Source organism: Nonomuraea sp. NPDC004354 (genome assembly GCF_053602555.1).
Genome location: NZ_JBSGDV010000010.1, coordinates 1 through 56869, shown reverse-complemented (window position 1 = coordinate 56869; position 56869 = coordinate 1). Strand labels below are relative to the sequence as shown.

The 56869-nt window shown below is 70.7% G+C and carries 52 protein-coding genes (1 of these 52 cut by a window edge); 38 read left to right on the top strand and 14 right to left on the bottom strand.

What is annotated here, in order from left to right; all coding sequences use genetic code 11:
* From ruvB to ACWENQ_RS25915, 6 genes are all read left to right on the top strand, one after another.
* Positions 1-957 carry the 3' portion of a Holliday junction branch migration DNA helicase RuvB gene (gene ruvB, locus ACWENQ_RS25940; protein WP_354912142.1) on the top strand. It extends 60 nt beyond the left edge of the window, so only the last 957 of its 1017 coding nucleotides appear in the window; its start codon lies beyond the left edge, outside the window; the stop codon is at positions 955-957.
* A gap of 316 nt (positions 958-1273) precedes the next feature.
* The gene (gene yajC / locus ACWENQ_RS25935; RefSeq protein ID WP_449926340.1) at positions 1274-1621 is read left to right on the top strand and encodes a preprotein translocase subunit YajC; all 348 of its coding nucleotides are present in this window, start codon (positions 1274-1276) and stop codon (positions 1619-1621) included.
* 41 nt (positions 1622-1662) lie between these two features.
* The gene (gene secD, locus ACWENQ_RS25930; RefSeq protein WP_452416583.1) at positions 1663-3459 is read left to right on the top strand and encodes a protein translocase subunit SecD; all 1797 of its coding nucleotides are present in this window, start codon (positions 1663-1665) and stop codon (positions 3457-3459) included.
* A 1-nt stretch (position 3460) separates the two neighbouring features.
* Positions 3461-4468 carry a protein translocase subunit SecF gene (secF, locus tag ACWENQ_RS25925; protein WP_449926346.1) on the top strand — a complete coding sequence of 336 codons (1008 nt, stop codon included), beginning with the start codon at positions 3461-3463 and terminating at the stop codon, positions 4466-4468.
* 132 nt (positions 4469-4600) lie between these two features.
* Positions 4601-5122, top strand: coding sequence for an adenine phosphoribosyltransferase (locus ACWENQ_RS25920; protein ID WP_452416581.1), 522 nt, complete (start codon positions 4601-4603; stop codon positions 5120-5122).
* A 128-nt stretch (positions 5123-5250) separates the two neighbouring features.
* On the top strand, positions 5251-7494 hold the full coding sequence (locus tag ACWENQ_RS25915) for a RelA/SpoT family protein (RefSeq protein WP_449926445.1): 2244 nt from the start codon (positions 5251-5253) through the stop codon (positions 7492-7494).
* Here the strand turns inward: ACWENQ_RS25915 and ACWENQ_RS25910 are convergent.
* The 4 genes from ACWENQ_RS25910 to ACWENQ_RS25895 all read right to left on the bottom strand — a co-directional run bounded on the left by ACWENQ_RS25910 (position 7472) and on the right by ACWENQ_RS25895 (position 12039).
* Entirely contained in the window at positions 7472-8518 is a 1047-nt protein-coding gene (locus tag ACWENQ_RS25910) for a hypothetical protein (RefSeq protein ID WP_452416579.1), read from the bottom strand. The two genes, ACWENQ_RS25915 and ACWENQ_RS25910, sit on opposite strands and share 23 nt — an antisense overlap.
* Positions 8515-9570, bottom strand: a complete 1056-nt coding sequence (locus ACWENQ_RS25905; RefSeq protein ID WP_452416577.1) for a TOMM precursor leader peptide-binding protein — start codon at positions 9568-9570, stop codon at positions 8515-8517. The genes ACWENQ_RS25910 and ACWENQ_RS25905 overlap by 4 nt, the downstream gene beginning before the upstream one ends.
* 326 nt (positions 9571-9896) lie before the next feature.
* Positions 9897-11147: a DUF349 domain-containing protein gene (locus tag ACWENQ_RS25900; protein WP_354912125.1), complete on the bottom strand. Its 1251-nt coding sequence runs from the start codon at positions 11145-11147 to the stop codon at positions 9897-9899.
* Between the two features lie 37 nt (positions 11148-11184).
* Entirely contained in the window at positions 11185-12039 is an 855-nt protein-coding gene (locus tag ACWENQ_RS25895; protein WP_354912123.1) for a peptidylprolyl isomerase, read from the bottom strand.
* A 140-nt stretch (positions 12040-12179) separates the two neighbouring features.
* Between ACWENQ_RS25895 and ACWENQ_RS25890 the strand changes: the two genes are divergently transcribed.
* From ACWENQ_RS25890 to aspS, 3 genes are read left to right on the top strand one after another with little or no spacing between them, the layout of a single operon-like run.
* Positions 12180-12860, top strand: coding sequence for an MBL fold metallo-hydrolase (locus tag ACWENQ_RS25890; RefSeq protein ID WP_354912120.1), 681 nt, complete (start codon positions 12180-12182; stop codon positions 12858-12860).
* On the top strand, positions 12860-14119 hold the full coding sequence (gene hisS, locus ACWENQ_RS25885; protein WP_452416575.1) for a histidine--tRNA ligase: 1260 nt from the start codon (positions 12860-12862) through the stop codon (positions 14117-14119). The genes ACWENQ_RS25890 and hisS overlap by 1 nt, the downstream gene beginning before the upstream one ends.
* Positions 14116-15852 (top strand): aspartate--tRNA ligase, encoded by a 1737-nt coding sequence (aspS, locus tag ACWENQ_RS25880; RefSeq protein ID WP_452416573.1) that lies wholly within the window; start codon positions 14116-14118, stop codon positions 15850-15852. Before hisS ends, aspS begins: the two co-directional genes overlap by 4 nt.
* Before the next feature lie 67 nt (positions 15853-15919).
* Here the strand turns inward: aspS and ACWENQ_RS25875 are convergent, their stop codons facing one another.
* The 3 genes from ACWENQ_RS25875 to ACWENQ_RS25865 are packed head-to-tail and all read right to left on the bottom strand — an operon-like array spanning position 15920 to position 19263.
* Positions 15920-17113, bottom strand: a complete 1194-nt coding sequence (locus tag ACWENQ_RS25875; RefSeq protein ID WP_452416571.1) for a cytochrome P450 family protein — start codon at positions 17111-17113, stop codon at positions 15920-15922.
* Positions 17106-18317 (bottom strand): cytochrome P450 family protein, encoded by a 1212-nt coding sequence (locus ACWENQ_RS25870; RefSeq protein ID WP_452416569.1) that lies wholly within the window; start codon positions 18315-18317, stop codon positions 17106-17108. Before ACWENQ_RS25870 ends, ACWENQ_RS25875 begins: the two co-directional genes overlap by 8 nt.
* 55 nt (positions 18318-18372) lie before the next feature.
* On the bottom strand, positions 18373-19263 hold the full coding sequence (locus ACWENQ_RS25865) for a peptidylprolyl isomerase (protein WP_452416567.1): 891 nt from the start codon (positions 19261-19263) through the stop codon (positions 18373-18375).
* A 189-nt stretch (positions 19264-19452) separates the two neighbouring features.
* Here ACWENQ_RS25865 and ACWENQ_RS25860 point away from each other — a divergent pair, with 189 nt between their 5' ends.
* The 17 genes from ACWENQ_RS25860 to ACWENQ_RS25780 all read left to right on the top strand — a co-directional run bounded on the left by ACWENQ_RS25860 (position 19453) and on the right by ACWENQ_RS25780 (position 37587).
* A complete protein-coding gene (locus tag ACWENQ_RS25860; RefSeq protein WP_449926364.1) occupies positions 19453-19908 on the top strand; it encodes a DUF2231 domain-containing protein in 456 nt (151 codons plus the stop codon).
* A gap of 69 nt (positions 19909-19977) precedes the next feature.
* Positions 19978-21222, top strand: a complete 1245-nt coding sequence (locus ACWENQ_RS25855; protein ID WP_449926448.1) for a replication-associated recombination protein A — start codon at positions 19978-19980, stop codon at positions 21220-21222.
* On the top strand, positions 21219-21611 hold the full coding sequence (locus ACWENQ_RS25850; protein WP_449926367.1) for a VOC family protein: 393 nt from the start codon (positions 21219-21221) through the stop codon (positions 21609-21611). The genes ACWENQ_RS25855 and ACWENQ_RS25850 overlap by 4 nt, the downstream gene beginning before the upstream one ends.
* 97 nt (positions 21612-21708) lie before the next feature.
* Positions 21709-22080: a DUF948 domain-containing protein gene (locus ACWENQ_RS25845; protein ID WP_354912100.1), complete on the top strand. Its 372-nt coding sequence runs from the start codon at positions 21709-21711 to the stop codon at positions 22078-22080.
* On the top strand, positions 22077-22307 hold the full coding sequence (locus tag ACWENQ_RS25840; RefSeq protein WP_354912098.1) for a hypothetical protein: 231 nt from the start codon (positions 22077-22079) through the stop codon (positions 22305-22307). Before ACWENQ_RS25845 ends, ACWENQ_RS25840 begins: the two co-directional genes overlap by 4 nt.
* A 20-nt stretch (positions 22308-22327) precedes the next feature.
* On the top strand, positions 22328-25000 hold the full coding sequence (gene alaS / locus ACWENQ_RS25835; RefSeq protein WP_452416565.1) for an alanine--tRNA ligase: 2673 nt from the start codon (positions 22328-22330) through the stop codon (positions 24998-25000).
* A 1-nt stretch (position 25001) separates the two neighbouring features.
* Positions 25002-25484 (top strand): Holliday junction resolvase RuvX, encoded by a 483-nt coding sequence (gene ruvX, locus ACWENQ_RS25830; RefSeq protein ID WP_354912092.1) that lies wholly within the window; start codon positions 25002-25004, stop codon positions 25482-25484.
* Entirely contained in the window at positions 25481-26761 is a 1281-nt protein-coding gene (gene mltG / locus ACWENQ_RS25825) for an endolytic transglycosylase MltG (protein ID WP_452416564.1), read from the top strand. The genes ruvX and mltG (ACWENQ_RS25825) overlap by 4 nt, the downstream gene beginning before the upstream one ends.
* A gap of 229 nt (positions 26762-26990) precedes the next feature.
* The gene (mltG, locus tag ACWENQ_RS25820; protein ID WP_354912087.1) at positions 26991-28133 is read left to right on the top strand and encodes an endolytic transglycosylase MltG; all 1143 of its coding nucleotides are present in this window, start codon (positions 26991-26993) and stop codon (positions 28131-28133) included.
* Between the two features lie 174 nt (positions 28134-28307).
* Complete coding sequence (locus ACWENQ_RS25815; protein WP_452416563.1) at positions 28308-29138, top strand: shikimate dehydrogenase; 831 nt, start codon at positions 28308-28310, stop codon at positions 29136-29138.
* Positions 29139-29523: 385 nt separating this feature from the next.
* Positions 29524-30159: a translation initiation factor IF-3 gene (infC, locus tag ACWENQ_RS25810; RefSeq protein ID WP_354912081.1), complete on the top strand. Its 636-nt coding sequence runs from the start codon at positions 29524-29526 to the stop codon at positions 30157-30159.
* Positions 30160-30277: 118 nt separating this feature from the next.
* On the top strand, positions 30278-30472 hold the full coding sequence (rpmI, locus tag ACWENQ_RS25805) for a 50S ribosomal protein L35 (RefSeq protein ID WP_354912078.1): 195 nt from the start codon (positions 30278-30280) through the stop codon (positions 30470-30472).
* A 24-nt stretch (positions 30473-30496) separates the two neighbouring features.
* On the top strand, positions 30497-30880 hold the full coding sequence (gene rplT / locus ACWENQ_RS25800) for a 50S ribosomal protein L20 (protein ID WP_354912075.1): 384 nt from the start codon (positions 30497-30499) through the stop codon (positions 30878-30880).
* 768 nt (positions 30881-31648) lie between these two features.
* A complete protein-coding gene (locus ACWENQ_RS25795; RefSeq protein ID WP_452416562.1) occupies positions 31649-32452 on the top strand; it encodes a TrmH family RNA methyltransferase in 804 nt (267 codons plus the stop codon).
* A 251-nt stretch (positions 32453-32703) separates the two neighbouring features.
* The gene (locus ACWENQ_RS25790; RefSeq protein WP_449926389.1) at positions 32704-33786 is read left to right on the top strand and encodes an ATP-binding protein; all 1083 of its coding nucleotides are present in this window, start codon (positions 32704-32706) and stop codon (positions 33784-33786) included.
* 205 nt (positions 33787-33991) lie between these two features.
* The gene (pheS, locus tag ACWENQ_RS25785) at positions 33992-35032 is read left to right on the top strand and encodes a phenylalanine--tRNA ligase subunit alpha (RefSeq protein WP_354912496.1); all 1041 of its coding nucleotides are present in this window, start codon (positions 33992-33994) and stop codon (positions 35030-35032) included.
* On the top strand, positions 35032-37587 hold the full coding sequence (locus tag ACWENQ_RS25780) for a phenylalanine--tRNA ligase subunit beta (protein ID WP_452416561.1): 2556 nt from the start codon (positions 35032-35034) through the stop codon (positions 37585-37587). Before pheS ends, ACWENQ_RS25780 begins: the two co-directional genes overlap by 1 nt.
* A gap of 99 nt (positions 37588-37686) precedes the next feature.
* Here ACWENQ_RS25780 and ACWENQ_RS25775 read toward each other — a convergent pair whose 3' ends face one another.
* A complete protein-coding gene (locus ACWENQ_RS25775; protein ID WP_452416558.1) occupies positions 37687-38286 on the bottom strand; it encodes a Uma2 family endonuclease in 600 nt (199 codons plus the stop codon).
* Between the two features lie 76 nt (positions 38287-38362).
* Between ACWENQ_RS25775 and ACWENQ_RS25770 the strand changes: the two genes are divergently transcribed.
* Together ACWENQ_RS25770 and ACWENQ_RS25765 are read left to right on the top strand one after the other, a co-directional pair.
* Positions 38363-38599, top strand: a complete 237-nt coding sequence (locus ACWENQ_RS25770; RefSeq protein ID WP_449926397.1) for a hypothetical protein — start codon at positions 38363-38365, stop codon at positions 38597-38599.
* A gap of 124 nt (positions 38600-38723) precedes the next feature.
* Positions 38724-39470 carry a metallophosphoesterase family protein gene (locus tag ACWENQ_RS25765; protein ID WP_452416556.1) on the top strand — a complete coding sequence of 249 codons (747 nt, stop codon included), beginning with the start codon at positions 38724-38726 and terminating at the stop codon, positions 39468-39470.
* A 201-nt stretch (positions 39471-39671) separates the two neighbouring features.
* Here ACWENQ_RS25765 and ACWENQ_RS25760 read toward each other — a convergent pair whose 3' ends face one another.
* The 4 genes from ACWENQ_RS25760 to ACWENQ_RS25745 all read right to left on the bottom strand — a co-directional run bounded on the left by ACWENQ_RS25760 (position 39672) and on the right by ACWENQ_RS25745 (position 44160).
* Positions 39672-40967 carry an MFS transporter gene (locus tag ACWENQ_RS25760; protein ID WP_449926403.1) on the bottom strand — a complete coding sequence of 432 codons (1296 nt, stop codon included), beginning with the start codon at positions 40965-40967 and terminating at the stop codon, positions 39672-39674.
* A 295-nt stretch (positions 40968-41262) separates the two neighbouring features.
* Positions 41263-41613, bottom strand: coding sequence for a nuclear transport factor 2 family protein (locus tag ACWENQ_RS25755; RefSeq protein WP_449926406.1), 351 nt, complete (start codon positions 41611-41613; stop codon positions 41263-41265).
* A gap of 49 nt (positions 41614-41662) precedes the next feature.
* On the bottom strand, positions 41663-42064 hold the full coding sequence (locus ACWENQ_RS25750; protein WP_452416554.1) for a hypothetical protein: 402 nt from the start codon (positions 42062-42064) through the stop codon (positions 41663-41665).
* Between the two features lie 440 nt (positions 42065-42504).
* A complete protein-coding gene (locus ACWENQ_RS25745) occupies positions 42505-44160 on the bottom strand; it encodes a class I adenylate-forming enzyme family protein (RefSeq protein WP_452416552.1) in 1656 nt (551 codons plus the stop codon).
* 212 nt (positions 44161-44372) lie between these two features.
* Here ACWENQ_RS25745 and argC point away from each other — a divergent pair, with 212 nt between their 5' ends.
* The 9 genes from argC (at position 44373) to ACWENQ_RS25700 (ending at position 53370) form a co-directional block, all read left to right on the top strand.
* On the top strand, positions 44373-45398 hold the full coding sequence (gene argC, locus ACWENQ_RS25740) for an N-acetyl-gamma-glutamyl-phosphate reductase (RefSeq protein ID WP_452416550.1): 1026 nt from the start codon (positions 44373-44375) through the stop codon (positions 45396-45398).
* A gap of 67 nt (positions 45399-45465) precedes the next feature.
* Positions 45466-46620, top strand: coding sequence for a bifunctional glutamate N-acetyltransferase/amino-acid acetyltransferase ArgJ (gene argJ, locus ACWENQ_RS25735; protein ID WP_354912042.1), 1155 nt, complete (start codon positions 45466-45468; stop codon positions 46618-46620).
* Positions 46617-47489 (top strand): acetylglutamate kinase, encoded by an 873-nt coding sequence (gene argB / locus ACWENQ_RS25730; protein WP_452416548.1) that lies wholly within the window; start codon positions 46617-46619, stop codon positions 47487-47489. The genes argJ and argB overlap by 4 nt, the downstream gene beginning before the upstream one ends.
* Positions 47489-48658, top strand: coding sequence for an acetylornithine transaminase (locus ACWENQ_RS25725; protein ID WP_452416546.1), 1170 nt, complete (start codon positions 47489-47491; stop codon positions 48656-48658). Before argB ends, ACWENQ_RS25725 begins: the two co-directional genes overlap by 1 nt.
* Positions 48651-49598, top strand: a complete 948-nt coding sequence (argF, locus tag ACWENQ_RS25720) for an ornithine carbamoyltransferase (RefSeq protein WP_449926419.1) — start codon at positions 48651-48653, stop codon at positions 49596-49598. The genes ACWENQ_RS25725 and argF overlap by 8 nt, the downstream gene beginning before the upstream one ends.
* Complete coding sequence (locus ACWENQ_RS25715; protein ID WP_354912034.1) at positions 49595-50104, top strand: arginine repressor; 510 nt, start codon at positions 49595-49597, stop codon at positions 50102-50104. Before argF ends, ACWENQ_RS25715 begins: the two co-directional genes overlap by 4 nt.
* 2 nt (positions 50105-50106) lie before the next feature.
* On the top strand, positions 50107-51306 hold the full coding sequence (locus ACWENQ_RS25710) for an argininosuccinate synthase (RefSeq protein ID WP_452416545.1): 1200 nt from the start codon (positions 50107-50109) through the stop codon (positions 51304-51306).
* A 34-nt stretch (positions 51307-51340) separates the two neighbouring features.
* A complete protein-coding gene (argH, locus tag ACWENQ_RS25705; RefSeq protein WP_354912029.1) occupies positions 51341-52762 on the top strand; it encodes an argininosuccinate lyase in 1422 nt (473 codons plus the stop codon).
* Positions 52744-53370 (top strand): DNA-3-methyladenine glycosylase, encoded by a 627-nt coding sequence (locus ACWENQ_RS25700; protein WP_452416543.1) that lies wholly within the window; start codon positions 52744-52746, stop codon positions 53368-53370. Before argH ends, ACWENQ_RS25700 begins: the two co-directional genes overlap by 19 nt.
* Here the strand turns inward: ACWENQ_RS25700 and ACWENQ_RS25695 are convergent.
* Positions 53307-53711 carry a PH domain-containing protein gene (locus tag ACWENQ_RS25695; protein ID WP_452416541.1) on the bottom strand — a complete coding sequence of 135 codons (405 nt, stop codon included), beginning with the start codon at positions 53709-53711 and terminating at the stop codon, positions 53307-53309. The genes ACWENQ_RS25700 and ACWENQ_RS25695 overlap by 64 nt on opposite strands.
* Positions 53712-53800: 89 nt before the next feature.
* On the opposite strand from ACWENQ_RS25695, the gene tyrS reads away from it, so the two are divergent.
* Complete coding sequence (tyrS, locus tag ACWENQ_RS25690; RefSeq protein WP_354912021.1) at positions 53801-55066, top strand: tyrosine--tRNA ligase; 1266 nt, start codon at positions 53801-53803, stop codon at positions 55064-55066.
* A 27-nt stretch (positions 55067-55093) separates the two neighbouring features.
* Here tyrS and ACWENQ_RS25685 read toward each other — a convergent pair whose 3' ends face one another.
* Positions 55094-56551 (bottom strand): glycosyltransferase family 39 protein, encoded by a 1458-nt coding sequence (locus tag ACWENQ_RS25685; protein WP_452416539.1) that lies wholly within the window; start codon positions 56549-56551, stop codon positions 55094-55096.
* Between the last annotated feature and the right edge of the window lie 318 nt (positions 56552-56869).

Below are 56869 nucleotides of genomic sequence, written 5' to 3'. Positions count from 1 at the left end.
GCGGCGCTGCGGCCCAAGCGCCTGGCCGACTTCATCGGCCAGGCGCGCGTGCGCGAGCAGCTCTCGCTGGTGCTGGAGAGCGCGCTCAAGCGGAACCGGCCGCCCGACCACGTGCTGATGAGCGGCTCGCCGGGGCTGGGCAAGACCACCCTGGCCATGATCATCGCAGCCGAGCTCGGCGCCCCGCTGCGGATCACCTCGGGCCCGGCCCTGGAGCGCGCCGGCGACCTGGCGGCGATCCTGTCGACGCTGACCGAGGGCGAGGTGCTGTTCATCGACGAGATCCACCGGATGGCCCGCCCCGCCGAGGAGATGCTCTACCTCGCGATGGAGGACTTCAGGGTCGACATCATCGTCGGCAAGGGCCCCGGCGCCACCGCCATCCCGCTGGAGATCGCGCCCTTCACCCTCGTCGGCGCCACGACCAGAGCGGGCCTGCTGCCGGCGCCGCTGCGCGACCGGTTCGGCTTCACCGCCCACATGGACTTCTACGAGGTCGCCGAGCTCGAGCAGGTGCTGCGCCGCTCGGCCGGGCTGCTCGGGGTGACGCTGCCCGAGGAGGGCGCCCACGAGATCGCCAGGCGCTCGCGCGGCACGCCCCGCATCGCCAACCGGCTGCTGCGCCGGGTGCGCGACTTCTCCGAGATCCGCTCCGACGGCGTCATCACCCGCGACGTCGCCTCGGCCGCGCTCAACCTCTACGAGGTCGACGCCGAGGGCCTCGACCGGCTCGACCGGGCGGTGCTCGGCGCGCTGCTGCGCAAGTTCGGCGGCGGCCCCGTCGGGCTGTCGACGCTCGCCGTGGCCGTGGGGGAGGAGCCGGAGACGGTCGAGGTGGTGGCCGAGCCGTTCCTGGTGCGCCAGGGGCTGCTGGCCCGCACGCCGCGCGGGCGGGTCGCCACCACCGCCGCCTGGCTTCACCTGGGCCTCACCCCTCCGCCGGAGGCGCCCTTCTGACCGAGACGCCCGCCGCCGGGCCGGGACGGCAGGACCCGGCCGCCGGAAACGCCACGAAACGGCGCGGTCACAGAACGGTTGCAAGCATTGCGAATTGGGAACTTCCCCGCGCGCCGAATCGCTGCCTCGTTGCCGGGTTTCGCAACAACCGCCTACACTCCGTGGCTTGGCTGGCTGTGTAAGCTGATGGGCTGAGCGGCGCGGCCCCTCGACGCAACGCATGGAATTTCCGGCTCGACGCCGGTGTCATCATCTTGACAGACGATGGAAGGTCGCCCTCGTGGACTCAGCAACGCTTATGAACATCCTGCCGCTTGTGCTTCTGGTGGTGGTGTTCTACTTCCTGCTCATCAGGCCGCAGCGCAAGCGGCAGCAGGAAGCCGTTCAGATGCAGAACTCGCTCGCGCCCGGCGCCCGTGTGATGACCACCACCGGCCTGTTCGCCACCGTGGTGGCTGTCGACAACGAGGACGTCATCCTGGAGGTCGCTCCCGGCGTCGAGACCCGCTGGGTGAAGGCCGCCATCGGTCGGGTCGTCACCCCCGTCGCCGATGACAAGCTCGCCGCGACGGAGCCTGAGACGACCGAGACGAAGGAATCCGCCGTAGCCGACGAGCCGGTCGACCGCAACGACGACGAGGACACCAACAGCAAGAAGTCCTGACCAGCTTGCGGCCGACCCCTACCTGAAAGAACAGACGACCAGTGGCCCGACCGACCAGCGGCCAGAGCAAGCCGGGGCGCACGCTCCTGGTGCTTCTGGCGCTCATCTTCGCCATGGGCGGGGCGATGTTCCTGCAGCCGGCGTTCACGCCGAAGCTCGGACTCGACCTCGCAGGTGGCACGACGGCGACACTGTCGCCGATCACTCCGAACGGCTCTCCCCCCTCTGAAGAGAGCCTCAACCTCGCCGTCAACATCATCCGTGACCGGGTGAACGGCACCGGAATCTCCGACGCGGAGGTCGCCAAGTCGGGCGACAACATCGTCATCTCGGTTCCCGGCGCAGGCAAGGACGAGGTCATCAAGCTGGTCGGCACCACGGCGGAGCTGCGCTTCCGCCAGGTCCTGGCCGCCGAGGCGGCCCAGCCGCAGCCGAGCACCATGCCCACCCAGGCGCCGACGCCCTCGGGCTCAGGACAGCCTTCCACGCAGCCGAACGGGCAGTCGTCCGACCGGCCTTCCACGCAGCCGAGCGCCCGCACCTCGGCCAACGCGCCCACACCCAGCGCCTCCCCGACGGGCAAGGCCCTGTCGTCCGCGCTGACCTCGCCCAACCCCTCGCCCTCCGCCGCTGCGACCGGCGAGCGGAAGAGCCAGAACCAGGACCAGAACAAGGGCCAGGACAAGGGCCGGAACGCCAAGGCGACCCCGTCCGCGACGCCGAGCGCCCAGCCCAGCGCGCCGACCCAGGACTCCGCGCTGGCCGGCATCGACCCCGCGCTGGTCAAGCAGTACAACGAGCTCGACTGCGCCAAGAACAAGCAGCAGGGCGTCCAGGACGACCCGAGCAAGCCGTACGTCACCTGTGACGCCGACGGCACCGCCAAGTACATCCTCGACAAGGCCAGGGTCGTCGGCACCGACATCGACACGGCCAGCGCCGGCGTGCAGCAGACCACCGGCCAGTGGGTCGTGCAGCTCAACTTCAAGAGCAAGGGCGCCACGGCGTGGTCGACCCTGACCACCGAGGCCTACCAGGCCCAGCCGCCGCGCAACATGGTCGCCGTGGTCCTCGACGGCGTGGTCATCACCGCGCCGAACATCAACGAGCCCATCCCCGGCGGCCGGGCGGAGATCTCCGGCGGCTTCACCCAGCAGACCGCGACCGCGCTGGCCGACCAGCTGAAGTACGGCGCGCTGCCGCTGAAGTTCGTGCGCAGCTCCATCGACACGATCTCCTCCACCCTCGGCCAGGACCAGCTGCGCGGCGGCCTCATCGCCGGCGCCATCGGTCTCGGCCTGGTGGTCATCTACTCGCTGCTGTACTACCGCGGCCTCGGCGTGGTCGCGGTGCTGAGCCTCCTGATGGCCTCGGTCATCACCTACGAGGCGGTGGTGCTCCTCGGCACCTACGCGGGCTTCAGCCTGTCGCTGCCGCACATCATCGGTCTGGTGGTCTCGATCGGCATCACAGCCGACTCCTTCATCGTCTACTTCGAACGCATCAGAGACGAGATGAAGGAGGGCAGACGCTCGCTGCGCGCCGCCGTCGAGGTGGCGTGGGTGCGCGCGCGCCGGACGATCCTGATCGCCGACGCGGTCATGTTCATCGCCGCCGTGGTGCTCTACTTCCTGGCCGTCGGCGGCGTCGCCGGCTTCGCGTTCGCGATGGGTCTGACCACGCTGATCGACGTGGTCGTGGTGTTCCTGTTCACCAAGCCGTTCATCGCGCTGCTGGCGAGGTTGAAGTTCTTCGCCAAGGGGCACAAGCTCTCCGGTCTCGACGCCGAGCGCATGGGCCCGGAGACTGTTCGTACGACCACTCCGCAGGAGGCCTGACATGGGACTCGGGCGTCGCCTCTACCGTGGCGAGATCGACGTCGACTTCGTCGGCCGCCGGAAGCTGTGGTACAGCCTTTCGGCCTTCCTGCTGCTGTTCTCCGTCGCCGGCCTGATCTTCAGCGCCGTCACCCATGGCAGCGCGCTCAACCTGGGCGTGGAGTTCAAGGGCGGCTCGGTGTTCTCCTTCGCCGCGCCGCAGGCCGGCATCGAGAAGGTCCGCGAGACCATGACCGAGGCGGGCGTCCACCAGCCGATCGTCCAGCAGGCCGGCGGTAGCTGGCGGGTGACCACCGAGACCCTCGACGAGGCCAACCTGTCCAGGGTGCAGCAGTCCGTCGCCAAGGACCTCGGCGTCGACCCCGCGCAGATCTCCATCACCTCGATCGGCGCCTCCTGGGGCGGTGAGGTGGCCACCAAGGCCTGGCTCGGCCTCGTGGTGTTCATGTTCGCGATCATCCTGTATCTGAGCATGGCCTTCGAGCCGAAGATGGCCTTGGCGGCGATCGTCGCGCTGCTGCACGACCTGGTCATCACGGCCGGCATCTACGCGTGGTCGGGCTTCGAGGTCACCCCTGCGACCCTGCTGGGCTTCCTCACCATCCTCGGCTACTCGCTGTACGACGCGGTCGTCGTCTTCGACATGATCAAGGAGGTCACCGCCAAGCTCGGCACGACCTCCAAGAAGACCTACACGATGGCCGCGAACGACGCGCTCAACCACACGCTGATCAGGTCGCTGAACACCTCGCTGGTGGCCATCCTGCCGGTGGCGGCGATCCTGTTCATCGGCACCACGCTGCTGGGCGCAGGCACGCTGAAGGACCTGTCGCTCGCCCTGTTCGTCGGCATGCTGGTCGGCACGTACTCCTCGCTGTGCGTGGCCACGCCGCTGCTGGTGACGCTGAAGGAGCGCGAGCCGAAGTACCAGGCGATCGCCAAGCGGCTGGCGTCCACCGGCGGGGGCAAGAGCGGCGGCGCCAAGCGGCCCGCCACCGCCAAGAACTGACCGCTCGACGCTGGGCGCCGCCCCCGTCCCTTCTCACGGGACGGGGGCGGCGTCGTGCCGGGCGGCCGGGGTGTGGGATGGTGGTGCGTCCGACAGGCGGACGCACCGGACGGAGAGGAAAGAGAGCCCGACGTGAGCGAGCTGACCCAGCTGATCCTCGAGCGGATCAGGGACGTCAACGACTACCCGAAGCACGGGGTCGTGTTCAAGGACATCACCCCTCTGCTCGCCGACCCGCAGGCGTTCACCGCGGTGGTCGACGCGCTCGCCGGCTGCTTCCCCGGGGTGGACAAGGTCGTCGGCATCGAGGCGCGCGGCTTCATCCTGGCCGCTCCCGCCGCCTGCCGGGCCGGGGCGGGGTTCGTGCCGGTCCGCAAGAAGGGCAAGCTGCCCTCCACCACCCTCGAGGCCTCCTACGAGCTGGAGTACGGCTCGGCCACCATCGAGGTCCACCAGGACGCCTTCGGCCCCGGCGACAGGGTCGTCATCGTCGACGACGTGCTGGCCACCGGCGGCACCGCCGAGGCGACGGTGGAGCTGGTCAGGAGGGCGGGAGCCGAGGTCGTCGGCGTCGCCGTCCTGATGGAGCTGGCCTTCCTGAAGGGGCGCGAGCGGCTGGAGGGTGTCGACCTGAGGGCGCTCGTGATCGTGTGATGGGCGACCGGCCGACGCGCGGGTGACATGGCTGGATACACTGAGGGATCTGGACTCGAACGTGAGGAGTCTGTGTGCCCCGTGAGGTAGTCGTGCCCGACGCCACCGACGCCGGTAGTTCCGAAGGGATGTCCGGCGCTCCAGCGGCGCGTCGCCGACGGTTTGGGGGTGGGGCCATGAATCCGGTGCTGGAGCCGTTGTTCCGGACGGTCCGCGCCACCCATCCCAAGGCGGACCTGCGCCTGATCGAGCGTGCCTACGACGTGGCCGCCTACCACCACCGCGACCAGAAGCGGAAGAGTGGCGACCCCTACATCACGCACCCGCTGGCCGTGGCGACGATCCTGGCCGAGCTCGGCACCGACGACGAGACGCTGTGCGCCGCCCTGCTGCACGACACGGTCGAGGACACCGCCTACAGCCTGGACGAGCTGCGCGCCGACTTCGGCGACAAGATCGGCCTGCTGGTCGACGGCGTCACCAAGCTGGACAAGGTCAAGTTCGGTGACGCCGCGCAGGCCGAGACCGTGCGCAAGATGGTCGTGGCGATGTCGCGCGACATCAGGGTGCTGGTCATCAAGCTCGCCGACCGCCTCCACAACATGCGCACGATGCGCTACCTGCCGGAGCACAAGAGGCAGCAGAAGTCGCGCGAGACGCTGGAGATCTTCGCCCCGCTGGCCCACCGCCTGGGCATGAACACGATCAAGTGGGAGCTCGAGGATCTCGCGTTCGCGATGCTCTACCCCAAACGCTACGACGAGATCGCCCGCATGGTCTCCGAGCGGGCCCCGCGCCGCGACCTGTTCCTGCAGGAGGTCATCGAGAAGGTCTCGGCCGACCTGCGCGACGCCAGGATCCGCGCGGTGGTCAAGGGCAGGCCGAAGCACTACTACTCGGTCTACCAGAAGATGATCGCCCGCGACGTGGCCTTCGACGACATCTACGACCTGGTGGGCATCCGGGTCCTGGTCGACTCGGTCCGCGACTGCTATGCGGCGCTCGGAACGATCCACGCGCGATGGAACCCGGTGCCCGGCCGGTTCAAGGACTACATCGCGATGCCCAAGTTCAACATGTACCAGTCGCTGCACACCACGGTGATCGGTCCCGAGGGCAAGCCGGTCGAGCTGCAGATCCGCACGCACGCGATGCACCACAGGGCCGAGTACGGCGTGGCCGCCCACTGGAAGTACAAGGAGGAGGCGGGCAGCCCCGGTCCTGCGGGCAAGGTCAAGCCGGGCGGCGACATGGCCTGGCTGCGCCAGCTGCTCGACTGGCAGAAGGAGACCTCCGATCCGGGGGAGTTCCTGGAGTCGCTGCGCTTCGACCTGTCGGTGTCGGAGGTGTACGTCTTCACCCCGCGCGGCCAGGTGGTGGCGCTGCCCGAGGGCGCGACGCCGGTCGACTTCGCCTACGCCGTCCACACCGAGGTGGGTCACCGGTGCATCGGGGCGCGCGTCAACGGCCGCCTGGTGCCGCTGGAGTCGCGCCTGGGCAACGGCGACACCGTGGAGATCTTCACCTCCAAGTCGCCCGACGCGGGTCCCTCGCGTGACTGGCTGAAGTTCGTCAAGTCGGGCCGTGCCCGCAACAAGATCAGGCAGTGGTTCTCCAAGGAGCGCCGCGAGACCGCGATCGAGGCGGGCAAGGAGGCCATCGGCAGGGCCATGCGCAAGCAGGGGCTGCCGCTGCAGCGGCTCATGTCGGGCGAGGCGCTGCTGGCGCTCGCCCGCGACCTGCGCTACCCCGACGTCTCGGCCCTCTACGCGGCCGTCGGCGAGGGCCACGTCGCGGCGCAGACGGTCGTGCAGAAGCTCGTGACGTCCATCGGCGGCGTCGACAGCGCCGAGGAGGACATCGCCGAGGTCTCGCTGCCGACCAGGCTCAGCCGCCGTCCCAGGGGCGGCGGCGGTGCGGGCGTCGTCGTGGCGGGCGACTCCGACGTGTGGGTACGGCTCTCGCGCTGCTGCACCCCCGTGCCGGGCGACGACATCGTCGGGTTCGTCACCCGCGGCCACGGCGTGTCGGTGCACCGCTCCGACTGCACCAACGTGCAGCAGCTCAAGGAGCAGCCCGACCGCCTCGTGGAGGTGACGTGGGCGCCCAACGAGGACTCGGTGTTCCTGGTGGCGATCCAGGTGGAGGCGCTCGACCGGCCCCGCCTGCTGTCCGACGTCACCCGCACGCTGTCCGACCAGCACGTCAACATCCTGTCGGCGTCGGTGACCACCTCCCGCGACCGGGTGGCGGTCAGCAAGTTCACCTTCGAGATGGGCGACCCCAAGCACCTGGGTCACGTGCTGAAGGCGGTGCGCAGCATCCAGGGCGTCTACGACGTCTACCGGGTCAGCGGAGCCTCTGGCGGATGAGCACCCACAGGTAGAGCCCCCAGCCGAAGGCGACGATCGCCAGCGTGAGCAGCGGCTGCACGGACGTGCCGAGTTCGGCCACGGCCTGCCAGCACACCGCGATCGTGATGGGCACGGTGTAGCCGAGCAGGAAGGCCAGGCCGAGCACCCGGCCGGCGATGACGAACCAGGCGTAGATCCGCACCGAGCGCGGCGCCTGCCGGTGCCGCCGCCGCAGGTAGGCCTGGGCGTCGGCCATGAGGTTCTTGTTGCCGGTGGCGTTGGCGAAGGCGTAGTAGACGTCGGTGCGCATGAAGAACAGGAACTGCCAGACGATCTGCGAGGCGCAGATGACCATCACGAGGCGGGCCACGGCGTTCTCGGTGACGTACAGCGCGCAGGCGGCTGCGGAGACCAGGAACAGGTCGGTCCGCATGCCCGCCAGGTGCGCGCGGTAGCGGGCCCGGCGGGGCAGCCGCCAGACGCCGGTCACGTTGGTCTGGACGACGAGGAACTGCAGGCGGGTGCCGAGCGACAGCTCGGCCCGCACGCCCAGTGAGCGGGCGGCCAGGATGTGGCTGAGCTCGTGGACGAAGACGAGCACCCACGAGCCCACGGCGAACGACAGGGTGAACGCGAGGCTGTTCGACCACACCAGGCCCGACATGCCGGACACGATGCGCGGTTCGGCGACGACGGCCGCGACGGCGCACAGCGCCAGCAGCCCGACGAGGGCGTCGGCGACGGGGGAGAAGAGCAGGCGCACGTGCTCCGGCCGGACGCGGTCCCAGGGGCTGGGCGGCAGCTCGGGTTCCTCGAGCAGCCCCATGCTCTCCAGGCCGCCGACGAAGGCCGCCACGTCGACGTCCGTGCCGTGCCGCTCCAGCACCTCCTTCCTGACCTCCTCGACCGTCCTGGAGCCGTCCAGCAGCGCCAGCACCTTGGCGGCGATGCCCGGCACGTTGACGAACCGCGCGCCGTTGCCGACCACGTAGTCGTCGGGACCGTCCTCGACCACGCTCAGGAAGCTCAGGTCGGGCCTCATCCGCAGACCTCGCACCCGGGCAGGCGTTCGAACGGGTGCGCGGTGGTGCTCAGGTCGAGCAGGTCGAGGTGCACGGTCCTGCCCTCCAGGGCGGGCGCTCCCGTGCCGGTCAGGTGGCGGACGATCTCGGCGGCCAGCAGGCCGGAGACCGCCGCGCAGAGCGGGCCGAAGGCGGGGACGGTCCGGCCGGCGTTGTCGGCGGTGGGCAGCTCGGCCGTGCCGTACGGCTCGGCCAGCCGGCGTTCCCTGCAGGTCAGGCAGCCGGTCCTGCCCGGTACCACGAGGGGGCCGACCAGGCCGACGTGCTGGTTGAACCCGCCGGTCACGAACGGCACGCCCGCCTGCACGCAGGCCTGGTTGACCCAGCGGCGGATGTGCGGCTGCGGGGTGTCGACGGTGTTGACCACGAAGTCCTCGCCCGCGGCGGGGACGTCGGCCGCCCCCTGGATGCGGCGCCGGATCTCGACGATCTCGGCGTCGGGCTGGTGGGCGCGCAGCCGGTCGGCGGCCGCGGCGACCTTGGGCCTGCCGACGTCGGCGGGGGTGTAGAGGTGCTGGCGGTGCAGGTTGGACGGCTCGACCTGGTCGTCGTCGACGAGCGTCAGCCGCCGCACGCCCGCGGTGACCAGCTGGACGGCGACCGCGCCGCCGATGGCGCCGGCGCCCAGCACGGTGACCCGCCGGGCGGCCAGGTCCCGCAGGGCGGTGACCGCCTGGCCGGCGGGATGGAACATCGACAGGAACAGCGCCTGCCGGGACAGCCGGTCGTCGGCGGTCAGCGCCGCCAGGTCGGTCTCGGTGACCAGGAGGCGGGCGGCGAGCAGCCGGTCGATCGCGGCGTCTATTTCGCCGGGAGTGACGCCGTCGAGCAGCGGGTAAAGTTCTTGTCTCGATCGTGGACGCCGGGCGCAGAGCCGGAACAGCTCGCGTAGCGGTTTTTCCGCCGGTGACAGGATGCGGCCCGTGGGCGGAAAGTCGCCGAGCCTGACCTGTTCCCGTGAATCGTCGACGAACAGAGGGAAAGCCGGATTCACCTGAATCCGTTCGCGCATGGGCGGGGCTCCGTGAGAGGTGGTGTGGGGCCTCCACCGAGGCCCCACGGACGGGTTTCAGCAGCTGTTGCTGTTACCGGTGGTCTCTACCTCTTCGACGGGCTTGATCTCGATTGTCATCTTGACCCCTTTCGCCGATATCTGCGAGTCCCATGATCGTAGGAACCTGCGGCGAAATATGGGGAGGCCCAATGACCCTGCGTGACCGCTTTTCACGGAAAAAGCGCCGACTCCATTCGGGGACGGAGAACGGGAATGCCGGCTTGTCAGAAAAGAGCCGATAAAAAGGCTCCGGGTGGCGCACCACCCGGAGCCTCCGGCAGGGATCAGCTGAACTCGGCGAGCGTGCGCTCGGCCTCCTCCAGCCACGAACGGCGGGCCGCCAGCGCCTCCTCGGCGTCCTTGACCTCCTTGGCGCGCCCGGCGGCCTGGGCCTTGCCGAGCTTCTTCTCCAGCTGCTCGATCGAGGTGCGCAACTGGTCGACCGTGCTCTGGGCGCGAGCCCTGGCCTCGGGGTTGGAGCGCTTCCACTCCGCCTCCTCGGCCTTGCGGACCGCCTCGTCGACGCGCCGCAGCCCGCCCTCCAGCCGGTCACGCTGCTCGCGCGGCACGGGACCGACGGCCTCCCAGCGCTCGAGCAGCGTGCGCAGCGCGGCCCGGGCGTGGCGGTGGTCGGTCACCGGCAGGATCTTCTCCGCCTCGACCAGCAGCGCCTCCTTGGCCTCCGCGTTGGCCGCCAGCGAGGCGTCACGCTCGGCGAAGACCGCGGAACGGGCCTGGAAGAACTGGTCCTGGGCCGCCTTGAACCTGGCCCACAGCTCGTCCTCGGCCTCGCGCGAGGCCCGGCCGGCCGACTTCCACTGCTGCATGAGCTCGCGGTAGACGGCGGCCGTCTGGCCCCAGTCGGTGGAGTCGGCCAGCGCCTCGGCCTCGACCACGATCCGCTCCTTGTAGGCGCGGATGCCCTCGCGCTGCTCGTCCAGCCCCGCGAAGTAGGCCTTGCGCCGCTTGGCGAAGGCCGTCCGGGCCGCCGACAGCCGCTTCCACAGGGCCGCCTCGGTGACGCGGTCGATGCGCTCGGCGGCCTTCCACTCCTCCACCAGCTGGCGCAGCCGCTCACCGCCCGACTTCCAGTGGGTGGTCTCGTCGGCGATGCGCTCGGCCTCGCCGACGATGCGCTCCTTGACCGCCTTGGCCTCGGCCCTGGCCAGGTCACGCGCGGCCTTGACCTCTTCGCGGCGCTTGGCGACCAGCTCGCTGAGCGCGTCGAGACGCGTGACCAGCGCGCCCAGGTCGCCTATGGCGTGGGCGTCGGCGACGGCCTCGCGCAGCTTGACGATGCTCGCCTCGGCCTGCGCAGGAGCCAGGTCGGTGCCCTTGACGCGCTGTTCGAGCAGCTGGACCTGACCGGCCAGCTCGTCGTACTTGCGGTGGAAGTAGGCCAGCGCTTCTTCGGGCTCACCGGCCTGCCAGGACCCGACGGCCCGCTCTCCCTCGGCCGTACGCACGTAGACGGTGCCGTCGTCGTCTACCCGGCCCCACGGGTCGGTGCTCACCGTGTCCTCCCGCACTCTCATCAGACCCTTCGGGACTACTGCCCCTAGTTGTATTACGTCAGCTCTTGGCAGAGATTGTCACGTCTTTGATTTCGACCGTCTCCTTGGGTGCGCCCGTGCCGTCCGGACCAGGAGTGATGACGCCCGCCTTGTTGACCTTGTCGAGAATGTCGAGACCCTTGGTGATGGTACCGACAGGCGTGTAGTCGGGGGTCAGCCCGATGTCGCCGTAGACCAGGAAGAACTGGCTGCCCGTCGTGCCGGGCTCGCTGGTCTTGGCCATGGCCATGACACCGCGCTTGTAGGTGGCGCCTTCGAGGTTCTCCTCGGCCAGCCGGTAGCCGGGGCCGCCCTGGCCGTCGCCCTGCGCCTTGCCGTCGGCCTTGGCCGTCGGGTCGCCGCACTGCAGCATGGGGAACTGCGCGCTGCCCAGGCGGTGGCACTTGCTGCCGTTGTAGTACTTCTTGGCGGCCAGGTGCTTGAGCGAGTTGACGGTGCACGGGGCCTTGACGCCGTTGAGCTCGACGACGATGTCGCCCTGGCTCGTCTTGAGCGTCATGACCGCGTCCTTGGCCTCGGCCTTGGCCGGCGGCAGCCCGACGTCCTTGACCGTGCCGCTGGTGTCGGGCAGGTAGCCGCACTCGCCCGTCGCCGGGTCGAAGGGCTTGGGGCCGGCCGCGGCCGACGTGGAGGTGGAGGGCGCGGCCGACGGCGAGTCGGAGGCGGCGCTGTCGCCGCTGCCGCCGAGCAGGGCCACGGCGGCGATGACGCCGCCCACGACCACGAGGACGCCCACGGTGGATCCGATCACGGCGGTGCGCTTGGCCTTGGCTTCGCGTTCGGTGCGGCGCTGCATCTGCCGCTCGTAGTGCTCACGTGCCAGCTGACGCTGGCGGTCCTTGCCCGTGGACACCGCTTTTGCCTCCCTATCGAATCAACTGAGGTGGGCGAATCGTATCGGCCAACCGGTTATGGTTCGCAGCCCAGCGGCCAGCACCGGTACGCTTCGGTTACATTCTCATCCGCTTTCTTGACGAGACTCAGCCGAGGCAGATGCTCATCGCAGGCTTCCCCGCAGGGGCGTTCCAGACCAACTGCTACCTCGTGGCGCCGGCCGCCGGCGAGGAGTGCGTGATCGTCGATCCTGGCCAGGACGCCGTCGACGCCGTCGACGACCTGCTCCGCGAGCACCGGCTGAAGCCCGTCGCGGTCCTTCTCACCCACGGCCACCTCGACCACGTCTGGTCGGTCGCCCCCGTCTGCGGCGCGCGCGACATCCCCGCGTGGATCCACCCCGAGGACCGCCACCTGCTGAGCGACCCGGCCGCGGGCTGGTCGCCCACCTCCGGCCAGCTGTTCGGGGGCATCACGCTGAGCGAACCCGACGACGTGCGGGAGCTGTCCGACGGCGCCGTCGTCGAGCTGGCGGGGATGGAGTTCGTGGTCGACCACACCCCGGGCCATACCAGGGGGTCGGTGAGTTTCAGGCTGCCTCCAGAGGAGATCATGTTCTCGGGCGACCTGCTGTTCGCCGGCTCCATCGGCCGCTCTGACCTGCCGGGCGGCGACTACCCGACGATCCTGCGCAGCCTGGCCGCCAAGTGCCTGCCGCTGCCGGACGAGACGGTCGTCCTGCCGGGCCACGGACCGCAGACCACGATCGGCCGCGAGCGCGCGACCAACCCTTATCTCAAGGAAGCCGCGCCGCACGCCGGTCCCACACGAGGGATCTGATGACTTTCCAAGCACCCAAGGGCACCTTCGACTGGCTGCCGCCCCGCTCCGAGCGGGTCCTCGCCGTCCGGGAGACGCTCGTCGCCCCCGTACGGCAGGCGGGCTACGGCTACGTCGAGACGCCCGTGTTCGAGGACACCGAGCTGTTCAAACGCGGTGTCGGCGAGTCGACCGACGTCGTGTCGAAGGAGATGTACACCTTCCCCGACAAGGCGGGCAGGTCGCTGACCCTGCGCCCGGAGGGCACCGCCTCGGTCGTGCGCGCCGTCCTGCAGCACAACCTGCACACCGGCCAGCTCCCGGTGAAGCTGTGGTACTCCGGCAGCCAGTTCCGCTACGAACGCGCCCAGAAGGGCCGCTACCGCCACTTCTGGCAGGTCGGCGCGGAGGCGCTCGGCGCCGAGGACCCGGCGCTCGACGCCGAGCTGATCGTGCTGGCCTGGCGCGGTTTCCGCGACCTCGGCCTGCGCGAGGTCACGCTGCTGCTCAACTCGCTCGGCGACCAGGGCTGCCGCCCCGCCTACCGGGCCGCGCTGCAGGACTTCCTGCGCGCCCTCGACCTCGACGAGGACACCAGGGCCAGGATCGAGATCAACCCGCTGCGCGTGCTCGACGACAAGCGCCCCGAGGTGCAGGAGCAGCTCAAGGGGGCGCCGCTGGTCGTCGACCACCTGTGCGAGGCGTGCAAGGCCTACCACGAGGAGGTCCGCGCCCTGCTGACCGCCTGCGAGGTGCCCTTCACCGACGACCCGCGCCTGGTGCGCGGCCTCGACTACTACACCCGCACCACCTTCGAGTTCGTCCACGGCGGGCTCGGCTCGCAGTCGGCCGTCGGCGGCGGCGGGCGCTACGACGGGCTCAGCGAGATGCTCGGCGGCCCGTCGCTGCCCAGCGTCGGCTGGGCGCTCGGCGTCGACCGCACGCTGCTGGCGATGGAGGCCGAGGGCCTGCTCGGCGACGAGGCCGGCGGCCGCGTCCAGGTGTACGGTGTCCCGCTGGGCGACGAGGCGCGCCGCCGGATGTTCCTGCTCGTCGAGGAGCTTCGAGGGGCGGGCCTGTCGGCTGACATGGCCTTCGGCGGCAAGGGGCTCAAGGGCGCGATGAAGGGCGCCGACCGCTCGGGCGCCCGCTTCGCGCTGATCCTCGGAGAGCGTGACCTGGCGGCGCAGGCCGTCCAGGTGAAGGACCTGACCACCGCAGAGCAGACCGAGGTGCCGCTGGCCCAGGTCGCCGATGTTTTGAAGGGAAAGCTGCAGTGATTCGCACGCACAAGGCCGGCGAGCTCCGCAAGGAGCACGCGGGCCAGCAGGTGACGCTCGCGGGCTGGGTGGCCCGCCGTCGTGACCACGGCGGGGTCGTCTTCATCGACCTGCGTGACGCCTCGGGCTCCGCGCAGGTGGTCTTCCGCGAGGAGGACGACGCCCACGGCCTGCGCAGCGAGTACTGCGTGAGGGTGGTCGGCGAGGTCAGGATCCGCCCCGAGGGCAACGCCAACCCCGACCTGCCCACCGGCGAGATCGAGGTCGTGGCCGACTCGGTCGAGGTGCTCAGCGAGGCCGCGCCGCTGCCGTTCCCGATCGAGGGCGGCACGGGGGTGGCCGAGGAGGTCCGCCTGCGCTACCGCTACCTCGACATCCGCCGCCAGCAGGTCGCCAACGCGATGCGGATCCGCTCCAAGGCCACCTACCTGGCCAACGAGGTGATGAACGAGCACGGCTTCGTCTACGTCGAGACGCCGACGCTGACCCGCTCGACGCCCGAGGGCGCCCGCGACTTCCTGGTGCCGGTGCGCCTGCAGCCGGGCAACTGGTACGCCCTGCCCCAGTCGCCCCAGCTGTTCAAGCAGCTGCTGCAGGTGTCGGGCCTGGAGCGCTACTACCAGCTGGCCAAGTGCTACCGCGACGAGGACCTGCGCGCCGACCGGCAGCCCGAGTTCACCCAGATCGACATCGAGATGTCCTTCGTGGACCAGGACGATGTGATCGCGGTGGGCGAGGCGCTGATCGCGCGGGTCTGGAAGGAGATCCTCGGCTACGAGATCCCCATGCCGCTGCCGCGCATGCCCTACGCCGAGGCGATGGCCCGCTACGGCTCCGACAAGCCTGACCTGCGCTTCGGTCAGGAGCTCGTCGACATGACGGAGTACTTCGCGAACACCACCTTCCGCGTCTTCCAGGCCCACTACGTCGGCGCCGTGGTCATGCCCGGTGGTGCGTCGCAGACCCGCAAGGAGCTCGACGCCTGGCAGGAGTGGGCCAAGTCCCGCGGCGCCCGCGGCCTGGCCTACGTGCTGGTCCAGGAGGACGGCACGCTCGGCGGCCCCGTCGCCAAGAACCTGTCGCCCAACGAGGCCGCGGGCCTGGCGGACAAGGTGGGCGCCAAGCCGGGTGACGCGATCTTCTTCGCCGCCGGTCCCCGCAACTCCTCGCGCGACCTGCTCGGCGCGGCCCGGCTCGAGATCGGCCGCCGCTGCGGCCTGATCGACGAGTCGCAGTGGTCGTTCCTGTGGGTCGTCGACGCGCCCATGTTCGAGGAGGACGGCGAGGGCGGCTGGACCGCGGTCCACCACCCCTTCACCGGGCCCAAGCCCGAGTGGGCCGACAACTTCCAGGAACACCCGGGCGAGGCGCTGGCCTACGCCTACGACATGGTCTGCAACGGCATGGAGATCGGCGGCGGCTCCATCCGTATCCACCGGGCCGAGATGCAGCAGCGCGTCTTCGACGTGCTCGGCATCAGCAAGCAGGAGGCCGAGTCGAAGTTCGGCTTCCTGCTGGAGGCGTTCAAGTACGGCCCGCCGCCGCACGGCGGCATCGCCTACGGCTGGGACAGGATCTGCATGCTCCTGGCGGGCGGCGAGTCGATCCGCGACGTGATCGCCTTCCCGAAGACCGCCTCCGGCTTCGACCCGCTGACCGGCGCGCCCACGCCGATCACCGTCGAACAGCGCAAGGAGGCGGGCGTCGACGCCAAGCCGAAGGACGAGGCGTAGGAACCGGGCGACCGCCCGCGGAACGAGCCGGTGGCGTGGCCGAGGCCGCGCCACCGGCTCGTCGGCGTCAGAACCGGACGGGCAGCGCGGCGAGGCCGCGCACGACCGAGCCGGTCAGCCGCCAGCTCAGCTCCTCCTCGGCGCAGCCCATCGCGAGGCCGGGCAGCCGGTCGAGCAGGGTGCCGATGGCGATCTGGCCCTCCATGCGGGCCAGTGGCGCGCCGAGGCAGAAGTGGATGCCGTGGCCGAAGGCCAGGTGCCTGGTGTCGGCGCGGGTGATGTCGAGCGTGTCGGGCGCCGCCACGACCGCGGGGTCGCGGCCCACCGCGCCGAGCGAGATGTGCACCATGGCGCCGCGAGGGATGCGGGTGCCGGCGATCTCGAGGTCCTCGGCCGCGAAGCGCGGGGTCGAGCGCTCGACGGGCCCGTCGTAGCGCAGGAACTCCTCGACCGCGTTCGGCAGCAGCTCCGGCCTGGCGCGTAGCAGCTCGAGCTGGCCGGGGTTGCGCAGCAGCGCGAGCACGCCGTTGCCGATCAGGTTGACCGTGGTCTCGTGGCCGGCGATCAGCAGCAGGCTGAGCGTGGAGAGGAGCTCCTTTTCGGTCAGCTCGTCCAGGGCCACCAGCGCGCTGATCAGGTCGTCGCGCGGCGCGGCCCTGCGCTGCTCGGTCAGGTCGCGGAAGTAGCCGGTGGTCGCCCTGGCCGCCGCCCTGCGCCGTTCGACCTCGTCGGGCTCGAAGGTGGGGTTGACCAGCAGGGCCGACCATTCGCGGAACAGGTCGCGGTCCTCCGGCGGCACGCCGAGCAGCTCGCAGATCACGATGATCGGCAGCGGGAAGGCGAACGCGTCCAGCAGCTCGGCCCTGCCGCCGGCGAAGGCGTCGATCAGCTCGTCGGTGATCTGCTGGACGCGCGGGCGCAGCTCCTCCACCCGGCGCGGGGTGAAGGCCTTGGAGACGATCCTGCGCAGCCGCGTGTGGTCGGGCGGGTCGGAGGAGAGCATGTTGGCGTCGAAGAGGAGGTCGTCCTCGGTGGCGATCGCCTTGAAGTAGTCGCCGAACCGCTGCATGTCCTTCGACAGGCGCGGGTCGTTCAGCGCGGCCCTGCCGTGCTCGTGATCGATGATCAGATAGGCCTCGAAGCCCGGCGGGAAGTCGATCGGGAAGACCGGTCCCTCGCCTCGTAAGGGGGCGTAGACGGCGTAGGGGTTCCTGCTGAACTCTGGGGTGAACAGGAACTCGAAGGGCAGCTTGTCAGGCACGCGGGCCACCCTGGATCGTGACCGGGAGGGCGGTCAGCGAGCGCAGGATGGAGCCGCTGAAGCGCCAGCTCAGCTCCTTCTCCTCGCAGCCGAGCGCGAGGCCGGGCAGCCGGGTGAGCAGCGAGCCGAAGGCGATCTGGGCCTCCATGCGGGCCAGTGGCGCGCCGAGGCAGAAGTGGATGCCGTGCCCGAAGGCGACGTGCCGGTTGTCTTCGCGCGTGACGTCCAGCGCGTCGGCGCGCTCGAAAGCCTGGGGATCGCGGCCCGCCGCGCCGATCGAGACGTGCACGAAGCTGCCCTTCGGGATCTGCGTCCCGGCGATCTCCATGTCCTCGAGCGCGATGCGGAAGGTGCCGCGCTCCACGGGCGCGTCGAAGCGCAGGAACTCCTCGACCGCGTTCGGCAGCAGGTCGGGCCTGGCGCGCAGCAGCTCGAGCTGGTCGGGGTTGCGCAGCAGGGCCAGCATGCCGTTGCCGATGAGGTTGACGGTCGTCTCGTGGCCGGCGATCAGCAGCAGCGCCAGCGTCGACAGCAGCTCCTGCTCGCTCAGCTCGGTGCTGGTGACCAGCGCCCCGACCAGGTCGTCGGTGGGGGTGGCGCGCCGCTGGGCGATCAGCTCCCTGAAGTAGGCGCGCAAGGCGTCGCCGGCCTCGTCGCGCTGCCTGGCCAGCTCCTCGTCGAAGGCCGGGCGGACCAGCGCGCCCGACCAGTGGCGGAAGTCGGCCCGATCGCTGTCAGGGATGCCCAGCAGCTCGCAGATCACGATGATCGGCAGCGGGAAGGCGAAGGCGTCGATCAGCTCGATCGTGTCGCCCTCGAAGGCGTCGATCAGCTCGTCGGTGATCTGCTGGACGCGCGGGCGCAGCTCCTCGATCCTGCGCGGGGTGAACGCCTTCGACACCAGGCGCCGCAGCCGCGTGTGGTCGGGCGGGTCCGACATCAGCATGTTGTCGGCCAGCACGGGATTTTCCTGCGCGATCGCCTCGCGGAACCAGTCAGGGCCGTTGGTCAGGCTCTTGGACAGGCGCGGATCGTTCAGCGCGGGCCTGACGTGCTCGTGGTCGATGATCACGAACGAGGGCGCGCCGGGCGGGAAGTCGATCGCGTGGACGGGCCCCTTCGCCCGGAGCTCGGCGTAGACCGCGTACGGGTCGGTGCTGAACTCCGGGGAGAGGAAGAACTCGAACGGAAGTTTGTCGGTCACAGCCTCCAGCGTGCCCCTGCGTGGCGGGGCGGCGGCGGGGTTGTGACCTGAATCACTAGGAGAAGCGCACGTCCTTGATCACGACCGGCTTCTTCGGCGCGGTGGTGCCGCCGTCGCCGGTGATGTCGTTGGGGTTGACGATCAGGTCCTTCTCGGTCTTGGCGAGGCCCAGCATCATCTCCATGCCCTTGCTGACCGTGCCCAGCACGCCGTACTCGGGGGAGACCTGCGTGTTCTCGTTGGACAGGGAGATGGCGAACTGGCTGCCGTTCTGGCCCGCGGCGCCCGACGGCTGGGTGACGAACACGACGCCCTGGTTGTACGGGATGCCGACGTTCTCGTCGCCGTAGGTGAAGCCGGACGAGCCCTGACCGTCGGTGGGGTTGATCCCGTCGGCCTTGGCCAGCGGGTCGCCGCACTGCAGGAGGTGCACGCCCGCGGCGTCGGGCGTGACCAGGCGCTGGCACCTGGTGTTGTCGTAGAAGTTCTTCTTGGCCAGGAAGGCCAGCGCGTTGACCGTGCACGGCGCCTGCTCGGTCATGAGGTCGATGACGATCTCGCCGCGGTTGGTGACGATCGTCATCTGCTTGAGCTTCTTGTTGGGCCGCTTGCCCGGCAGGCCGACGAACTTGGTCGGGACGGCCGGGTCGTTCTGCCTCTTGTACTCGCAGGTCACCGGCCCCGCCGACGCCGTCGGGCTGGCCGAGGGCACCGCGGGGACCGAGGTGCTGGCCTTGGGGGAGGCGGAGGCCTCGGCCACGGGCGTGGCGTCGCTCTTGCCGATCATCGTGGTGGCCGCGACGATGCCGCCCGCCACGAGCACCACGGCGACGCCCGCGCCGATGAAGGTGTTGCGCCTGGCCTTGGCCGCCTGCTCGGCTGCACGCTGCGCCTGCCGCTCCTTGTGCTCCCGCGCCAGCTCGCTCTGGCGGTCGTCGCCGCTCACCGGTATTTCCTCCACGTTTGCCGACACATGACCAAACTGCTCCGCGCATGCTATCGGGGTTGGGAATGTGCTGGACGTAAGTAGCTGGTGGGAGAGATGGGGCTTATGTCCTGAGAAGTAGATGAGAAACCGGTCTCAGCGAACCTCGGCGTGGTGGGATCCGTAGTCATATGAGAACGGAGTCGTGAAATGTTCAACGAGATCCTGGGCCTCCCCGCGCACCCACTGATCATCCACTTCGCGGTGGTGCTCACCCCGCTCCTGGTCGCCGCCTCCGTGGCGTACGCCCTCGTGCCCCGCTTCCGGCCGTCCCTCGGATGGGCGGTGGTGGCGCTCGCGCTCGCCGCGCCCGCTGCCGTCTTCGCCGCCCGCCAGAGCGGCGGCGCCCTGAAGGCGGCCCGGTTCTCGCAGGTGGAGGGGGAGCTCGGGCAGCGCATCGCCGAGCACCAGAGTTTCGCCCTGCCGCTGCTGCTGGCCACGGCCGGCCTCGGCCTGGCCGCCCTGCTGATGGTCTTCCTGTGGCGCGCCGAGCGGCGCGTGCCCGCCTGGGCGGCGTCGGCGGTGACGGTGGCGCTGGCCGTCGCGGCGGGCTACTACGTGTTCCGAGCAGGGGATTCGGGCGCCAGGGCGGTGTGGGCCCTGTAGGCTCGATTTGTGGAGAGTCTGTTCGATTCGGCCGCAGAGGAGGCCACCCCCCAGCCCCTGGCGGTGCGGATGCGCCCCCGCGCCCTCGACGAAGTGCTCGGCCAGCGCCACCTGCTCGGCCAGGGCACCCCGCTGCGCCGGCTGGTCGAGAGCGACGCGCCGATGTCGCTGTTCCTGTGGGGGCCGCCGGGCACCGGCAAGACCACGCTCGCCTACGTGGTCGCCGGCGTCACCAAGCGCCGCTTCGTCGAGATCTCCGCCGTGTCGGCCGGCGTCAAGGACGTCCGCGCGGCCATCGACAACGCGCGCCGCGAGCTCGGCATGACGGGCAGGCAGACCGTGCTGTTCGTCGATGAGGTCCACCGCTTCAACAAGGCCCAGCAGGACGCCCTGCTGCCCGCGGTGGAGAACAGGTGGGTCACCTTCATCGGCGCCACCACCGAGAACCCGTTCTTCTCGGTGATCTCGCCGTTGCTGTCACGCTCGCTGCTGCTGACCCTCGAGTCGCTGTCCGACGACGACATCCGCGCCGTGCTGCGGCGGGCCGTCACCGACGAGCGCGGCCTGTCCGGCCGCGCCACGCTCGCCCCCGAGGCGCTGGAGCACCTGGTACGGCTGGCGGGCGGCGACGCCCGCCGCTCGCTGACCTACCTCGAGGCCGCCGCCCTGCTGGCCGACGACATCACGGTCGAGGTCGTGGAGAAGGCGGTCGACAAGGCGGCCGTCCGCTACGACCGGCAGGGCGACCAGCACTACGACGTCATCAGCGCGTTCATCAAGTCGATGCGCGGCTCCGACGCCGACGCCGCGCTCCACTACCTGGCCCGCATGATCGAGGCCGGGGAGGACCCCCGGTTCATCGCCCGCAGGATCGTCATCTTCGCCTCCGAGGACGTCGGCCTGGCCGACAACACCTGCCTGCAGACCGCGGTCGCCGCCGCGCAGGCCGTCCAGCTCATCGGCCTGCCCGAGGCGGGCATCAACCTGGCCCACGCGGTCATCCACTGCGCGCTGGCCCCCAAGTCCAACGCCGTGGTCAAGGCCATCGGGGCGGCCGCCGACGACGTGCGGCGCGGCCTGATGGGCCAGGTGCCCGGCCACCTGCGCGACGCCCACTACCCGGGCGCGGCCAAGCTCGGCCACGGCAAGGGCTACAAGTATCCCCACGACTTCGAGCACGGTCTGGTCCGCCAGGACTACGCTCCCGAGGAGGTGCGCGAGCGCCGCTACTACGCGCCGACCAGGCACGGCGCCGAGGCCGGCGTCGCCGACCGGTGGGCCAGGATCCGCGACTTCCTGCGCGGATCCTCGTGAGCCTGCACCACGTGGAGCTGTGGGTCGACTCGCTGGAGGCGGTCCTGCCCGGCTTCACCTGGCTGTTCACCAGACTCGGCTACGAGCCTCACCAGGAGTGGGAGGGGGGAAGGTCGTGGCGGCACGGAGCCACCTACATCGTCGTGGAGGAGTCGCCGGCGCGGGTGCGGGAGCCGTACGACAGGATGCGCCCTGGCCTCAACCACCTGGCCTTCCACGCCGACGACGTCGACGCCATGGTGGCCGAGGCGCCGGCGCACGGATGGCGGCTGATGTTCGCCGACCGGCACCCCCACGCGGGCGGCCCCGGCCACTACGCGGCCTACCTGGAGAACGCGCAGGGCTTCGAGGTGGAGCTGGTGGCCGGAGCGCGTCGGGCGGCGGAGTGACTCGCTCGGCGCGACATACACCCAGCAGGCAGTCGAGTGGTATCCGGCACGATAGGGTCTTTCCCATTCCACGACGCCAACGGGGACGGATCCGCTGATGCTGACCGCAGGAGAACTGGCCGGGCTGATCGTCGCCATGGCCTGGGCGATCCTCGTCTGCTTTCTCGCCATGGTGCTCGTCAAGCTCGCGCGGCTGCTCAGGGAGACCACCAAGATGGTCTCCGACCTCAACGACCGGGTCGTGCCCCTGCTGGAGGACATGAGCATGACCGTCAACGAGGCCAACCGGCAGCTCGTCGCCGTCGAGGCCATCACCCGCGACGTCAAGCAGGTCAGCGGGCACGCCGCCAAACTCAGCGCCGTCACCCAGACGATCTTCACCGGGCCGCTCATCAGGGTCTCCGCCCTCAGTCACGGCGTGCGCAGGGCCATCGAGGTCCGCAAGCAGCCGCGCAGGAGGCGGCGGTGATCAGGCGGCTGTTCTACATGGCGCTCGGCGCGTTCGGCGCCGTGTGGGTGATGCGCAAGCTGCAGACCCTCAAGCCCGACCACGTCGCCCGCAGGGCCGCCGACGGTGCCAGCGGGCTGCTGCTGCAGGTGAGAGACTTTACCTCCGAGGCGCTCGGCGAGGCCGCCGACCGCGAAATCGAGTTGCGATCCCGCTTCGGGCTCGACAACCCTGACACAACCCACTAACGCAAAGGATGGCCGCTGATATGGAGTCGGCAGAGATCGCCCGCCGCTTCCTGCGCTTCTTCGAGGAGCGTGGGCACAAGGTCGTGCCCTCGGCCAGCCTGATCGCTGAGGACCCGACGCTGCTCCTGGTGCCTGCGGGCATGGTGCCCTTCAAGCCGTACTTCCTGGGGCAGCGCAAGCCTCCGGCGGCACGGCTGGCCAGCGTGCAGAAGTGTGTGCGCACCCCCGACATCGACGAGGTCGGCAAGACCACCAGGCACGCCACCTTCTTCCAGATGCTCGGCAACTTCTCCCTCGGCGACTACTTCAAGGAACTGGCGATCCCGTACGCCTGGGAGCTGCTGACCAAGCCCGAGTCGGAGGGCGGCTTCGGCTTCCCCGAGGACCGGCTCTGGGCGACGGTCTACCTCGACGACGACGAGGCCTTCGACATCTGGCACAACAAGGTCGGCGTGCCGGTCGAGCGCATCCAGCGCCGCGGCCTGGCCGACAACTACTGGCACATGGGCGTGGCCGGCCCCGGCGGCCCCTGCTCGGAGATCTACTACGACCGCGGTCCCGAGTACGGCCGCGAGGGCGGGCCCATCGCCGACGAGAACCGCTACCTCGAGGTCTGGAACAACGTCTTCATGCAGGACCAGCTGAGCGCGGTCCGCAACAAGACCGACTTCGACATCTCCGGCGAGCTGCCCAACAAGAACATCGACACCGGCATGGGCCTCGAGCGCATGGCGGCGATCCTGCAGGGCGTCGACAACATCTACGAGATCGACACCACCTACAAGATCCTCGACAAGGCCGCCGAGCTCACCAACTCGCGCTACGGCCGCGACCCGCGCGCCGACGTCAGCCTGCGCGTGGTCGCCGACCACGTCCGCACCGGCACCATGCTGGTCGCCGACGGCGTCGGCCCGAGCAACGAGGGCCGCGGCTACGTGCTGCGCCGCATCCTGCGCCGCTCCATCCGCAACCTGCGCCTGCTCGGCTCGGGCGAGGAGCGCTACATGCACGAGCTCACCGCGGTCGCCATCGACGTGATGGGCGAGCAGTACCCCGAGCTGAAGAACGACGCGCCGCAGATCCACGCGGTCATCGACGCCGAGGAGACCTCCTTCCTCGGCACGCTGCGCACCGGCACGGCGATCTTCGACGTCGCCGTCGAGGAGACCAAGCGCAAGTCCGGCACCACGCTCTCCGGCGACCAGGCCTTCCAGCTCCACGACACCTACGGCTTCCCCATCGACCTCACCCTGGAGATGGCGGCCGAGCAGGGGCTCAAGGTCGACGAAGAGGGCTTCCGCCGCCTGATGAAGGAGCAGCGCGAGCGCGCCAAGGCCGACGCGGCGGCCAAGAAGACCGGCAACGCCGACATCTCCGTCTTCGGTGAGCTGCTGGAGAAGGCGGGCACGGTCGAGTTCCTCGGCTACGACCTGACCACCGCGGAGTCCAGCGTGGTCGGCATCCTCGTCGACGGCGTCCCGGTTCCCGTGGCCGGCGCGGGCTCGACCGTCGAGGTCGTGCTGGGCCGTACCCCCTTCTACGCCGAGGGCGGCGGTCAGCTCGCCGACCAGGGCGTGCTGCGCACCTCGGGCGCGCAGGTCGACGTGCTCGACGTGCAGTCGCCGATCAAGGGCCTGGTCGTCCACCGCGGCAAGGTCCGCACCGGCGAGCTGCGCCTGGGCGACGAGGTGCAGGCCGAGGTCGACGTGGAGCGCCGCAAGGCGATCTCGCGCAGCCACAGTGCCACCCACCTGGTGCACCGCGGCTTCAAGAACGCCCTGGGCGAGTCGGCGGCGCAGGCGGGCTCGGAGAACTCGCCCGGCCGCTTCCGCTTCGACTTCACCTCCGCCGGCGCCGTGCCGCCCAGCGTGCTGCGCGACGTCGAGGACGAGGTCAACGCCGTCCTCATCAACGACCTCAGGGTCAACGCCTTCTACACCTCCCAGGCCGAGGCCAGGGCGATGGGCGCGCTGGCCATGTTCGGCGAGAAGTACGGCGACGAGGTCCGCGTCGTGGAGATCGGCGACTACTCCCGCGAGCTGTGCGGCGGCACCCACGTCCACTCCTCGGGCCAGCTCGGCCTGGTCAAGGTGCTGGGCGAGCAGTCGGTCGGCGCGGGCGTGCGCCGCGTGGAGGCGCTGGTCGGCATCGACGCCTTCCGCTTCCTGGCCCGCGAGTCGCTGCTGGTCGCCCAGGTGACCGAGCAGCTGAAGGCGCGCCGCGAGGAGCTGCCCGAGCGCATCGAGGGCATCGTCTCCCGGCTGCGCACCGCCGAGAAGGAGCTGGAGAAGCTGCGCTCCGCGCAGGTGCTCCAGATCGCCGGCGATCTGGCCGCGCAGGCCCGTGAGCTGCACGGAGTCTCTGTCGTGACCCACCGCGCGCCTGATGGAACCGGGCCCGATGATCTGCGTAAGCTCGCGCTTGACGTGCGCGGCAGGTTCGCCGGCGACCGTCCGGCGGTCGTCGTGCTCGCCGGGGTCCCCGCTGACCGTCCGGTGGTGGTTGCCGCGGTCAACGAGGCGGGGCGCGAGCGGGGGCTCAAGGCCGGGAGACTGGTCGGCGTCGCCGCCAAGGCGCTTGGGGGTGGCGGTGGCGGCAAGGACGATGTCGCGCAGGGCGGGGGCACCCGTCCTGAGGCGATCGACGAGGCGTTGCGCGTGGTCGGCGAGACCATCGCGGAGCAGCTCGCCTGACATGAGATTCGGCGCACGACTCGGCGTCGACGTCGGGTCCGTACGCATCGGAGTGGCCCGCAGCGACCCCTCGGGACTGCTGGCCACTCCGGTGGAGACCGTCAGACGCGGTGCGGGCGACCTCGACCGCATCGCCGTCCTGGTCGAGGAGCACGCGGCGATCGAGGTGATCGTCGGGCTGCCCACCTCGCTGTCGGGACGTGAGGGCCAGGCCGCGGCGCTGGCCCGCACCTTCGCCGTCGACCTCGCCGTACGGCTGGCACCCGTGCCGGTGCGGCTGTTCGACGAGCGGCTGACCACGGTCGCCGCCCAGCAGGGGCTGCGGGCCAGCGGCGTCAAGGCCAAGAAGCAGCGCTCCGTCGTCGACCAGGCGGCCGCCGTCGTGCTGCTGCAGGACGCGCTCGACGCGGAGCGAGCCACAGACCGGCCACCAGGCAGACCTGTCGATCCGCCCGAAGCGGCGGACGACGGGTCTGCCCGGTGAGCGGGCCGGACGACGAGGGACCCCGCACGACGCCGGGACGTCCCCTGGAGGACACGGCTCCGCTGCCGGTGGCCGAGCTGCCGTCGAGCCGGCGGCCCGGCGACGACGACGGTGACTCGCTGGCCGAGGTGATCCCCTTCAGCAGACCGGCGGAGGACGAGGGAGAGGCCGGCGGCGACGGGCCCGACCTGCCGGCCGCCGGTTGGGCGGCCTCGCCGGCAGCCGATCGGGCGGCCTCGGGCCGGCGCCGGGCCAGGCGCAAGGCGGCCACGCTGGCGGGTGGCGCCGCCGCCTCCGTGCTGGCGCTCGGCACCGCGGGGCTCGTGGTGCTGAAGCCGTACGTCATGCCCGCGGACTTCGACGGGGCGGGCACGGGAGCGGTCACCGTGCACATCCACCCGGGAGCCAGCGCGGGCGACATCGGGGCACTCCTGACCGAGGCCGGCGTGGTGGCCAGTGCCCGCTCGTTCGCCAACGTGGCGCAGGAACGTTCCAAGGCGGCGAGCCTGTATCCCGGGCACTACCTGCTGCGCAAGGGGATGGCCGCCGCCGCGGCGCTCGACCTGCTGCTGACGCCGAGTGCCAGGGTGGTCAAGCGGGTCACGCTGCCCGACGGCATGCGGCTGTCGGAGGCGCTGCCGTACCTGGCCAAGCAGTCGGGCATCCCGCTCCAGGACTTCCGGACGGCCAGGGTCGCCACGCTGGGCCTGCCCCGCTACGCCCGCGGCCTGGAGGGCTTCCTCTTCCCGGCGACCTACGAGGTCGAGCCGGGCGGCACGGCGGCCGACCTGCTCAGGCGGATGGTCACCCGGTTCAGAGAGGCGGCCGCGAGCATCGGCCTCGAGTCACGTGCCGCGGGGGTCGCGCTCACGCCGCTGGAGGCGGTCACCGTGGCGAGCCTGGTGCAGGCCGAGGGCGGCAGGGACGGCGACTATCCGAAGATCGCTAGAGTGATCTACAACCGGCTCAGGAGCGGCACCCCGCTCCAGCTCGACGCCACCGTCACCTATGCGCTCAACCGGCGCACGCTGAAGCTGTCGCAGGACGATCTCAGGGTGCGCTCCCGGTACAACACCTACCGGCACAAGGGCCTGCCTCCGGGGCCGATCGCCAATCCGGGGGAGAAGGCGCTGCTGGCCGCGTTGCACCCGGCCAGGGGCGATTGGAACTGGTTTGTGACAACCAACCCGGAGCATAGAATCACGAAATTCACCGACAAAGAGAGTGAGTTCGTGAGATACCGGGAAGAGTTGAACGACTACCTCGGGACCCATTGATGCTGCTCGGGGCCTGCTTAGTCCCGCCGAGGACCGGGGCCGGGGCGGAGGCGCGCACGCCTGCCGCATCCCCTAGCATTGCTACACATCGTGATAACCGCTGGTCACCGGCTCAAGGCCGGCGGATCCCCTCGTTCGGCTCGGTAACCCCCACCGGTTTGGTGTTCCCCCTTGACGCCAGGCCGTCCATACCGGGAGATTGGCCACCGCATCTATGAACGATCTCGACATGGACTTTTTGCTAGGCTCCGAGGACGACGAAGGTCGGGCCAGGGGCCGCTCTCGCGGTTCCGGCAAGGTGGGCCGTGGCCGCCGCAGGCGCAGGCGCCGCAACCGCGGCGGATTCCTCGCCCCGCTGCTCGCTGTGATCGTCCTCGTGGGCATCATCGGCGGTGGCGGCTACTACGGCTACCTGTGGCTCAGCGACGCGCTGGTGCCCGACGACTTCAAGGGACCCGGCACCACCGAGGTGGTCATCCAGGTCAAGGACGGCCAGACCGCCGCCGACGTCGCCAAGACCCTGCAGGCGCAGGGCGTGGTGGCCAGCGAGCGCGCCTTCACCAACGCCATCGCCGCCGCCGGCAAGAGCTCCGAGCTGCGACCCGGCCAGTTCACCCTGAAGAAGGGCATGTCGGCCGCCGCCGCCGTCGAGGCGCTGGTGTCGGGCAAGAAGCTGCAGAACACCGTCCTGATCAAGGAGGGGGAGCGGCTCACCAAGGTGTTCGACATCCTGGCCAAGCAGACCAAGAAGTCGCGCAAGGAGTTCGTCGCGGCGGCCAAGGACAAGGAGGCCATCGGCCTGCCGTCCTACGCCAAGAGCCTGGAGGGCTACGCCTTCCCCGCGACCTACGAGTTCGAGCCGAACGCCACTCCCACCCAGATGCTCACCCAGATGGTCGACCGCTACACGCAGGCGGCGTCGGCCACGAACCTGGAGGAGTCGGCCAAACAGCTCGGCCTCACCCCGGGGCAGATCATGACCGTCGCCAGCATCGTGCAGGCCGAGGCGGGCACGTACGAGGACATGCCGAAGATCGCCGAGGTGATCTACAACCGTCTGTCGCGCAAGCCGGCGATGAAGCTCCAGATGGACAGCACGGTCATGTACGCGCTCAACAAGTACGGCATCGCCGCCTCCCACGCCGACCTGGAGACCAAGTCGAAGTTCAACACCTACATGTACGAAGGACTGCCGCCGGGGCCGATCAGCAACCCGGGCGAGCACGCGATCGAGGCGGCGCTCAAGCCGAGCGACAGCGGCTACCTGTACTTCGTGACGACCGACCCCAAGAACAAGGTCACCAAGTTCACGGCCAGCGAGGCGGAGTTCTGGAAGCTGAAGGCGGAGTTCGAGCGCAACGGCGGCGGGTGACCCGTCCGGCCCGCGGGCTCGTCGCCGGCTCGGCGTGGGCTCGGTGCAGGCTGGGCTCGGCGCCGGCGTGGGCTCGGTGAGGCGTGGTCCCGTGCCGCCGGGTGGGGCTCGCGCGGGCCTGCCGTACCGGGCGATAGAGTCCTGGAGATCCAGGGCGCGGTGAAAGGAGCAGGTGTGCGGACCACAGGACGGGCGGCGGTGCTGGGCTCGCCGATCACGCACTCGCTCTCGCCGTTCCTGCACCGGGCCGCCTACCAGGCGATGGGCCTGACCGGCTGGACCTACGAGGCGCGCGAGTGCGACGAAGCCGGCCTGCCCGCCATGCTCGACGCCGAGGACTGGGCGGGGCTGTCGCTGACGATGCCGCTCAAGCGCGCCGTGCTCCCGCTGCTCGACACCGTCTCCGACCTGGCCGTCGCGGTGGGCGGCGCCAACACGGTGGTGTTCGCCCACGGCGCCAGACACGGCGACAACACCGACGTCCACGGCATCGAGCAGGCCCTGGCCGAGGCGGGCATCCCCGCCCCCGGCTCGGCGCTGGTGCTGGGCGGCGGCGCCACGGCCGCCTCCGCCCTGGCCGCGCTGCGCGGCCTCGGCACCGGCGCCGCGACACTCGTCGTGCGCGACCCCGCGCGGGCGGGGGAGACGGTCGAGGTGGCCGAGCGGCTCGGGATGGCACTGGCGGTCGAGACGTTCGACAAGCTCGACGCGTTGCTCGACGTCGACCTGGTGGTCTCCACGCTGCCCGGTGGCGCCGCCGATGCTTTCGCGGGCCAGGTGGCGCGGGTCCCCGCGCTGTTCGACGTCGTCTACGCCCCCTGGCCGACGCGCCTGGCCGCTGCGGTGCGGGCCGCCGGCGGACAGGTGGTCGGCGGGTTCCCGATGCTGCTGCACCAGGCGGTGCGGCAGGTGGAGCTGATGACGGGCCGGACGGACGTGCCGGTGGCGGCGATGCGCGCGGCGGGCGAGGCCGAGATCCTCAGGCGCGCCACTCGGGCGGGTTGATTCCCGGTCCCGCGAAGTCTTGACTTTACGGTGACCAGCCCCGGGCAGCCCGATGGGGCTGAGCCTGGCCGTTCTCCGGCCGTCTCGGCGAAGACGGGCCTGCTCCGCGGCCCGCTGTCGTGTGCCAGGCCGTCCAGGAAATGCGTCAGCCAGGCGGGATGATTCGGCGGGCGCTCGTGGTTGTGGTAATGTAGCTCCCTGATCGGTCCGGCATGCTTGCTGGACGCGCAAGCGGAGGTCTCCCTCCCACCTGAGTCACCGTGAGGTGTCCAGGTACAGGATCACGCCGGACTTACTCCGGGGAGCTTACGGCCATTCGAGCCGCCAAGCTCAGTGGCCCCGCATGCGCGATGTGCGGGGCATTTTCGCGTTTACATCCGCGTTGATGCCCGGCACGATCGAGCGCGTAGGGATCGCATACCTAGGAGGCCCCATCAGCACTGAGCCCCGCATCAACGAGCGCATCCGTGTGCCCGAGGTTCGCCTCGTCGGCCCTAACGGTGAGCAGGTCGGCATCGTGTCCATCCACGACGCCCTGAAGCTCGCCCAGGAGGCAGACCTCGACCTCGTCGAGGTCGCGGCCACGGCTCGTCCGCCCGTGTGCAAGCTCATGGACTACGGCAAGTTCAAGTACGAGTCCGCGATGAAGGCGCGCGAGGCGCGCAAGAATCAGGCGCACACGATCATCAAGGAGATCAAGCTCCGGCCGAAGATCGACCCGCACGACTACGAGACCAAGAAGGGTCACGTGGTGCGGTTCCTCAAGGCGGGAGACAAGGTCAAAGTCACGATCATGTTCCGCGGACGTGAGCAGTCGCGTCCCGAGCTGGGTTTCAGGCTCCTGCAGAGGCTGGCCGAGGACGTCACGGAGCTCGGCTTCGTCGAGTCCCAGCCCAAGCAGGACGGCCGTAACATGATCATGGTGATCGGTCCGCACAAGAAGAAGGCCGAGGCCAAGGCCGAAAAGGCAGCGGCCAAGGCGCAGCGTGGCAGCGAGGAGCCTTCCGAACCGGAAGAGTGACCCGCAGTTCGGGTTAGCCTTACAGGCGACCCAGCCAGCGCCAGTCGAACAAGCCGCAACCGGGCCGGCCCGCACCGGCCCGGGATTCGGCACGGACGAATTGAGGAGAGACGGCGAAATGCCGAAGATGAAGACGCACAGCGGTGCGAAGAAGCGGTTCCGGTTCACCGGAACCGGCAAGATCAAGCGCCGCCGCGCCAGCCGCGCGCACTACAACGAGTGGAAGTCGTCCACGCTGACGCGCCGTCTCAAGAATGAAGTCGTCATTTCCGACGCTGACTACAAGAAGACCAAGAAGCTGCTCGCCAAGTAGCGCAAGTCCCCGGGGAGATAGAACATGGCACGCGTGAAGCGGGCGCTCAACGCCAAGAAGAAGCGCAGGGTCGTCCTCGAGCGGGCGAGCGGCTACCGTGGCCAGCGGTCCAGGCTGTACCGCAAGGCCAAGGAGCAGATGCTCCACTCGATGACCTACGCCTACCGTGACCGTAAGGACCGCAAGGGCGCCTTCCGCCGCCTGTGGATCCAGCGGATCAACGCGGCGGCCCGTCAGAACGGCATCACCTACAACCGCCTGATCCAGGGTCTGCGGCTGGCCAACATCGAGGTCGACCGCAAGATCCTCGCCGACCTGGCGGTCAACGACAGCCAGACCTTCGCGACGCTGGTCGAGGCCGCCAAGAAGGCCCTGCCGGCGAACGTGAACGCGCCGGCCGCGGGCTGACCGTTCGGCACGGATTCGCACGGGCCCACCGCCACGTCGGTGGGCCCGTTTTGTTTGCCCGGCGCGGCCCGCTCGGGCGGACATGGGGCCGGACGGCACGCGGGTGATTCGCGTCGCCGTCCCGGCTCGTGCCCCTGCCCTCCCGGACAGGCGGGTGTCACGGCGCGGCACCTGGTGGCCGGGCCCAGGGGCTTCCAGGAGGAACCGCTCGATGGCCGGTGGGTTGCCGGTGCGCCGAGAGCGGCCTGGGGGTTCTCTCGTGGGCCACGGTCTCCTGGCTTTCTCGCGGGAGCGGCCTCTTGGCTTTGTCCGGGAGCGGTCTTCTGGCTTTCTCCCGGGAGTGGTCCGCCGGTGGCTGACGGCCGGCGGGAGTGACCGATCATCCGGCGGGTTTCGCGGCACGGGGCGACCGGCCTGGTGTGGCTCGTGTCGATCTGCGGTTCGCTGAGAGCTGCCTGACAGCCGCGCAACGGCCGTTCCTGCGGGTGATCGCCGGCAGCGGGCAGGCGCGATGGCCGGACCGGGTTCGGCCCGACCGTCGCCGGCGGGCCGGCAGGCGGTGAGCGGACCGGGTTCGGCCCGACCGTCGGCAGCGGGCAGACGGGCGGTGAGCGGATCGGGGTCGGTGAAGCGGGCCGTGAGCGGCGTCCGGCCTCCCGCAGCGGCCCGCGTGAGCGTCCCTCATGCTCTTCAGGGGTCCGGGAGGGTCGTGAGGGCTGGACAATGGCTCGTGCGGGCACGAGCGTTCGACGAGTGGGGGACTGGAGCATGGCGGGATCCGAGCTGACCAACGTGAAGTCGCCGCGCGTGAAAGCCGCGCGCCGGCTCACCAAGCGCGCCTTCAGGGAGCAGGACCGCAAGTTCCTCGCCGAAGGACCCCAGGCCGTGCGCGAGGCGCTCAAGCTGGACGGCGTGGTCCTCGAACTGTTCGCCACCGCCGAGGCCGAGGTGCGACACGGCGACCTCATCAGCGAGGCCACGCTCAAGGGCGTTCCGGTCCAGCGGGCCAGCGGCGAGGTCATGGCCGAACTGGCCCAGACGGTGACGCCGCAGGGCCTGGTGGCGATCTGCACGTTCGTGCACACGTCCCTGGAGCAGGCCGTCACCGAGCAGGCCCGGCTCGTGGCGGTGCTCGCGCACGTGCGCGACCCCGGCAACGCGGGCACCGTGATGCGTACGGCCGACGCGGCCGGCGCCGACTCCGTCGTGTTCACCGACGCCTCGGTCGACCCCTACAACGGCAAGTGCGTCAGGGCCAGCGCGGGCAGCCTGTTCCACCTGCCCGTGGCCATCGGCTCGCCGGTCGCGCAGGCCGTGCGGCGGCTGAAGGACAGCGGGCTGCGGGTGCTGGCGGCCGACGGGGCCGGCAAGCACACGCTGGACGACGTCGACCTGTCGGGGCCCACGGCCTGGGTGTTCGGCAACGAGGCGTGGGGGCTGCCCGAGGAGATCCTGGCGCTCACCGACGACGTGGTGCGGGTACCGATCTACGGGCAGGCCGAGAGCCTCAACCTGGCGACCGCGGCGGCGGTCTGCCTGTACGCCTCGGCCAGGGCCCAGCGGAACGGCTGAACCGACCCGGAACCGGCCGGGCAAGCGGGGTTTGCCCCGCAGGCGCGTGACGGCGGCGCGTGACGGCGGCCCGCCGGTGAGTTCGCGTGCCGTCTCCCTGGACGGGCCGGCATGCGTGCCCTGGGTGGGCCCGGCCCGGCGGTAGCCGTACGGGAGGGCAGGGCGACCCCAGCGCAAGGCGGCGCGCGCGGGTGCCCTCCGGTGTGGGAAACCCGCTATTGTCGGCCATGTAGGTCGAGGAGGCGGGGTTCGTGCGGGGCGAAGGTACCGGTTGGCGGGTGTCCGATCCGGCGTGCACGGTGCCCGTGGACGACCTGCCCGACGGGCTCATCGTGACCGACCGCTTCGGCGTGATCCTCACCGTCAACAGGGCCGCCGCCAGGCTCACCGGCGTCAGCCGCGAGCGCGCGGTCGGCGGTGACATCAACGAGGTGTTCCCGTTCCGCGACCACGACGGCCGCGAGTGGTGGAAGTGCCTCGACCCCGAGGGCGGGCTGCGCACCAGGACCAGGGTGCCCGAACGGCCGCTCCACCTGCCCGGCGGGCAGGAGCTGCACGTGGCGGCCAGGCTCGTGCGCGAGCCCGAGTGCGGCGGCGACGTCGCGCGGGTCACGATCACCCTGCGCGACGGCGGCGCCAGGGCGCGGCTCGAACGCAGCCGCGCCGACCTGGTCTCGACGGTCGCCCACGAGCTGCGCTCGCCGCTGACCAGCGTCAAGGGCTTCACCGCGACGCTGCTGGCCAAGTGGACGCGCTTCACCGAAGAGCAGAAGCTCGTGATGCTGGAGACCGTCAACAACGACGCCGACAGGGTCACCAGGCTGATCACCGAGCTGCTCGACGTCTCGCGGATCGAGTCGGGGCGGCTGGAGATCCACCGGGCGGTCGTCGACGTGCCCGCCCGGGCCCGCAAGATCATCGCTGGCAGGGTCGCGGCGGGCGAGCCCGAAAACCGCTTCCAGCTGCGAGTCTCCGGCGAGCTGCCCGAGATGTGGCTCGACGGCGACAAGATCGACCAGATTCTCGGTAACCTGGTGGAGAACGCGGTGCGCCACGGCAGGGGCACCGTCACGATCGACATCGAATCCGTCGGCTGGGGAGTTGCCGTGTCCGTGCGAGACCAGGGTGAGGGCATCGCGCCCGAGCTGGCCCCGCGCGTCTTCCAGCAGTTCTGGCGCGGCAACAGCCGCAGGCGCGGCGGCACGGGCCTTGGCCTGTTCATCGTCAAGGGCCTGGTGGAGGCCCACGGCGGCACCATCACCGTGCAGCGCGCGCCCGAGGGCGGGGCCGAGTTCCGATTTACCATGCCCGCCGGGGCACCCGACTTCGCCTGACCGTACGGCGAGCACGGACCCGACGGGCTTTTCCACAGGCGCGAGGCGCGGCCGGTCGTTTTCCACAGGCAGGCGTCGCCGCGCACGACCCTTTCTGCCGATCCGACTAGACTCGGGTCCGCTCAAGCCCTGGATACGGAGCTCTCTCTTGTCTGACTACGACCCCGTCGAGGTCACCCCTCTGCACGCCGACGAGGTGGCGCGCATGGAGGCCGAGGCCGTCGCCGCGATCAAGGCGGCGGGCGATCTCGACGCACTCAAGCAGGTGCGCCTCGCACACGCCGGAGACCGCTCGCCGATCGCGCTGGCCAACCGCGAGATCGGCGCCCTGCCGCCCGCGGCCCGCGCCGAGGCGGGCAAGCGCATCGGCGGCGCCCGCAAGGCGATCAACGAGGCCCTCGCCGCGCGCCAGGCCGAGCTGGAGGCCGAGCGCGACGCCCGCGTCCTCGTCGAGGAGACGGTTGACGTCACGCTGCCCTGGGACCGCGCGCCCCGAGGCGCCCGCCACCCGCTCACGACCATGCAGGAACGCATCGCCGACACCTTCGTCGCGATGGGCTACGAGGTCGCCGAGGGCCCCGAGCTCGAAGGCGAGTGGTTCAACTTCGACGCGCTCAACATCGCGACCGACCACCCGGCCCGCTCCGACCACGACACCTTCTTCGTCGAGTCCACCGACTCCGGCAAGGTGCTGCGCACCCAGACCTCCCCGGTGCAGATCAGGGCGCTGCTGCAGCGGGGCGTGCCGGTCTACGTCGTCTCGCCCGGCAAGGTCTTCCGCACCGACGAGCTCGACGCCACCCACACGCCGGTCTTCCACCAGGTCGAGGGGCTGGCGATCGACGAGGGCCTGACGATGGCCCACCTCAAGGGCACGCTCGACCGCTTCGCCGAGGTCATGTTCGGCGAGGGCATCACGACCAGGTTCAGGCCCAACTACTTCCCCTTCACCGAGCCTTCGGCCGAGATGGACCTCAAGTGCTTCGTGTGCAGGGGCGCCTCGGCCGTTCCCGGCAACCCGCCCTGCCGCACCTGCAAGTCGGAGGGCTGGATCGAGTGGGGCGGCTGCGGCATGGTCAACCCGCGCGTGCTCGTCGCCTGCGGCGTCGACCCGCGCAAGTACTCCGGCTTCGCCTTCGGCATGGGCATCGAGCGGACGCTGATGTTCCGCCACAACGCCGAAGACATGCGTGACATGGTCGAGGGCGATGTCCGCTTCACCCTCCCGTTCGGAATGGAGATCTGATGAAGGTCCCGCTTTCCTGGCTGCGGGAGCACGTCGACCTCCCCGCCGTCACCGCGCACGAGGTGGCGGACAAGCTCACCGCCGCCGGCCTCAAGCTCGAGAGCATCAGCTCCCACGGCCACGACGTGAAGAACGTCGTGGTGGGCGAGGTGCTCTCGATCGAGGAGCTGACCGGGTTCAAGAAGCCGATCCGCCACTGCATGGTCGAGGTCGGCGAGGCCGAGCCGCGCCAGATCGTCTGCGGCGCCACCAACTTCGTGGTGGGCGACAGGGTGCCCGTCGTGCTGCCCGGCGGGGTGCTGCCCGGCGGCTTCGAGGTCGGCGCGCGCAAGACCTACGGCCGCATGTCCGAGGGCATGATCTGCTCCGAGCGCGAGCTCGGCCTCGGCGACGACCACGACGGCATCATGGTGCTGCCCCAGGACACCCCGATCGGCACCGACGTGGTCGAGCTGCTCGGCCTGCGCGACGACGTGCTCGAGCTGGAGATCACCCCCGACATCGGCTACGCCCTGTCGATCAGGGGCGTGGCCCGCGAGGCGGCCACCGCCTTCGGCGTGCCGTTCCATGACCCGGCGGCGATCGAGCTGCCCGCCGACACCGAGCCGTCCCACCCCGCCTCCATCGGCGACCCGACGTCCTGCGACAGGTTCGTGCTGCGCGAGGTGCGCGGCTTCGACCCGTCCGCGCCGAGCCCGCTGTGGATGCGCACCAGGCTCACCAGGGCCGGCATGCGTCCGGTGTCGCTGGCCGTCGACATCACCAACTACGTGATGCTGGAGCTCGGCCAGCCGCTGCACGCCTTCGACCGCACGAAGCTGACCGGCGAGATCGTCGTACGGCGGGCCGTCCCCGGCGAGACGCTGGAGACGCTCGACCACGTCGTCCGCAAGCTCGACACCGACGACATCCTGATCACCGACGACTCGGGCGCGATCTCGATGGCGGGCACCATGGGCGGCCTGCACACCGAGATCTCCGACGACTCCACCGACATCGTGATCGAGGCGGCCCACTTCTCGGCCACCGGCACGGCGCGCATGTCCCGTCGGCACAACCTGGTGTCGGAGGCGTCCAAGCGTTTCGAGCGCGGCGTCGACCGCGAGCTGCCGCTGGCCGCCTCGTGGCGGGCGGTGCAGTTGCTCACCTCCCTGGGCGGTGCCACCGCCGTCCCGGGTGTCACCCACGCCCAGAGCGAGGTGTCGCCCGTGCGGATCGCCATCCCGACCTCCCACCCGGGGGCCGTGGCCGGCGTGCCGTACTCCCGTGAGACGGTCGTCACCCGCCTGGAGCAGGTGGGCTGCCAGGTCGTGCCGGGCGCCGACCCGGCGCCGCAGCGCGGCGGCGTCGACCCCACGGGCGTGGTCTCCGGCGGCGACACCGACGGGCTGCTGGCCGTGACGGGCGACGACATGATCACGGTCACGCCGCCGTCGTGGCGCCCCGACCTCACCGACCCCAACGACCTGGCCGAAGAGGTCATCCGCCTCGAGGGCTACGCCGACCTGCCCTCGATCCTGCCCAAGGCTCCGGCGGGCGCCGGGCTGACCGAGGCGCAGCGGCTGCGCCGGCGGGTCGGCCGCACGCTGGCCGCCGCCGGCTACGTCGAGGTGCTGGCCTACCCGTTCCTCGGCGAGCGCGACCTCGACCACCTGCAGCTGCCCGAGGGCGACGACCGCCGTCGTGCCGTACGGCTGGCCAACCCGCTGTCGGAGGACGAGCCGCTGCTGCGCACCACGCTGCTGCCCGGCCTGCTCAAGACCCTGGTGCGCAACGTGGGCCGCGGGTTCAACGACGTGGCGCTGTTCGAGACCGGCCTGGTCTACCGGCCCGGTGAGGGCACGCCCGCCAAGGCGCCCGTGCTCGGCGTCGACCGCCGGCCCTCTCCCGAGGAGCTCGAGTCGATCGAGTCGGCGCTGCCCAGGCAGCCGCAGCGGGTGGCCGTCGTGCTGGCCGGCGAGTTCGAGCGCTCCGGCTGGTGGGGCCAGGGCCGCCAGGCCGGCTGGGCCGACGCCGTACAGGCCGCTCGGCTCGTGGCGAGTGAGGCCCGCGTGGAGCTCGCCGTGGTCGCCGACCAGCACGAGCCGTGGCACCCCGGCCGGTGCGCCGCCCTCTACGTGGGCGACGTCCTCGTGGGCCACGCGGGAGAGCTGCACCCCCGGGTGGTCGAGGCCTACGGCCTGCCGCCGCGCACCTGCGCCATGGAGCTGGAGCTCACCCGCCTCGAGCAGGCCATGCCGGGGCCGGTCGAGACGCCCCCTGTCTCCTCCTACCCGATCGCCACGCAGGACGTCGCACTGATCGTCCCCGACTGGACCCCGGTCGCGGACGTGGCGGCGGCGCTGCGTGACGGCGCGGGCGAGCTGCTGGAGTCGGTGCGGCTGTTCGACGTCTACACCGGAGCGCAGGTGGGCGAGGGCAACAAGTCGCTGGCCTACACGCTGCGCTTCCGCGCCGCCGACCGCACGCTGACGGTGGAGGAGACCACCGCCGCCCGCGACGCGGCCGTCGCGATGGCCGCCGACCGGGTCGGCGCGCAACTGCGCGGGGCGTAGGAGAGACCGTGAAAGGGGGCCCCTCGGGGCCCCCTTTTTCGTGGCGACCTTCGTGCCGCCCGGCTCGCGGATTCGTCCAGATCTCAGAGCCGATTGATCTCAGAGCCGGTCGATCTCGGTGAGGTCGATGTCGAGGTCGAACGGGACGGTGAGCTTCAACCGGTCGTGGTGGATCCCGGTGAGCCCGTAGGCGCAGGTCGCGGGGTCGAGCTCGTAGACGTGGACGACGGGACCATGCGCGTCGTTCTCGACCCGCCAGTGGTGCCTGATGCCCGCCTCCGCGTACAGCTGCGGCTTGCGCTCGCGGTCGCGCACGAGAGAGTCCGGTGTCACCACTTCGGCGGCGAGCAGCACGTCGGCCGCCTGGTAGGAGGTCTCCTCGCCGTGCGTCGCCTCGGCGCGGACGATGCTCACGTCAGGCTCGGGCCGCTGGGCCGGGCCGAGGATGACGCTCATGTGCCTGCGCACCCTGAGCGTGCCCGGAGCCTGGCGTCGCAGCTCGAACTCCAGGAGCGAGACCGTGCGCATGTGGAGGGACGGCTGTGGGCTCACGAACACCAAGCTTGCGTCAATCAACTCCGTGCGCGCAGGCAGATCCGGAAGGTGATCGAGGTGCTCGGCGGCGAAGCCCTCGGCCGGAGGGAAGACCCAACCGGGTAGCGAGCGAGTCGTCTCCGGTGTCACCGCGTCGGACGCCATGGGCCCACGGTAGGTGATCTACGCCGCTCACGCCCGGAGAACGAGGAGGCAGGGCCGGGCTTTAGGCTTGCCGTCCATGAGGCAGTTGCTGGTGTTCTCCGAGCGTGACGACGCCGAAGAGGTGGCCGAGACGCTGGTCGAATGGTTCCCGCGGCTCGGCGGTGTGCCTGCCGTCGTCAGGGAGACGCTCGCGGGGGAGGACGACGCCGAGGACGCGCAGTGGCTCGTCGTCGTCGAAGGGCTCGACGAGGAGCACCTTGCGCGGGTCGACGCGCTGGTGGAGGAACGCGAGGGCTGGCGCGAAAGCGGCTGATCACCCGCGGTGGTGATGCCTGAGGGGACGCGGAGCGGCTGACCCGAGGGTGCGGGTGACCGGGCGGTCCGCCGCGGGCGAAAGCCCTTGAGGGGCGCGCGGGCGATCCGGCAGCGTGAACGGCATGCGTGTAGCCGTACTGTCCGACATCCACGGTGTCCTGCCCGCGCTGGAGGCCGTGCTGGCCGAACCCGACGTTGTGGCGGCCGACCTGCTCGTCCTCACCGGTGACATGGCCGCGGGCCCGCAACCCGTTGCGACGCTCGACCTGCTGGTCTCGCTGGGGGAGCGGGCGCTGTGGATGAACGGCAACGCGGACCGGGAGCTCGTGGAGGTCGCCCGCGGCAAGCCGAGCGCCTACCCGATCTCGCAGTGGGCCGGCCGGCAGTTGCGCGATGACCAGGTGGAGCTGCTGGCGGGCCTGCCGGACGCGCGCGAACTGGATCTCGGCGCTCTGGGCACGACGCTGTTCGTGCACGCCACGCCCCGGCGTGACGATGAGATGATCCTGGTCGACAGCACGATCGGGCGTTGGGCCGAGGTGCTCGACGGTGTCGGGGCGGACACGGTCGTGCTGGGCAACACGCACATGCCGTTCGTCAGGCTGGTCGACCGCAGGCTGGTGGTCAATCCCGGCTCGATCGGCATGCCGTACGGCACGGCGGGCGCCCACTGGGCCCTGCTCGACGCGGGAAGCGGCGCCGTCACGCTCCGCCGTACCCTGTTCGACGCACGAGCGGCGGGCGCACGGATCGTCGAGGAGAGCGGCTTCCCCGAGGTCGCCGGATGGGTGGCCGACTACGTCACCGGAATCCACTCCGACGTGGAGGCGCTGCGCGCGTTCGGGAAAGCCGAGGGCAGGCCCGCCTAGCGCCACGCCTTCGCGGCGCGTCCTTTCCGGGCGTGCCCGACGCCCCGGCGGCAGACCATCACCGGGCAGGCTGCGTCGGCGGTACCACCGGGTAGGCTCCGGGCGGCGGTATCAGCGGGCGTGCTCCAGCGGGGTGGCGTCGCCGGGGCGGCGCGGGCTCAGGTCCGGGCGGCCTGGGGCTGGCAGGGCCGCACGTCGGCGTCAGGCCTGGGAGGTGGCGGCCTCGCGGCGGGCCTTCTCGGCCAGCGCGTGTTCGCTGGTCCTGGCGTCGTAGGTGCGGAAGGACGGCAGCAGCCACGCCAGCAGCGCCACCGAGCCCACGCACAGCAACCCGCCCACCCCCAGGGAGAACCGGGCGCCTCCGGCCTGCGCCATGAGCCCGGCCCTGGCGTTGCCGAGCATCGGGCCGCTGGCGTAGGAGAGCAGCTCGATGCCCGCCAGGCGGCCGCGCAGTTCCTCCGGGATGGTCTGGTTCCACATGGTCATCCGGAAGATGCCGCTGACCATGTCGGCCGCGCCCGCCAGCGCCAGGCAGAGGAAGATCGCCCAGATGTTGGGGATCACCGCCGCGAGCGCGATCGCCGCCCCCCACAGCGCCGCCGCCAGGATCACGCCGAGTCCCTGTCGTTGCACGCGCGCCGCCCAGGCCCCCGTGAGCGAGGCGACGAGCGAGCCGACCGCGCCGGCCGAATACAGCAGGCCGAGCGCCTGGGGAGCGCCGTAGTGGTCGACGATGAACGGGAACAGCGCCGTCGACATGGCGAACACCATCGCGGCGATGTCGACCAGGTAGGTGCCCATCAGGTCGCGCCTGCCGACGGCGTAGCGGACGCCCTCGACCAGCGAGCTCAGCGAGGCCGGAGCGGCGTCCTCCTTCGGCGGGACGGCCGCGATCCGCCACAGCAGCAGCAGCGAGAGCACGAAGCTGATGGTGTCGACCGCGTAGGCGGTGGCGACGCTGAACGTGGTCACCAGCAGGCCGCCGAGGGCGGGCGCCGTGATGGCGCCGATGTTCCAGCGCAGGCTGGCCAGCACGGCCGCGGAACCCAGCTGGTCGTGCCTGACCACCTGCGGGATCAGCGCCTCCAGACTCGGCCGCTGTAGGCTGGCCAGGCCGGTGGACAGCGCGCCGACCACGTACAGCACCCACACCTGCGGCTCGGGCAGGATCGCGTTGACCATCAGGAGCGCCGAGGTCACCATGAGCCCGACCTCGCCCAGCAGGATGACCTTGCGCCGGTCGAGCGAGTCGGCGATCGCGCCGCCCCACAGCCCGCAGATCACCATGGGCACGAACTCCGCCAGGCTCACCAGGCCGACCGCGACGTAGGAGCCGGTAAGCTCCTTCATCTGGTACGGCACCGCGACCATCGTGATGAACGTGCCGAACATGGTGATGACGCCGGAGGCCATCAGCAGCCGGTAGTCGCGGGATTCGCGCAGCGGACCCAGGTCGATGGCGAAGTGGGCGAGCAGGCGCTTGAGTCGGTCGGACACGAGGGTTCATTGTCTTTCGGGGCCGCGGGTCGGCGCAAAGGATTTTCCACCGCCCGGCAGGACGAAGCGCCGGCGTGCCGGCCCCTCGCGTGATGGCCTCCCACGCGATGGCCCCTTCGCGTGATGACCCCTTCGCGTGACGGCTCCCTCGCGTGATGGCCTCCCAGCCGATGGCTCCTTCGCGTGATGGCCCCACATGATGGGCACCCGCCGGATGGCCCAGTGTGACGGCCTCCGCGTGAGGGCCCGAGCATGACGAAGGCCCCCGGGGTCCGGGGGCCTTCGAGCGGATCGCTCAGCCGGGCACTTTGTCGAGAAAGCCGAGCACCTGGCGGATCCTGCCGTCCTCGGCGAGCTTCACCACGTCGAACCCGACGGCCAGCGCCTCGCCGCCGGCGGGGCCGAGGTGCCAGGTGAAGCGGACCAGGTCGTGGTGGGCGTCGTAAAGCTCGCCAGGGGTGAAGACCAGGCCGGGGAACATCTCCTGGGCTCCGGCGATCACCGCGGCGATGCCCTCGTGGCCGGCCACGTCCGCCATGGGGTCGGTGTAGGTGGCGTCCTCGGTCCAGAGCTCGGCGACGGCCTTGGCGCGGGCCTCGGCGTCGGTCTCGTTCCAGGCGGCCAGGTAGCGCTCGACGATGGTCATGGTGTTCTCGTCCTTTCCTGCTGGTGAGAGGGGCGGGTCGGTGAGGGGGTCAGGCGGCCTTGCGCAGGCCCATGATCTGCAGTTCGGCGAAGCCTGCCACCACGAGGGCCTGGGCGATGGCCCAGATCGCGCCGATGGTGGTGAAGTCCATGAGGCCGGTGACGACGGTGGCGACGCTGCCGAGGGTCCACACGATGTTCAGGGCGATCACGGCCTGGGTGGCGGCCCTGCTGATGGTCGCCCGGCTGGCGAGGAAACCGACCGCCGCGCCGTAGACGAGGAGGAAGAGGCCGATCTCGCGCAGGACGCCTGCGTCGGCGCCGAGGAGCGCGCCGACGGGGGCGGCGGCCAGCAGGTAGATCAGCCCGTTGCCGCCGGTGATGATGGCGTCCGCGGCCAGGGCCAGGCGCAGGAACTTGGCGCGGTCGGCGGTGACGGGGATGGTGGTCATCGTGTGCTCCTTCGGAAGGGTGTTTCGTTCCGGTGGTGCAACCGTGTCATCAGGGACATCAAGGCTGCGATTACGCGGGAGGTAACGACGACCGCCTGTGGCGCGCTGACCTGCGACAAAGCAAAAGAAAAACGCTCTTCCACCCACCGAGGGGCGCGGATGAGCGCGCGTCAAGAGGGGTGGAAGAGCGCGGGTCGAGAGGGTGGAAGAGCGCGGGCCCGAGGGGATGAGCGCGCGTCAAGGGGGTCAAAGGGGGTGGAAGGGCGCGGGTCGAGAGGGTGGAAGAGCGCGGTTCCGAGGGGATGCGCGCGGGTCAAGGGGGTGGAAGGGTACGGACCGGAGGGATGAGCTCGCGGGGCAAGGGCGGCGGAAGAGCGGGCCTCGGGCCGCTCAGCAGGGCCGGTCAGCGCTCAGTAGGGCCGGTCAGCAGGGGCCGGGCATCAGGGTCGGTCGGGGCCCAGGACCTCCTGCCGCAGCCGGGTCTTGAGGATCTTGCCGCCCGGGTTGCGCGGCAGCTCGCTGTCCCTGAACCAGTAGTGGGCAGGCACCTTGAACCCGGCGATCCGTTCCTCCAGGAACGCCGTCAGCTCCTCGGCCGTGGCGGGGGCCGACAGCCGGACCACCGCGCCCACCTCCTCGCCGAGCTCGTCGTGCGGCACGCCGATCACCGCCGCGTCGTCCACGGACGGGTGCTCGAACAGCGCCGCCTCGACCTCCGCGCAGTACACGTTCTCGCCGCCGCGGATCACCATGTCCTTCGCCCGGTCGACGATGTACACGAAGCCTTCGTCGTCCACCCGCGCCAGGTCGCCGGTGTGCAGCCACCCGTCGACGAAGGTCTCGGCCGTCGCCGCGGGCTTGTTCCAGTAGCCGAGGATGACGTTGGGTCCCCGCAGGCACAGTTCGCCCACCTCGCCGGCGGGCAGCGGCGCGCCCGTGGGGTCGGTGACGCGCACGTCGACGACGGCGGAGGGCAGTCCGATGCTGTCCGGTCTGCGGGTGTAGTCGGCGCCCGCGTTGTTGATCGCCAGGGCCGTGGTCTCCGTCATGCCGTAACCGTTGCTCGGCGCGCGGCCCGGCAGTTCGGCGCTGATGCGCTCCATGAGCTTGGGCGGTGCGGGGGCGCCGCCGTACGAGATGCCGGTGAGGGACGACAGGTCGTACTTGCCCACGTCGGGGTGCGACAGCAGCTGCCAGGCGTTGGTGGGCACGCCGGTCATGCCGGTGATCTGCTCGCGTTCGATGAGCTGCAGCGCCCGCTCGGGGTCCCACTTGTACATGAGCACGAGAGCGCCTCCGGTGAACATGGTGCCCATGAGGACGGCGAAGCAGCCCGTCACGTGGAACAGCGGCACGGTCAGCAGCGTCACGCGCCGCTCACCCGTCAGGCCGGACGGGTCCTTGCCCGCCATGACGACCGCTCTGATCAGCGAGTAGGCGACGGTCATCGGGGCCTGGCCGAGGTTGCGGTGGCTGCCGAGCGCGCCCTTGGGCAGCCCCGTCGTGCCGGAGGTGTAGAAGATGGTGGCCGGGTCCTCGGGCGACAGCTCCACCTCGGGAAGCGTCACGTCCGGCCTGACCTCGCCCATGACCTCGTTCCACGGCCTGCCGTGTCCCGATCCTCTGGTGACGATCAGCGGCACGCCTGTGCCGGCCAGCCGCTCGGCGCGCTCGCCGTCGGCGATCAGCACCTTGGCGCCCGAGTCCGTGACCCCGTAGGCGAGCTCCTGCGCGGTCCACCACGCGTTCAGCGGTACGGCGATCGCCCCCGCGGCGAGCACGGCGGAGAAGGAGACGACCCATTCCGGGTAGTTGCGCATGGCGATCGCGACCCTGTCACCCTTGGCGACGCCGTACTCCTCGGCGAGCCTGCGCGCCAGGGTGGCCGCCTGCCGGTAGTGCTCCTCGTAGCTGATCCGCTCGTCCTCGTAGACGAGGAAGTCCTTCTCGCCCTGGAACCGACTGTTCTCGAGCATCGTGCGGAAGTGTCCGGGTGCGTGCTTCCACGTACGGATCCCGGAGTCGAGCGCCTCGGTTTCGAACAGCTGGCCCGCCGCCGTGAGCTGGGCCTGGACCTGGGTGTGCGTGATGCTCATGGGCAAGAACTCCCGCAGGGTCTGTGAACCGGAGTTTCACAGTACCGACCGGTAGGTACGTGACGCTAGATCCTCAATTCTGAGTGATTATGCACTCTTTGGGTGTTTAGTCCCATCTCACGATGCGGGCGCGCAGGCCGAGCTTGCTTGCATGTTCATCGACTCACATGCATAATCTTTCTAAGCAAGAGCATGAGTAAGGGTGAATGATTATGCAGCGTGTGGCGATCGCCGGAGCCAGCGGCTATGCCGGAGGTGAGCTCGCGCGCCTGCTGCTCATGCATCCTGAGCTGGAGATCGGCGCGCTGACCGCGGCCGCGAGCGCGGGCAGCCCGCTCGGCGCCCACCAGCCGCACCTGCCCCAGCTGGCCGGCCGGATCATTCAGGAAACCACCGCCGAGACCCTCGCCGGCCACGACGTGGTCTTCCTCGCCCTCCCGCACGGCCAGTCCGCCGCGGTCGCCGCCCAGCTCGACGACGACACGGTGGTCGTCGACTGCGGAGCCGACCACCGGCTCGCCGACCCCGCCGCGTGGGCGGAGTTCTACGGCGGAGCCCACGCGGGCACCTGGCCGTACGGCCTGCCCGAGCTTCCCGGCCAGCGCGACCTGCTCAAGGCCGCCCGGCGCATCGCCGTACCCGGCTGCTACCCGACGGCCGTCACCCTGGCCCTCTTCCCGGCCTTCGCGGAAGGGCTCGCCGAGCCCGACGTGGTCGTGGTGGCCGCCACCGGCACCAGCGGCGCCGGCAAGGCGCTCAAGCCGCACCTGCTCGGCAGCGAGGTCATGGGCTCGGTCAGCGCCTACGGCGTCGGCGGCGTCCACCGCCACACGCCCGAGATGGAGCAGAACCTGTCGGCCGTGGCGGGTGTCCCCGTCACCGTCGCCTTCACCCCGATGCTGGCCCCGATGAGCCGCGGCATCCTCGCGACCTGCACGGCCCCCGCCGCCCCCGGCCTCACCACCGCCACGCTGCGCGAGGCCTACGACAGCGCGCTGAAGGACGAGCCGTTCGTCACGCTGCTGCCCGAAGGCACCTGGCCCGCCACCGCGATGACCTACGGCGCCAACACCGCGGCCCTGCAGGTCACGCTGGACGAGCGAGCCGGCCGCGTGGTCGCCGTCATCGCCATCGACAACCTCACCAAGGGCACGGCGGGCGGCGCGATCCAGAGCGTCAACCTCGCCCTCGGCCTACCAGAAGAGCTCGGCCTTCCTCAGAACGGAGTCGCCCCGTGAGCGAGCGTGGCGAGGGAACCATCAAACACTGTGCGTTGACGCTCATGCGTCCGACGAAGGAGGACGCATGAGCGTCACAGCACCCCTCGGGTTCAAGGCCGCGGGCATCACCGCGGGCATCAAGGCCAGCGGTCACCGCGACCTGGCCCTCGTCGTCAACGAGGGGCCCCGCCGCGCCGCGGCGGGCGTCTTCACCGCCAACCGCGTGAAGGCCGCCCCTGTCCTGTGGTCACAGCAGGTCCTGGCCGGCGGCAGGGTGCGCGCGGTCGTCCTCAACTCCGGCGGCGCCAACGCCTGCACGGGTCCCGAGGGCTTCCAGGACACCCACGCCACGGCGGAGAAGGTCGCCGAGGTGCTGGCCGACTCGGCCGGCGAGATCGCGGTGTGCTCCACCGGCCTGATCGGCGAGCGGCTGCCCATGGACCGGCTGCTGGCCGGCGTCGACAGCGCCGCCACCCAGCTCTCCCGCGACGGCGGCCTGGCGGCGGCCGACGCGATCCGCACGACTGACACCGTCTCCAAGATCTCCTTCAAGCGCGGCGACGGCGGCTACATGGTCGGCGGCATGGCCAAGGGCGCCGGCATGCTCGCCCCCGCCCTGGCGACCATGCTGTGCGTCATCACCACCGACGCCGACCTGTCGGCCGAGCAGCTCGACACGGTGCTGCGCAAGGCCACGTCGAAGACCTTCGACCGGCTCGACGCCGACGGCTGCATGTCCACCAACGACACCGTGCTGCTGCTGGCCAGCGGCGCCTCCGGCATCATCCCCGACCTCGACGAGTTCGAGAAGAAGATCACCGAGGTCTGCGCCGACCTGGCGCGGCAGCTGCTGGTCGACGCCGAGGGCGCCTCCAAGGCGATCGCCATCGAGGTCGTCGGCGCGGCCAGCGAGGACGACGCGGTCACCGTCGGCCGTACGGTCTCCCGCTCCAACCTCCTCAAGTGCGCCATCCACGGCGAGGACCCCAACTGGGGCCGCGTCCTGTCGGCGGTCGGCACCACCGACGCGGTCTTCGAGCCCGACCGGATCAACGTGGCCATCAACGGCATCTGGATCTGCAGGGGCGGCGCCGTCGGCGACGACCGCGCCAAGGTCGACATGCGTCCCCGCGACGTCACCATCACCATCGACCTGTCGGCAGGACCGCACTCGGCGACCATCCACACGACGGACCTGACCGCCGCCTACGTCCACGAGAACTCGGCGTACAGCTCATGAGGGCCAACGGAGCGCTCGCCAAGGCGAGCACGCTGATCGAGGCGCTGCCCTGGCTGGCCAGGTTCAGCGGCGCCACCGTCGTCATCAAGTACGGCGGCAACGCCATGACCGAGGACTCCCTCAAGGAGGGCTTCGCCGAGGACATCGTCTTCCTGCGCTACGCGGGCCTCAAGCCCGTCGTCGTGCACGGCGGAGGGCCGCAGATCAACGCCCAGCTCGACCGGCTGGGCATCGAGTCGACGTTCACCGCGGGGCTTCGGGTCACCACGCCCGAGGCCATGCAGGTCGTCAGGATGGTCCTGGTCGGCCAGGTCAACCGCGACGTCGTCGGCCTGATCAACCGGCACGGCCCGTTCGCCGTCGGCATGTCAGGCGAGGACGCCCACCTGTTCACCGCCGAGCGCAAGCACGCCGTCGTCGACGGCGAGCCGGTCGACATCGGCCAGGTCGGCGAGATCGTCAGGGTCGAGCCAGGCGCGGTCCGGGCGATGCTCGACGACGGCCGCATCCCCGTCGTCTCCAGCGTCGCCCGCGGCGACGACGGGGAGATCTACAACGTCAACGCCGACACCGCCGCCGCCGCGCTGGCCGTCGCGCTCGACGCGCAGAAGCTGATCGTGCTCACCGACGTCGAGGGCCTGTACGCCAACTGGCCCGAGGACACCGACGTGATCGACCGGCTCAAGGCGGCCGAGCTGGCCGAGATGCTGCCGACGCTGTCCAGCGGCATGGTGCCCAAGATGGAGGCCTGCCTGACGGCCGTGCAGGGCGGCGTGCCGCAGGCGCACGTCCTCGACGGCCGCGTGCCCCACTCCCTGCTGCTCGAGATCTTCACCGACCACGGAATCGGAACCATGGTGATGCCCTGATGAACCTGTATCAGAGGTTCGAGAACGCCTTCATGCCGAACTACGGCGTCCCGCCGCTGGCTCTGGCCCGAGGCGAGGGTACCACCGTGTGGGACGTCGACGGCCGGCCGTACCTCGACTTCATCGGCGGGATCGCGGTCGACTCGCTCGGCCACGCCCACCCCGCGCTGGTGGAGGCGGTCTCCCGGCAGGTGGCCACCATCGCCCACACCAGCAACCTGTTCCTGCACGAGCCCGAGGTGCTGCTCGCCGAGAAGCTGCTGGAGCTGCTGAAGGAGCCCGCCAGGATCTTCTTCGCCAACTCCGGCACCGAGGCGAACGAGGCCGCCTACAAGCTGTCGGTCAAGTACGGCAAGGCCACCGGCCGCTCCTACTTCGTCGCCACCGAGAACGGCTTCCACGGCCGCACCATGGGCGCCCTGTCGCTGACCGGCAAGAAGGCCATCCGCGACCAGTTCGGCCCGTTCCCCGTCGAGGTCCGCTTCGTGCCGTACGGCGAGGCCGACGCGCTCGCCCAGGCCGTCACCGAGGACTGCATCGCCGTCTTCCTCGAGCCCACGCAGGGCGAGGCGGGCGTCGTGCCGCCGCCGGACGGCTACCTCAAGGCCGCCCGCGAGATCTGCACCGCGACGGGGGCACTGCTGGTCGCCGACGAGATCCAGTCGGCCATCGGCCGGACGGGACACTGGTTCGCCCACCAGGCCGACGGCGTCGTGCCCGACATCCTCACCCTGGCCAAGGGCCTGGGCGGCGGGCTGCCGATCGGCGCGTGCGTGGGCTTCGGCTTCGCCGGCACGCTGTTCGAGAAGGGCGATCACGGCTCGACGTTCGGCGGCAACCCGGTCTCCTGCGCCGCCGCGCTGGCCGTCCTGGACAACGTCGACCTCGACCACGTCAACCGGGCCGCCGACCTGCTGTGGTCGGGCCTGGAGGAGGTGCGGCACCCGCTGCTGAAGGGCGTGCGCGGCCGCGGCCTCTGGCTGGCGCTGGTGCTCCACCAGCCGCTCTCCGGCAAGGTGCAGCAGGCCGCCCAGAACGCCGGATTCCTGGTCAACGCCCTGCAGCCCGACGCGGTACGGCTCGCCCCTCCGCTGGTGGTGACGGCCGAGGAGATCCGCTCCTTCGTCACCGCCCTCCCCTCCATCCTCGAAGAGGCCTCCCGTGACTAGACCACCCGTCCGGCACTTCCTGAAGGACGACGACCTTTCGCCAGCCGAGCAGGCCGAGGTGCTCGACCTGGCCGCGGCGATGAAGAAGGACCCGTACGGCTACCGCCCCTTCGCGGGCCCCAGGACCGTCGCCGTCCTGTTCGACAAGCCGTCCACCAGGACGCGTGTCTCCTTCGCCGTCGGCATCGGCGAGCTGGGCGGCCTCCCCATGATCATCGACGGCGGCACGTCCCAGATGGGCCGCGGCGAGCCGATCGAGGACACCGCCAGGGTGCTGGAGCGCCAGGTGGCCGCCATCGTGTGGCGGACCGGCGCCCAGCAGCGCATCGACGCCATGGCCGCGGCCTCGGGCGTGCCCGTGGTCAACGCCCTGACCGACGAGTACCACCCCTGCCAGATCCTCGCCGACCTGCAGACCGTCAGGGAGCGTTTCGGCAGGACCGAGGGGCTGACGCTGGCCTACTTCGGCGACGGCGCCAACAACATGGCCCACTCCTACCTGCTCGGCGGCGCCACCGCCGGCATGCACGTGCGGATCGCCGCGCCGTCCGGCTTCCAGCCCGATCCCGCGATCCTGGCCAGGGCCGCGGAGATCGCGGAACAGACCGGCGGCACCGTCGCCGTCCACCAGGACCCGGTGGTCGCCGCGCACGGCGCCGACGTCGTCGCCACCGACACCTGGGTGTCCATGGGGCAGGACGGCAAGGAGGAGCGCGTCGCGGTGCTCATGCCGTACCAGGTGAACTCCGCGCTGCTGGCCCACGCCGCGCCCGAGGCCGTCGTGCTGCACTGCCTGCCCGCCTACCGCGGCTACGAGATCAGCGCCGAGGTGCTCGACGGCCCCCGCAGCGTGGTGTGGGACCAGGCGGAGAACCGCCGCCACGCGCAGAAGGCGCTCCTGCAGTGGCTGGTGACGGCACCGGCGAAGGAGTCCCGATGACCATCCCCATGACCAAGGTGGCGCGACAGGCCAAGATCACCGAGCTGCTGCAGCGCCAGGCCGTGCGCTCCCAGCCGGAGCTGGCCAAGCTGCTCGCCGAGAGCGGGGTCGAGGTCACCCAGGCCACGCTCTCCCGCGACCTGGACGAGCTCGGCGCCCTCAAGCTGCGCGCGGAGGACGGCTCGCTGGTCTACGCCCTTCCCGGCGAGGGCGGCGGGCGCATCCCGCTGGCCCGCCTCGGCACCGGCGAGTCGCCCGCCGCCAGGCTCAACCGCATCGCCGAGGAACTGCTCGTCTCCGCCGAGGCCTCGGCCAACCTCGTCATCGTCAGGACACCGCCCGGCGCCGCCCAGTTCCTCGCCTCCGCCATCGACCACGCCGACTGGGAGTCCATCCTCGGCACCGTGGCAGGAGACGACACCATCCTGGTCATCAGCCGTGACCCGCAGGGGGGCCAGGCGCTCGCGGGCAGCCTGCTCAACATCGCCAACCGCAAAGGACCATGATCATGTCTGAGAGAGTCGTGCTCGCCTTCTCCGGAGGGCTGGACACCTCCGTCGCCATTCCGTTCCTGGCCGAGAAAATGGACGCCGAGGTCATCGCCGTGGCCGTCGACCTCGGTCAGGGCGGCGAGGACATGGACGTGATCCAGAAACGCGCCCTCGACTGCGGCGCCGTCGAGTCCGTGGTGATCGACGCCAAGGACGAGTTCGCGGCCGACTTCTGCGTCCCCGCGCTGCAGGCCAACGCGCTCTACATGGACCGCTACCCGCTGCTGTCGTCGCTGTCGCGCCCGCTGATCGTCAAGCACCTGGTGTCGGCGGCCAAGCAGTTCGGCGGCACCACGGTCTCCCACGGTTGCACCGGCAAGGGCAACGACCAGGTCCGCTTCGAGGCGGGCCTGGCCGCGCTGGCCCCCGACCTCAAGGTCGTCGCGCCCGCCCGCGACTTCGCCTGGACCCGTGACAAGGCCATCGCCTTCGCCGAGGAGAAGGGCCTGCCGATCGAGACCACCAAGAAGAACCCCTACTCGATCGACCAGAACCTGTGGGGCAGGGCCATCGAGACCGGCTACCTCGAGGACATCTGGAACGGTCCCACCGAGGACATCTACGCCTACACCGCCGACCCGGCCGAGCCGCGCGAGGCCGACGAGGTCGTCATCACCTTCGAGCGCGGCGTGCCGGTCGCCCTCGACGGGCGGCTGCTCACGCCGTTCCAGATCGTCGACGAGCTGAACAGGCGGGCCGGCGCGCAGGGCGTCGGCAGGATCGACATGGTCGAGGACCGGCTCGTCGGCATCAAGTCGCGCGAGGTCTACGAGGCGCCCGGCGCCATCGCGCTCATCACCGCGCACATGGAGCTGGAGAACGTCACCGTCGAACGCGACCTGGCCCGCTTCAAGCGCGGCGTCGACCAGCGCTGGAGCGAGCTCGTCTACGACGGCCTGTGGTTCTCGCCGCTCAAGCACGCCCTCGACGCGCTCATCGCCGAGGCGCAGAAGTACGTCAGCGGCGACGTCAGGATGACGTTGCACGGCGGCCGCGCGGTCGTCACGGGCCGGCGCTCGGAGCAGTCGCTGTACGACTTCTCGCTGGCCACCTACGACACCGGCGACACCTTCGACCAGTCGCTCGCCAAGGGATTCGTCCAGCTGTGGAGCCTGCCGTCCAAGATCGCTGCAGCCCGTGACGTGAAGCATGGCTAGGATCGCGTGGGACTTCGCGGAGAAGACGGAGGGTATGACGGTGAGTGATGGCAAGCCGATGAGGCTGTGGGGCGGGCGCTTCGAGTCGGGCCCCGCCGACGCGCTGGCTCGGCTGTCGGTGAGCGTGCACTTCGACTGGCGGCTGGTGCCGTACGACCTGATGGCCTCGCGGGCGCACGCCCGCGTGCTGAACAGGGCGGACCTGCTGACGGACGACGAGCTCGAGCGCATGATCGGCGCGCTCGACGACCTGGAGCGCGCCTGCAAGAACGGTGAGTTCCGGCCGACGGTCGCCGACGAGGACGTGCACACCGCGCTGGAGCGGGGGCTGCTGGAGCGGCTCGGCGCCCTCGGCGGCAAGCTGCGCGCCGGGCGCAGCCGCAACGACCAGATCGCCACCGACCTGCGGCTCTACCTCCGCGACCACGTCCGCACCATCGTCTCCAGGCTGGTGGAGCTGGAGACGGCGCTGCTGGCCCAGGCCGCCGACCACGCCGACACGGCGGCGCCCGGCATGACCCACCTGCAGCACGCCCAGCCGGTCTCCTTCGGCCACCAGCTGCTGGCGCACGTGCACGCCTTCGCACGCGACATCGACCGCCTGATCGACTGGGACAAGCGGGCCGCGGTCTCGCCGCTGGGCTCCGGCGCGCTGGCCGGCTCGTCGCTGCCGCTCGACCCCGTCGTCGTCGCCGCCGAGCTCGGCTTCGACGCCGCCGCGCCGAACTCGATGGACGCCGTCGCCGACCGCGACTTCGCCGCCGAGTTCCTGTTCGACGCCGCGATGATCGGCGTCCACCTGTCGCGGCTCGGCGAGGAGATCGTCCTGTGGGCCTCGCAGGAGTTCCGCTGGATCGAGATGGACGACGCCTACTCGACCGGCTCGTCGATCATGCCGCAGAAGAAGAACCCGGACGTGGCCGAGCTCGCCCGCGGCAAGTCCGGCCGTCTCATCGGCAACCTCATGACGCTGCTGACCGTGCTCAAGGGCCTGCCGCTCACCTACAACCGCGACCTGCAGGAGGACAAGGAGCCGGTCTTCGACACCGTCGACACGCTGCTCGTCGTGCTGCCCGCGGTGGCCGGGCTGGTCTCCACCATGCGCGTCAACACCGCCCGCATGTCGGCGACCGCCTCCGACGGCTTCGCCCTGGCCACCGACCTGGCCGAGCTGCTGGTCCGCAAGGGCGTGCCCTTCCGCGAGGCGCACGAGGCCGTCGGCCACCTGGTCGTCTACTGCCAGGTCAACGACGTCGACCTCGGCGACGTGAGCGACGAGGACCTGGCCAAGGTGTCGCCGCACCTGACGCCGGACGTCCGCGACGTCCTCAACGTGCCGGGCGCCCTGGCCGCGCGCAAGGCGCACGGCGGCACGGCCCCCGACAGGGTCCGCGACCAGATCGCCGCCCTGCGCGAGACCGTCGACGTGCAGGCGGCATGGGCGTCCAACGTCTGACCAGGGACTTCTTCGACCGCCCCGCCCACGAGGTCGCACCCGACCTGCTCGGGTGCGTCCTCGTGCACGGCGACGTCGGCGTCCGGCTGACCGAGGTCGAGGCGTACGGCCTGCCGGGGGAGGACCCCGCCTCCCACACCTACCGCGGGCAGACCCCGCGCAACGCGGTCATGTTCGGCCCGCCCGGCCACCTGTACGTCTACTTCACCTACGGCATGCACTACTGCGCCAACCTCGTCTGCCTGCCCGAGGGACACGGCTCGGCGGTGCTGCTGCGCGCCGGCGAGATCGTGGCCGGCCTGCCCCTGGCCCGCGCCCGCCGGCCCGCCGCCAAGGACCGCGACCTCGCGCGCGGCCCCGCCAGGCTGGCGACCGCGCTCGGCCTCGGCAGGGCCGACAACGGGCTTGACATGATCGGCCGGGTGCTCGAAGGAGAGCCGGCTCCGGCGATCCGCTCAGGACCCAGGACGGGAATCTCCAGCGCCGCCGACACGCCGTGGCGGTTCTGGATCGAGGGGGAGCCGACCGTCTCGCCGTACCGGGCTCACACGCCGCGGCGGCGCAACAACGCCGCGACCTCCGTGCAGGAGGCGCCGCCGAGCTCGTAGCCGCTCAGCAGGTGCAGGTGGTCGCCGGTGTCGATCTCGAGCATCTCGCTGCGCAGCCCGAACCTCGTGCGCACGTCGACGCGCACGTCCTCGATCTGGTCCCAGGGGACGTGCCGTCTGCCGGCGAAGCCGTGCACGACCGTGATGCCGCTCTCGTCGGCGGCCAGCCGTACGGGGGCGATCACGTCCCTGGCCGCCATCGCGCCGACCAGCAAGGTCGCGGGGACGGCCAGGACGACGCCGCGCACGTCGCCGCCGAGGTACCAGTAGACCCCGAGCCCGGCACAGGCCAGAGCCCCTAGGATCTTGAGAACGGTCAGCTCGCGACGGACCTTCCACATGGACACCGAGCGTATCCAAGTGGCGAGGATGCGTGTGTATCGGGCAGGCTAGTCCCCGTCAACCACTACATGTTGGGAAAGCCGGAATCGTGACCGACATCCTCGACGACCTCGCGTGGCGAGGCCTGATCGCGCAGTCCACCGACCTCGACGCCCTCAGGGCGTCCATGGCCAAGGGGCCGATCACGGTCTATTGCGGCTTCGACCCGACCGCGGCCTCGCTGCACGTCGGCCACTTCGTGCCGCTGCTGACGCTGCGCCGCTTCCAGCTGGCCGGCCACCGGCCCATCGGCCTGGTCGGTGGCGCCACCGGGCTGATCGGCGACCCCAGCGGACGCAACTCCGAGCGCGCGCTCAACTCCAGTGACGTCGTCGCCGGATGGGTGGAGCGGCTGCGCGGCCAGGTGGGGCGTTTCATCGACTTCGAGATCCAGCCCAACCCCGCGCTCATGGTCAGCAACCTCGACTGGACCGCCGAGCTGTCCGCGATCGACTTCCTGCGCGACATCGGCAAGCACTTCCCCGTCAACCGCATGCTGGCCCGCGAGTCGGTCTCGGCGCGCCTGGCCGGTGAGGGACTCAGCTACACCGAGTTCAGCTACCAGATCCTGCAGTCGAACGACTTCTTGGAGCTGTACCGCAGGCACGGCTGCACGCTGCAGATCGGCGGCAGCGACCAGTGGGGCAACATCACCGCGGGCGTCGACCTGGTTCGCCGCGTCGAGGGCGGGCACGTCCACGCGCTCACCCTGCCACTGATCACCAAGGCCGACGGCACCAAGTTCGGCAAGACGGCGGGCGGCGCGCTGTGGCTCGACCCGGCCATGACCTCGCCCTACGCCTTCTACCAGTACTTCCTCAACTCTGACGACCGCGACGTGATCCACTACCTCAAGGTGTTCACCTTCCGCAGCCGCGAGGAGATCGAGGAACTGGAGAAGGCCGTCGCCGAGCGGCCCTTCGCCCGCGAGGCGCAGCGAGCCCTGGCCGAGGAGCTCACCGAGCTGCTGCACGGCAAGGCCGAGCTCGACGCCGTGGTCGCCGCATCCAAGGCGTTGTTCGGGCAGGGCACGCTCGAGGACCTGCCGGCCGCGACGCTGGAGGCGGCGCTGGCGGAGGTCCCGCTGGCCAGGGTCGCCACGCTGGGCCCGACCCTCGCCGACCTCATGGCCGAAAGTGGCCTGGTCGAGTCGAAGTCGGCGGCCCGGCGTGCGATCAAGGAGGGCGGGGCGTACCTCAACAACGTCAAGATCACCGATGAGGCGTTCACGCCCGGCGCGGACGACCTGATCCAGGGACGGTTCCTCGTCCTGCGCCGCGGCAAGAAGTCGATCGGCGGCGTCATCGTCGGCTGACCCGCCCGACCGCCGGCGGGCCTGTCCTCAGGGCAGGCCCGCCTTTCGCGTGTAGAGGGAGACCGTCAGGCCGGGGATGTCGGCCGAGTGCCAGGCCTGGGCCCGGTCGAAGCCCGCCTGCCGTACCTTCTCGATCGCCGGCAGGTCGGCGTCCTTCGCGCCGCGCCACACCAGCCAGACCCTGTCGCGGCCCGCGAGTGCGGCGGCGACGTCCGCCTTCTCGGGGTAGGCGAAACTGTCGGCGGCCGGCGCCGTGCTCTCCCGCAGCACGTCGTCCGGCATGACAGCCGCGGCGTAGTAGTCGAAGCCGGTGCGCAGCGAGCTCTGGCCGTACACGATCGCGTCACCGGGCTCGAGCTTCATCCGCCGGATCGCCCACGGCACATCCTCGAAGCGGCCGTTCGGCTCCCTGATCTCCCCGTGCTGCGGTACGGCCAGCGCGCCCGCGGCGACCGTGAGGGCCACGGCGGCCGGTACGGCGAAGCGGGGCAGTTCGGCCACCGCGATCGCCGCCAGCAGCGCGAGCGCGGGAGCGGTGACGAAGAGATAGCGGTCCACGTACACGGGTGTCACCAGGTGGGAGACCGCCAGCAGCAGCACGGGCGGGAGCAGCAGCCAGCCGGACAGCGCCAGGCCCCACCGGGTGTCCCTCCTGATCATGAGGACGGCACCGGCGAGCGCGACCGCGAACAGCAGCAGGCCGATCCCGCTCGCCCCCGCCGCCATCTTGGGGAACTTCAGCAGCACCTCGGGGCCACGCTGGGGGATCCAGCTGATCGCGTGGCGCTCGCCGTACCCGATGAGACCCAGCACGGCCGCGGGGACGAACCCGGCCGCCATGGCCAGGACCATGCCCCAGGTGCCCTTGGCGCTCGCGGTGCCTCCGGCGTCCCTGGCGCTCGCGGTACCCCTGCGGAGCAGGGCGAGGTGCGCGGGGAGGACCAGGACGGCGAACAGGTGCGTGCAGCCGACGAAGGCCACGGACACCGCGTACCGCACCCATCGGGCACGGTGCAGGCACCAGAAGGAGATCGTGACCGCCGCGGCGGCGAAGGCGTAGGACCTGGCGAAGGCGCCGTAGTAGGAGACCGAGGGAAGCACGGCGAACAGCGCCGCGGCCGTCAGGCCCGCAGTCGTCCCGTGCAGGCGCCGGCCGAGGCAGACCAGGAAGGCGGCGGCCACGCCGATGGCCACGGCCGACGGCAGCCGCAGCCAGAGCTCCGCCTCGCCGAACGCCGTCCAGAAGTGCATGAACACGTAGTAGGGCAGGAAGTGGCCGTCGATGTGCTGCGCGAGCTCCCACATGCCGGAGATGCCGCGCCTGGCCGCGCTGAGGGTGGCCAGCTCGTCCCCGTTGAGGGTCGCGCCGCCCGACCCGGTGAGCGCGACGGCGCAGGCCACGACGCCCGCCACGACGGCGAGCCAGGGAGGGGTACGGGGGAGGGCGCGTGTCGGGCTCTCGGGTGCGGCGATCGTGGCGGTCACCTAGTGGAGGATAGGGGCAGAGATCGACATGCCGGACGCAGATTTGACGTGAGGGCGATCCCGACCTAATCTCGTCTGTGCCCCGGGAGCGAGCCGGACGCCGCATGACGGCGGACGGGCCCCGAGGGGCCACTCCTTCTCCAACACAGCCACCACTTGGTACGGCGTCGCATCATCCGAAAAACCGGGTGATTGGACAACGGCCAAATGTCACGGTAAGATGAGAGGGTTGCCCCGGAAGCGGGGTGGTCGAGATTGTAGCTGGTTCGCCCGGTTTGACAGCAAGTCGGACGAAACGGTAAAATTAAGACACAACGA

Coding starts and splice junctions, on each gene's coding strand:
- ACWENQ_RS25795 (WP_452416562.1), top strand. CDS start 31,649: ATGGCGGGATCCGAGCTGACCAACGTGAAGTCGCCGCGCGTGAAAGCC.
- ACWENQ_RS25855 (WP_449926448.1), top strand. CDS start 19,978: ATGCGCCCCCGCGCCCTCGACGAAGTGCTCGGCCAGCGCCACCTGCTC.
- ACWENQ_RS25915 (WP_449926445.1), top strand. CDS start 5,251: ATGTCCGGCGCTCCAGCGGCGCGTCGCCGACGGTTTGGGGGTGGGGCC.
- ACWENQ_RS25775 (WP_452416558.1), bottom strand. CDS start 38,286: ATGGCGTCCGACGCGGTGACACCGGAGACGACTCGCTCGCTACCCGGT.
- ACWENQ_RS25910 (WP_452416579.1), bottom strand. CDS start 8,518: ATGAGGCCCGACCTGAGCTTCCTGAGCGTGGTCGAGGACGGTCCCGAC.
- alaS (WP_452416565.1), top strand. CDS start 22,328: ATGGAGTCGGCAGAGATCGCCCGCCGCTTCCTGCGCTTCTTCGAGGAG.
- ACWENQ_RS25700 (WP_452416543.1), top strand. CDS start 52,744: ATGGGCGTCCAACGTCTGACCAGGGACTTCTTCGACCGCCCCGCCCAC.
- ACWENQ_RS25900 (WP_354912125.1), bottom strand. CDS start 11,147: ATGAGAGTGCGGGAGGACACGGTGAGCACCGACCCGTGGGGCCGGGTA.
- ACWENQ_RS25695 (WP_452416541.1), bottom strand. CDS start 53,711: ATGTGGAAGGTCCGTCGCGAGCTGACCGTTCTCAAGATCCTAGGGGCT.
- rplT (WP_354912075.1), top strand. CDS start 30,497: ATGGCACGCGTGAAGCGGGCGCTCAACGCCAAGAAGAAGCGCAGGGTC.
- hisS (WP_452416575.1), top strand. CDS start 12,860: ATGACTTTCCAAGCACCCAAGGGCACCTTCGACTGGCTGCCGCCCCGC.
- infC (WP_354912081.1), top strand. CDS start 29,524: ATGCCCGGCACGATCGAGCGCGTAGGGATCGCATACCTAGGAGGCCCC.
- ACWENQ_RS25860 (WP_449926364.1), top strand. CDS start 19,453: ATGTTCAACGAGATCCTGGGCCTCCCCGCGCACCCACTGATCATCCAC.
- ACWENQ_RS25780 (WP_452416561.1), top strand. CDS start 35,032: ATGAAGGTCCCGCTTTCCTGGCTGCGGGAGCACGTCGACCTCCCCGCC.
- ruvX (WP_354912092.1), top strand. CDS start 25,002: ATGAGATTCGGCGCACGACTCGGCGTCGACGTCGGGTCCGTACGCATC.
- ACWENQ_RS25710 (WP_452416545.1), top strand. CDS start 50,107: ATGTCTGAGAGAGTCGTGCTCGCCTTCTCCGGAGGGCTGGACACCTCC.
- ACWENQ_RS25725 (WP_452416546.1), top strand. CDS start 47,489: ATGAACCTGTATCAGAGGTTCGAGAACGCCTTCATGCCGAACTACGGC.
- ACWENQ_RS25750 (WP_452416554.1), bottom strand. CDS start 42,064: ATGACCACCATCCCCGTCACCGCCGACCGCGCCAAGTTCCTGCGCCTG.
- ACWENQ_RS25770 (WP_449926397.1), top strand. CDS start 38,363: ATGAGGCAGTTGCTGGTGTTCTCCGAGCGTGACGACGCCGAAGAGGTG.
- secF (WP_449926346.1), top strand. CDS start 3,461: ATGGGACTCGGGCGTCGCCTCTACCGTGGCGAGATCGACGTCGACTTC.
- ACWENQ_RS25845 (WP_354912100.1), top strand. CDS start 21,709: ATGCTGACCGCAGGAGAACTGGCCGGGCTGATCGTCGCCATGGCCTGG.
- argH (WP_354912029.1), top strand. CDS start 51,341: ATGACGGTGAGTGATGGCAAGCCGATGAGGCTGTGGGGCGGGCGCTTC.
- ACWENQ_RS25745 (WP_452416552.1), bottom strand. CDS start 44,160: ATGAGCATCACGCACACCCAGGTCCAGGCCCAGCTCACGGCGGCGGGC.
- ACWENQ_RS25755 (WP_449926406.1), bottom strand. CDS start 41,613: ATGACCATCGTCGAGCGCTACCTGGCCGCCTGGAACGAGACCGACGCC.
- argC (WP_452416550.1), top strand. CDS start 44,373: ATGCAGCGTGTGGCGATCGCCGGAGCCAGCGGCTATGCCGGAGGTGAG.
- rpmI (WP_354912078.1), top strand. CDS start 30,278: ATGCCGAAGATGAAGACGCACAGCGGTGCGAAGAAGCGGTTCCGGTTC.
- mltG (WP_354912087.1), top strand. CDS start 26,991: ATGGACTTTTTGCTAGGCTCCGAGGACGACGAAGGTCGGGCCAGGGGC.
- ACWENQ_RS25890 (WP_354912120.1), top strand. CDS start 12,180: ATGCTCATCGCAGGCTTCCCCGCAGGGGCGTTCCAGACCAACTGCTAC.
- pheS (WP_354912496.1), top strand. CDS start 33,992: ATGGAGGCCGAGGCCGTCGCCGCGATCAAGGCGGCGGGCGATCTCGAC.
- ACWENQ_RS25905 (WP_452416577.1), bottom strand. CDS start 9,570: ATGCGCGAACGGATTCAGGTGAATCCGGCTTTCCCTCTGTTCGTCGAC.
- ACWENQ_RS25715 (WP_354912034.1), top strand. CDS start 49,595: ATGACCATCCCCATGACCAAGGTGGCGCGACAGGCCAAGATCACCGAG.
- argB (WP_452416548.1), top strand. CDS start 46,617: ATGAGGGCCAACGGAGCGCTCGCCAAGGCGAGCACGCTGATCGAGGCG.
- argJ (WP_354912042.1), top strand. CDS start 45,466: ATGAGCGTCACAGCACCCCTCGGGTTCAAGGCCGCGGGCATCACCGCG.
- ACWENQ_RS25765 (WP_452416556.1), top strand. CDS start 38,724: ATGCGTGTAGCCGTACTGTCCGACATCCACGGTGTCCTGCCCGCGCTG.